This window comes from Segatella baroniae B14, from assembly GCF_022024235.1.
GTDB classification, from domain to species: Bacteria; Bacteroidota; Bacteroidia; order Bacteroidales; family Bacteroidaceae; genus Prevotella; species Prevotella bryantii.
In genome coordinates this window covers 1,685,001-1,742,671 of the sequence record NZ_CP091799.1, presented here as the reverse complement: position 1 = coordinate 1,742,671, position 57,671 = coordinate 1,685,001, and the positions used below count along the sequence as shown (strand labels likewise).

At 37.8% G+C, this 57,671-nt stretch carries 46 protein-coding genes, 3 tRNA genes, 2 rRNA genes, 1 pseudogene and 1 riboswitch (2 of these 53 cut by a window edge); of the genes and pseudogenes, 25 read left to right on the top strand and 27 right to left on the bottom strand.

Going from position 1 to position 57,671, the window contains the following annotated elements; genetic code table 11:
• Positions 1-432, top strand: partial view of an MlaD family protein gene (locus L6469_RS07300; RefSeq protein ID WP_006282078.1) — the 3' portion only. The gene continues 471 nt to the left of window position 1, outside the view; 432 of the gene's 903 nt are visible here — the last part of the coding sequence; its start codon lies off the left edge, out of view; the stop codon is at positions 430-432.
• Between the two features lie 348 nt (positions 433-780).
• Entirely contained in the window at positions 781-2,190 is a 1,410-nt protein-coding gene (gene dnaA, locus L6469_RS07295) for a chromosomal replication initiator protein DnaA (protein ID WP_006282077.1), read from the top strand.
• A gap of 43 nt (positions 2,191-2,233) precedes the next feature.
• On the opposite strand, the gene rhaM is transcribed toward dnaA, so the two are convergent.
• From rhaM to hflX, 7 genes are all read right to left on the bottom strand, one after another.
• Complete coding sequence (gene rhaM / locus L6469_RS07290; RefSeq protein WP_006282076.1) at positions 2,234-2,551, bottom strand: L-rhamnose mutarotase; 318 nt, start codon at positions 2,549-2,551, stop codon at positions 2,234-2,236.
• 197 nt (positions 2,552-2,748) lie between these two features.
• Positions 2,749-3,396 (bottom strand): thiamine diphosphokinase, encoded by a 648-nt coding sequence (locus L6469_RS07285; protein ID WP_006282075.1) that lies wholly within the window; start codon positions 3,394-3,396, stop codon positions 2,749-2,751.
• Positions 3,397-3,407: 11 nt separating this feature from the next.
• A complete protein-coding gene (pnuC, locus tag L6469_RS07280; RefSeq protein ID WP_006282074.1) occupies positions 3,408-3,989 on the bottom strand; it encodes a nicotinamide riboside transporter PnuC in 582 nt (193 codons plus the stop codon).
• The gene (locus L6469_RS07275) at positions 3,990-6,350 is read right to left on the bottom strand and encodes a TonB-dependent receptor (RefSeq protein WP_006282073.1); all 2,361 of its coding nucleotides are present in this window, start codon (positions 6,348-6,350) and stop codon (positions 3,990-3,992) included.
• A 20-nt stretch (positions 6,351-6,370) separates the two neighbouring features.
• Positions 6,371-6,470: riboswitch (TPP riboswitch) on the bottom strand.
• A gap of 122 nt (positions 6,471-6,592) precedes the next feature.
• A complete protein-coding gene (locus L6469_RS07270) occupies positions 6,593-8,251 on the bottom strand; it encodes a fumarate hydratase (protein WP_006282072.1) in 1,659 nt (552 codons plus the stop codon).
• Positions 8,252-8,276: 25 nt separating this feature from the next.
• Positions 8,277-10,112 (bottom strand): DUF4954 family protein, encoded by a 1,836-nt coding sequence (locus tag L6469_RS07265; protein WP_006282071.1) that lies wholly within the window; start codon positions 10,110-10,112, stop codon positions 8,277-8,279.
• A 33-nt stretch (positions 10,113-10,145) separates the two neighbouring features.
• Entirely contained in the window at positions 10,146-11,393 is a 1,248-nt protein-coding gene (hflX, locus tag L6469_RS07260) for a GTPase HflX (protein ID WP_006282070.1), read from the bottom strand.
• Between the two features lie 471 nt (positions 11,394-11,864).
• On the opposite strand from hflX, the gene L6469_RS07255 reads away from it, so the two are divergent.
• Positions 11,865-13,829 carry a glycoside hydrolase family 97 protein gene (locus tag L6469_RS07255; RefSeq protein WP_006282069.1) on the top strand — a complete coding sequence of 655 codons (1,965 nt, stop codon included), beginning with the start codon at positions 11,865-11,867 and terminating at the stop codon, positions 13,827-13,829.
• A gap of 76 nt (positions 13,830-13,905) precedes the next feature.
• On the opposite strand, the gene clpB is transcribed toward L6469_RS07255, so the two are convergent.
• Entirely contained in the window at positions 13,906-16,494 is a 2,589-nt protein-coding gene (gene clpB / locus L6469_RS07250) for an ATP-dependent chaperone ClpB (protein ID WP_006282068.1), read from the bottom strand.
• Positions 16,495-16,637: 143 nt separating this feature from the next.
• Positions 16,638-18,080, bottom strand: a complete 1,443-nt coding sequence (rmuC, locus tag L6469_RS07245; protein WP_143007236.1) for a DNA recombination protein RmuC — start codon at positions 18,078-18,080, stop codon at positions 16,638-16,640.
• Between the two features lie 171 nt (positions 18,081-18,251).
• Here rmuC and L6469_RS07240 point away from each other — a divergent pair, with 171 nt between their 5' ends.
• Together L6469_RS07240 and L6469_RS07235 are read left to right on the top strand one after the other, a co-directional pair.
• Positions 18,252-19,325 (top strand): DUF1573 domain-containing protein, encoded by a 1,074-nt coding sequence (locus tag L6469_RS07240; protein WP_006282066.1) that lies wholly within the window; start codon positions 18,252-18,254, stop codon positions 19,323-19,325.
• 27 nt (positions 19,326-19,352) lie between these two features.
• Positions 19,353-20,213, top strand: a complete 861-nt coding sequence (locus tag L6469_RS07235; RefSeq protein ID WP_006282065.1) for a 4-hydroxy-3-methylbut-2-enyl diphosphate reductase — start codon at positions 19,353-19,355, stop codon at positions 20,211-20,213.
• A gap of 230 nt (positions 20,214-20,443) precedes the next feature.
• On the opposite strand, the gene cmk is transcribed toward L6469_RS07235, so the two are convergent.
• On the bottom strand, positions 20,444-21,136 hold the full coding sequence (gene cmk, locus L6469_RS07230; RefSeq protein WP_006282064.1) for a (d)CMP kinase: 693 nt from the start codon (positions 21,134-21,136) through the stop codon (positions 20,444-20,446).
• Between the two features lie 2 nt (positions 21,137-21,138).
• Positions 21,139-22,083 carry a type IX secretion system protein PorQ gene (gene porQ / locus L6469_RS07225; RefSeq protein ID WP_006282063.1) on the bottom strand — a complete coding sequence of 315 codons (945 nt, stop codon included), beginning with the start codon at positions 22,081-22,083 and terminating at the stop codon, positions 21,139-21,141.
• A 135-nt stretch (positions 22,084-22,218) separates the two neighbouring features.
• Between porQ and L6469_RS07220 the strand changes: the two genes are divergently transcribed.
• The 9 genes from L6469_RS07220 (at position 22,219) to L6469_RS07180 (ending at position 27,972) form a co-directional block, all read left to right on the top strand.
• Positions 22,219-22,959: an energy transducer TonB gene (locus tag L6469_RS07220; RefSeq protein WP_006282062.1), complete on the top strand. Its 741-nt coding sequence runs from the start codon at positions 22,219-22,221 to the stop codon at positions 22,957-22,959.
• A gap of 20 nt (positions 22,960-22,979) precedes the next feature.
• On the top strand, positions 22,980-23,954 hold the full coding sequence (locus L6469_RS07215) for a polyprenyl synthetase family protein (RefSeq protein ID WP_006282061.1): 975 nt from the start codon (positions 22,980-22,982) through the stop codon (positions 23,952-23,954).
• Positions 23,955-23,980: 26 nt separating this feature from the next.
• On the top strand, positions 23,981-24,781 hold the full coding sequence (locus tag L6469_RS07210) for a TatD family hydrolase (protein WP_006282060.1): 801 nt from the start codon (positions 23,981-23,983) through the stop codon (positions 24,779-24,781).
• A 101-nt stretch (positions 24,782-24,882) separates the two neighbouring features.
• Positions 24,883-24,970, top strand: a tRNA-Ser gene (locus L6469_RS07205).
• A 22-nt stretch (positions 24,971-24,992) separates the two neighbouring features.
• Positions 24,993-25,838 carry a MotA/TolQ/ExbB proton channel family protein gene (locus L6469_RS07200; RefSeq protein ID WP_006282059.1) on the top strand — a complete coding sequence of 282 codons (846 nt, stop codon included), beginning with the start codon at positions 24,993-24,995 and terminating at the stop codon, positions 25,836-25,838.
• The gene (locus L6469_RS07195; protein ID WP_006282058.1) at positions 25,835-26,362 is read left to right on the top strand and encodes a hypothetical protein; all 528 of its coding nucleotides are present in this window, start codon (positions 25,835-25,837) and stop codon (positions 26,360-26,362) included. Before L6469_RS07200 ends, L6469_RS07195 begins: the two co-directional genes overlap by 4 nt.
• Positions 26,346-26,876, top strand: a complete 531-nt coding sequence (locus tag L6469_RS07190; protein WP_006282057.1) for an ExbD/TolR family protein — start codon at positions 26,346-26,348, stop codon at positions 26,874-26,876. Before L6469_RS07195 ends, L6469_RS07190 begins: the two co-directional genes overlap by 17 nt.
• Entirely contained in the window at positions 26,873-27,337 is a 465-nt protein-coding gene (locus tag L6469_RS07185) for an ExbD/TolR family protein (RefSeq protein WP_006282056.1), read from the top strand. Before L6469_RS07190 ends, L6469_RS07185 begins: the two co-directional genes overlap by 4 nt.
• 89 nt (positions 27,338-27,426) lie before the next feature.
• Positions 27,427-27,972: an Lrp/AsnC family transcriptional regulator gene (locus L6469_RS07180; RefSeq protein WP_006282055.1), complete on the top strand. Its 546-nt coding sequence runs from the start codon at positions 27,427-27,429 to the stop codon at positions 27,970-27,972.
• On the opposite strand, the gene L6469_RS07175 is transcribed toward L6469_RS07180, so the two are convergent.
• The 12 genes from L6469_RS07175 to L6469_RS07120 all read right to left on the bottom strand — a co-directional run bounded on the left by L6469_RS07175 (position 27,867) and on the right by L6469_RS07120 (position 40,653).
• A complete protein-coding gene (locus tag L6469_RS07175) occupies positions 27,867-28,406 on the bottom strand; it encodes a dihydrofolate reductase (protein WP_074549343.1) in 540 nt (179 codons plus the stop codon). The genes L6469_RS07180 and L6469_RS07175 overlap by 106 nt on opposite strands.
• Positions 28,403-29,803 carry an RsmF rRNA methyltransferase first C-terminal domain-containing protein gene (locus L6469_RS07170; protein ID WP_006282054.1) on the bottom strand — a complete coding sequence of 467 codons (1,401 nt, stop codon included), beginning with the start codon at positions 29,801-29,803 and terminating at the stop codon, positions 28,403-28,405. Before L6469_RS07170 ends, L6469_RS07175 begins: the two co-directional genes overlap by 4 nt.
• The gene (locus L6469_RS07165) at positions 29,800-31,869 is read right to left on the bottom strand and encodes an OmpA family protein (RefSeq protein WP_006282053.1); all 2,070 of its coding nucleotides are present in this window, start codon (positions 31,867-31,869) and stop codon (positions 29,800-29,802) included. The genes L6469_RS07170 and L6469_RS07165 overlap by 4 nt, the downstream gene beginning before the upstream one ends.
• Before the next feature lie 38 nt (positions 31,870-31,907).
• Positions 31,908-33,992 carry a DNA topoisomerase 3 gene (locus L6469_RS07160; RefSeq protein WP_006282052.1) on the bottom strand — a complete coding sequence of 695 codons (2,085 nt, stop codon included), beginning with the start codon at positions 33,990-33,992 and terminating at the stop codon, positions 31,908-31,910.
• A gap of 83 nt (positions 33,993-34,075) precedes the next feature.
• Positions 34,076-35,176 carry a DegT/DnrJ/EryC1/StrS family aminotransferase gene (locus L6469_RS07155; protein ID WP_006282051.1) on the bottom strand — a complete coding sequence of 367 codons (1,101 nt, stop codon included), beginning with the start codon at positions 35,174-35,176 and terminating at the stop codon, positions 34,076-34,078.
• Between the two features lies 1 nt (position 35,177).
• Positions 35,178-36,119 carry a GNAT family N-acetyltransferase gene (locus L6469_RS07150; protein ID WP_006282050.1) on the bottom strand — a complete coding sequence of 314 codons (942 nt, stop codon included), beginning with the start codon at positions 36,117-36,119 and terminating at the stop codon, positions 35,178-35,180.
• Positions 36,107-36,511: a sugar 3,4-ketoisomerase gene (locus tag L6469_RS07145; protein ID WP_027453289.1), complete on the bottom strand. Its 405-nt coding sequence runs from the start codon at positions 36,509-36,511 to the stop codon at positions 36,107-36,109. The genes L6469_RS07150 and L6469_RS07145 overlap by 13 nt, the downstream gene beginning before the upstream one ends.
• 126 nt (positions 36,512-36,637) lie before the next feature.
• Positions 36,638-37,819: a formate-dependent phosphoribosylglycinamide formyltransferase gene (gene purT / locus L6469_RS07140; protein WP_006282049.1), complete on the bottom strand. Its 1,182-nt coding sequence runs from the start codon at positions 37,817-37,819 to the stop codon at positions 36,638-36,640.
• A gap of 5 nt (positions 37,820-37,824) precedes the next feature.
• Positions 37,825-38,130 carry a hypothetical protein gene (locus tag L6469_RS07135; protein WP_006282048.1) on the bottom strand — a complete coding sequence of 102 codons (306 nt, stop codon included), beginning with the start codon at positions 38,128-38,130 and terminating at the stop codon, positions 37,825-37,827.
• On the bottom strand, positions 38,130-38,639 hold the full coding sequence (locus L6469_RS07130; RefSeq protein ID WP_006282047.1) for a metallophosphoesterase family protein: 510 nt from the start codon (positions 38,637-38,639) through the stop codon (positions 38,130-38,132). The genes L6469_RS07135 and L6469_RS07130 overlap by 1 nt, the downstream gene beginning before the upstream one ends.
• Positions 38,636-39,259, bottom strand: coding sequence for an AAA family ATPase (locus L6469_RS07125; protein ID WP_006282046.1), 624 nt, complete (start codon positions 39,257-39,259; stop codon positions 38,636-38,638). Before L6469_RS07125 ends, L6469_RS07130 begins: the two co-directional genes overlap by 4 nt.
• Positions 39,260-39,270: 11 nt before the next feature.
• The gene (locus L6469_RS07120) at positions 39,271-40,653 is read right to left on the bottom strand and encodes an MATE family efflux transporter (protein WP_006282045.1); all 1,383 of its coding nucleotides are present in this window, start codon (positions 40,651-40,653) and stop codon (positions 39,271-39,273) included.
• Positions 40,654-40,804: 151 nt separating this feature from the next.
• On the opposite strand from L6469_RS07120, the gene L6469_RS07115 reads away from it, so the two are divergent.
• The 6 genes from L6469_RS07115 to trmB all read left to right on the top strand — a co-directional run bounded on the left by L6469_RS07115 (position 40,805) and on the right by trmB (position 46,373).
• Entirely contained in the window at positions 40,805-42,211 is a 1,407-nt protein-coding gene (locus L6469_RS07115) for a S8 family serine peptidase (protein ID WP_039870180.1), read from the top strand.
• Between the two features lie 2 nt (positions 42,212-42,213).
• Positions 42,214-43,509 carry an exodeoxyribonuclease VII large subunit gene (gene xseA, locus L6469_RS07110; protein ID WP_006282043.1) on the top strand — a complete coding sequence of 432 codons (1,296 nt, stop codon included), beginning with the start codon at positions 42,214-42,216 and terminating at the stop codon, positions 43,507-43,509.
• An 11-nt stretch (positions 43,510-43,520) separates the two neighbouring features.
• Entirely contained in the window at positions 43,521-43,718 is a 198-nt protein-coding gene (gene xseB / locus L6469_RS07105) for an exodeoxyribonuclease VII small subunit (RefSeq protein ID WP_027453284.1), read from the top strand.
• Between the two features lie 97 nt (positions 43,719-43,815).
• Positions 43,816-44,832 carry a branched-chain amino acid aminotransferase gene (locus L6469_RS07100; RefSeq protein ID WP_006282041.1) on the top strand — a complete coding sequence of 339 codons (1,017 nt, stop codon included), beginning with the start codon at positions 43,816-43,818 and terminating at the stop codon, positions 44,830-44,832.
• Between the two features lie 54 nt (positions 44,833-44,886).
• A complete protein-coding gene (locus L6469_RS07095) occupies positions 44,887-45,501 on the top strand; it encodes a DUF975 family protein (RefSeq protein WP_006282039.1) in 615 nt (204 codons plus the stop codon).
• A gap of 101 nt (positions 45,502-45,602) precedes the next feature.
• Positions 45,603-46,373 (top strand): tRNA (guanosine(46)-N7)-methyltransferase TrmB, encoded by a 771-nt coding sequence (gene trmB, locus L6469_RS07090; protein ID WP_006282038.1) that lies wholly within the window; start codon positions 45,603-45,605, stop codon positions 46,371-46,373.
• Between the two features lie 57 nt (positions 46,374-46,430).
• On the opposite strand, the gene L6469_RS07085 is transcribed toward trmB, so the two are convergent.
• Positions 46,431-48,938, bottom strand: a complete 2,508-nt coding sequence (locus L6469_RS07085; RefSeq protein WP_006282037.1) for a glycosyl hydrolase 115 family protein — start codon at positions 48,936-48,938, stop codon at positions 46,431-46,433.
• 157 nt (positions 48,939-49,095) lie between these two features.
• Between L6469_RS07085 and L6469_RS07080 the strand changes: the two are divergent.
• A pseudogene (locus L6469_RS07080) lies at positions 49,096-50,207 on the top strand (Mrp/NBP35 family ATP-binding protein).
• Between the two features lie 57 nt (positions 50,208-50,264).
• Here the strand turns inward: L6469_RS07080 and L6469_RS07075 are convergent.
• The 3 genes from L6469_RS07075 to L6469_RS07065 form a co-directional block, all read right to left on the bottom strand.
• Positions 50,265-52,364 (bottom strand): glycoside hydrolase family 127 protein, encoded by a 2,100-nt coding sequence (locus L6469_RS07075; RefSeq protein WP_006282035.1) that lies wholly within the window; start codon positions 52,362-52,364, stop codon positions 50,265-50,267.
• Positions 52,365-52,437: 73 nt separating this feature from the next.
• Positions 52,438-53,268: a hypothetical protein gene (locus tag L6469_RS07070; RefSeq protein WP_006282034.1), complete on the bottom strand. Its 831-nt coding sequence runs from the start codon at positions 53,266-53,268 to the stop codon at positions 52,438-52,440.
• A gap of 111 nt (positions 53,269-53,379) precedes the next feature.
• Positions 53,380-54,198 carry an SGNH/GDSL hydrolase family protein gene (locus L6469_RS07065; protein WP_039870177.1) on the bottom strand — a complete coding sequence of 273 codons (819 nt, stop codon included), beginning with the start codon at positions 54,196-54,198 and terminating at the stop codon, positions 53,380-53,382.
• Between the two features lie 1,260 nt (positions 54,199-55,458).
• Here L6469_RS07065 and L6469_RS07060 point away from each other — a divergent pair.
• From L6469_RS07060 to L6469_RS07045, 4 genes are all read left to right on the top strand, one after another.
• Positions 55,459-56,988 (top strand): 16S ribosomal RNA (locus L6469_RS07060).
• Between the two features lie 182 nt (positions 56,989-57,170).
• Positions 57,171-57,244, top strand: a tRNA-Ile gene (locus L6469_RS07055).
• 36 nt (positions 57,245-57,280) lie between these two features.
• Positions 57,281-57,354 (top strand) — tRNA-Ala (locus tag L6469_RS07050).
• 176 nt (positions 57,355-57,530) lie between these two features.
• Positions 57,531-57,671 (top strand): 23S ribosomal RNA (locus tag L6469_RS07045); it runs 2,754 nt beyond the window's last position.
• The 16S and 23S rRNA genes sit together here with 2 tRNA genes alongside, the layout of an rRNA operon.

Here is a 57,671-nt window from a genome sequence, read left to right as displayed (position 1 = left end):
GATCGTCTGAATATGATACTTGCTGACCCTAATATTGGAAAATCACTTGGTAATATTCAGCAGACTACTGCTAATCTTGCAGTTTCTACACAGGAACTTAATACCTTGCTAAGAGGTTTAAATCATAGTGTGCCGGGCATGATTAATAAGGCAAACGGTGTGTTAGATAATACACAGACCTTAACTGGTAAGTTGGCAGATGTTGATGTTGCGGGTACTATGCAACAGATAAATGCAACTCTAGCTAATGCTAAAGAGTTTACTGAAAAGCTTAATAGTAATCAGGGTTCTTTGGGTAAACTTATGAATGATCCTTCGCTCTATAATCATCTCAATGCTACTATTCGAGATGCGGATTCGCTGATGATTGATTTAAAACAGCATCCTAAGCGTTATGTACATTTCTCTGTATTTGGTAGAAAGGATAAGTAATTTGAATTTTGTTTAGATAAGAAACTGATATGTGTTTCACGGAAGTAAATCAGGAACTCCCTATGATATAGGGTGTTCCTGATTTATGTAAATTGTTTCACGATATTGCTTAGCGGTGTTAATATAATCGATAACTGATTGACTTTTAGTTGATTACGTGGATATTGTCTAGTTGAATATTATAAGGAAAATAAATTGACGTATAATGTAATTTTAAAGAGCTAATGTGAGTTCTTTATCAAAATTATAAATGAAGTAATTTGTTTATGTCTAAAAACTTTCGTAATTTTGCAGTCGCAATAGTAAGAAATAATGCCGTTTGGCATGTTTAACACTTAAATTTAATAAATGCAGGTAAGTCCTAAAGCTCTTTGGGACAACAGTCTTACACTCATAGCTGAGAATGTTACCTTAGAGCAATATAATACATGGTTTAAGCCAATAGTCTTTGAATCGTATAATCAAGCAACGAAGACATTATTGCTAAATATTCCAAGTACTTTTTTTTATGAGTATTTGGAAGCTAACTATGTTGATTTATTAACCAAAGTGTTGACGCGTACCTTTGGGCAAGGTGTACGGCTTAATTATCGTGTTGTTGTTGTAAAAAATCCACCGACGACACAAAATATAGAGGCCGATCCTTCAGATCAGGCTCCTAAGCCTCAATCGAGTTTAGAAACTAATCAAGCTCCTTCCGTTTCGGATGCAGCCAAACCTCAGGATATTCCTTCTCATCTGAATAATCGATTAACATTTGATAATTATTTGGAGGGAGAGAGTAATAAACTGACTCGTACTGTTGGTGTCTCTATAGCTGAACATCCATACAATTCACAGTTTAATCCATTCTTTATTTATGGTCCTTCTGGATGTGGAAAGACGCATCTAGTGAATGCTATCGGATTAAAAATTAAGAAACTGTATCCTGATTCTCGTGTGTTGTATATCAGTGCCAAACTGTTTTCTGTGCAATATACACAGGCTGTGCTTGAAAATCATACCAATGATTTTATAGCTTTCTATCAGACTATTGATACCTTGATTATTGATGATGTGCAGGAATGGATGGGGAAAACTAAAACTTTAGAGACGTTCTTCCATATCTTCAATCATCTTTTCAGAAATAATAAGCGTATTATCCTGGCTTGTGATCGACCTCCTGTTTCTTTGACGGGTATGCCTGATCGTATGTTGACTCGTTTCTCTTGCGGTTTGATAGCCGAGATGGAAAAGCCAAATGTACAGTTGTGTATTGATATTATGAAGCACAAAATGCGGCGAGATGGCTTGGATATTCATGATGATGTTCTGACTTATATAGCTCAGAATGCTAACTGTAGTGTTCGTGACTTGCAAGGTACTATCAATCAGCTGTTAGCTTACAGTATTGTATATAATAGTAAAATTGATATCAAGTTGGCAAAACGCTGTATAGAGCGTGCTGTAAAAGTCGATGATCGACCATTAACGGTGGATGATATATTGGAGCAAGTATGTAATCACTATAATGTGACATCCACTAATATTAATAGCCGAAGCCGGAAACGTGAATACGTAATAGCTCGTCAGGTTTCTATGTATCTTTGTCAAAAATATACAAAGATGCCGGCATCACGTATTGGTATGTTGGTAGGAAAGCGAGACCATTCTACGGTGGTGCATAGTTGTAATCAGGTGGAAACTCGTCTTAAAACGGATAAGAAGTTCTTTGATGAAATTCAAAGTATAGAGAATTCTTTTAAACTTAAAAAATAAAATAAAAACTCCAAATCTTACGGTTTTGGAGTTTTTATTTTATTTAGTCCATGTGGAAAACCTCTTCCATTGGTATACTTATAGGACTATTATCAGGATTTGTATCCATAATATCGGCCATCATATCCCACCATTTCTGTGTAATGGGGTCTATATCAGTGGTATCCTGACTATTGGTCTCTTTACTGCATTCTTGATAGGCAAAGAGGAGATTAGTTTCTTTATCCCAGAAAATACTGTAGTTATTTACACCTGCATCTTTAATCATTTGTTTTAACTCAGGCCAGATTGCAGCATGTCTTTTTGCATATTCTTTTTCGCATCCAGGTTTTAAATACATTTTAAAGGCAAATCTTTTCATGTTTTTAATTTTATAGTTATTTAGGTTGACACAAAGGTACAAAAAAAAATAAAGCCACTGCCTTTTGACAATGGCTTTATTTGATTCTGCAAGAAAATATTCAAAGCTTACGAGTTTCAGACAAGGTCTCACTGCGAAAAGTGGACATGATTACGTATGTATTGATTTTCCATGTTCTTGAGCACAAAAAATGTATATTATTTGGAATTGAAAGTACGATATACTAAGTATTTTCCATTTCCTTCAAATGTAATAGTGTCGCCTATAGCTTCATTCAGTGTACCTTGCCATAGTTCATTAAAAGCGTAAGTATTCCATTTGCATCCTTCACTATAAAGTGTGGTACATCCAAAATTGAAAATACTAATCTGTTGTCCACGGAAAGATTCAAACTGATTTTTTCCTTCTGCAGGAGTAAAATATCCATGGTCGGTAACCATGGTAGCCTGAATATGAAAAGCATGCATATAACGAATCAAAAGGCTGATATTGCCTAAAGTATGATCTTCTCGTTTACCTGTGGCTCCTAAATAACAGATAGACGTATATCCTTTAGCCATACAGTATCGTGTGGCTTTGGTAAGGTCATTGTCTTCCTGTTCACTAATATGATGAAATATAGACTGATATTTTGTTTTGAACTCTTCTGTTAGCGAGTCTCCATCCCCAACGATAGCATGGGGGATGTAACCATGTTCGATATAGGTCTGAGCAGTTCCATCGCAACAACATACAAATTTAGCATGTCGTAATAAAGCCAATGGGATGGGGTGAGTAGGATAGTCGCCACCTGCAATGATTACGGCTTCCGGATGATAGCTTTCTGTTATGAGAGGAAAAATCATAGAGCTGATATTTATTGAGTTGCCATTATTTTTTTCCACTTACATATTCCTGCAAATGAAATGATGACGTATAATATATATAAGCCACCTGTAAAGAATAGACCTTTGTACAGATAGAGTAGGGATAATTCTATGTCGGCTACAATCCATATCCACCATTGTTCCAGATATTTTCGAGCTAGTGCCCAGAGTCCGATGATGCTTAATGCATTTCCCAGACTATCGAGTATGGGAACATTACTATTGGTGAAATGAATGAGGATAAGGTAGATTCCTACCCAAAGTGCGCAAAATGCAATGATGGTAGGTAGAATATATCTTTTCGGGATGTGAGTAATAGGTACCTCTTTATGTTCTTTGTTGCTAAATAGTTTCCATGCAACAAATCCATAGATTGCTGCTAAAGTATAGTAAATACTCATACCGAAGTCGGCAAATAATCCCGCTTCGTAATACACAAAAATATAGATCACTGGCATAATAATGCCGGTGATCCATAAGTAAATACTAGCTTTATATTCTTGATAGACATAGATGAGGCCTGTAAGGGTACCTAATATATCCATCCAATGGTCTATTAGAAATTTTTCCATTTAGAAACGTAATGTAATATTACCCATCATATTAAAGCCTGCCATAGGTACATAACCTAGCAGGTAGTAGCGGTTGTCAGCGGGATAGTCTTTGCCTACGATAGCTGAATAAGCCCAGCCGCTTGCTGCATAATGACGATTAAAGATATTATTTAGGTCAATGCCGAAGACAACTTCCTTCATACCCATGATGTGTTTGCTCATATGGTGAGTATATTTCAGGTTGATATTTGTCTGGGAATAGCTTGGAAGCGATCTATCCTTATTCTCGCTATTATCCATATACTGGCGGCTTACAAAATTGGTATGCCAAACTGCACTTATGCCTTGGTAATGGAAATTGAGGAAGCCGTTAAGTATGGTTGATGGTGAGAACGATAAGGTAGAATTGTCATAGTGTATAGTCGTTGAAGGCTGTTCTACCCAGTTTTCATCATATGTTTCAACTACTTCATCAAAATCTTTGATTTTGTTTTGTGACAAAGCTGCATTACCTGCGATTGTAAACCATTTTACCGGACTCCAATCAGCAGAGAGTTCGATACCTATACGGTAACTTTTCTTGATATTGGTTGTTAAATTTTCGCCAATATCACTTTTGGCTCCCGTCTGCACAAACTGGTTATCGTAATTCATATAGTATAAATTAGCACCAGCATTCCAGTTGTTACCAGAGAACTGATAACCTAGTTCAAAATCGAGCATATGCTCTGGCTTTGGTGCTGGATATGAACCATTATCAGTGAAGTTGTTGCGTTCTGGTTCACGACCAGCATAAGCTATAGAGAAATACGCCTTGTGTCCATTCTGATGAAAGCTAATACCAGCTTTTGGATTAAAGAAATCATATTTCTTGTCAATGTTCAGTTCCTGATTTTTATAGGTATTACTATTGATGACTTTATAAAACTTATCATTGAGACCGTTAGTCTTATAATCAATGTGTCTATACTGTAAGTCGGCAAATATATCCCACATCGAGTTGATGTGGTAATTAGCCTTTGCAAATACAGAATAGTCATATTTGTGTGCGTCAGAATTATAGTACTTGTTGTCGCTATAAGGCTTTTGGATATTTAAATTTGATTTATTTTTAATGTAGTCGATATATCCAAAATGGTTGGCGCGGAATTGTTGTAAGTTTACTCCACCTACGATGTCCCAATTTTTATCCTTATAGTTAGCATTGTATACAATACCATAAGTATGTTGAGTCATACCTTTACGGCGGATGAAATCAGATTTCTTAACGAAACTATTGTCATCTTTAGAGGTAGCATACATTCCAAATTTTTCAAACTTATTGTTTGAACGGAATTCCTTATAATAGCCATGTCCGTAGGTATAGTGTAAAGCGGCACTGTGTGACCAGTGGGTAGAGGAATTCCAAGTTACTGATAAAATATTGTGATTCTGATAGAAATTATCAGTTGCTTTATCCCAGAAAGTACCATCCTCTAATTGGTATCTGTTGATGGTATATCCGCCTTCCCAATCAGGAGTGAAACTCTCATAGAGGCTATTGAACTTGCCCAAGCCTAGGTTATACATATCCTCATAGGTCTTTATGCCCATATAGCTATTCATACTGTAATCGTCATTGCCAGCTGTAACACCATTCCAAGCTTGACCTGTCTTTTCGAAGTTTCCGATATTCTTATATTTAATTTGGAAATTATGACCGATATAAGTGAGGCCACCATAGTAAGACCCCGAGCGACCAGATGTGCCATGAAGGTATCCATCAGTTGCTGTCTCATGATAAGCACCATCAAAAATGAGATGATTCCAAAGCAATCCTGTAGAGAAATTAACACCAGCATGGTAGGTGTTGTATGAGCCAAAAGAGCCTGTAACTTCAGCTGATGGCTCAAAGTTAGGTGTTGCTGTTGCCAAAGAAATGGTACCACCAAAAGCGCCATCACCATTCGTAGAGGAACCGATACCACGTAGAATCTGTGCAGAACCTAAGAGAGAACCATAAGAATTCATATTAACCCAAAAAACAGTTTGGTCTTCAGGAGAATTCAGAGAGACGCCATCTAAAGTTACATTAATACGACTACCTGCAGCTCCGCGAATGCGCATATAAGTAGTTCCAATTCCAAGTCCGTTCTCGCTCCAGGCTAAAATACCAGGTGTATTTGCAAACAGGAATGGAAGTTCTTTTCCTGATTTGGAAAAATTTTGTAAATCGCTTTTCTTGAAATCAGCCATCGCAAATGGCGCATTTTCTTGAGCACGGACACCTTTGACCACAACATCTTCTAATTGATGAATCTTAGTTGTGTCTAGGTGAGTCTGTGCATTTGCTCCAGCTACACTAATAAGTGTGGCTGAAAACAATACAATCTTTTTCATCTTGTAGTTTTATAAACATTAAAAAATGAGGGTAGTCCTACCTACGCCGGCATTATCCGGATCAGGTTGTTGGGTATATTCTCAGCAAGGGCAATCGCCCAAGCACCCCCTTATACATCTGTATACGTGTACAAAGGTACTTCAAAAAACGGATATAGCAAAATTATACATAAAAAAAAGTCTCGAATCTGACAATTTGCAGATTCGAGACACTATTATTTTGTTGATAAATGGTCAGTATATTACTTCTTGCATCCTGCACAAGGTGCCCATGGTTTAAGCTCCTTAAAGAAGTCGTGCCCCTTATCATCTACGAGGATAAATGCTGGGAAGTCTTCTACTTTGATTTTCCAAACGGCTTCCATACCCAATTCTGGATACTCTACACATTCGATGCTCTTGATGCTACTCTGAGATAATACAGCAGCTACACCACCAATAGTACCAAGGTAGAAACCACCATGTTTTTTGCAAGCATCTGTAACTACTTGCGTACGGTTACCTTTAGCAATCATAACTAAACTACCGCCATGTTCCTGGAATTCATCAACATAAGGGTCCATACGGTTAGCTGTAGTAGGTCCCATACTTCCACAAGGATATCCTTCAGGAGTTTTAGCAGGTCCTGCATAAAGAATAGGATGATCCTTAAAATATGCTGGTAAGTCTTCACCTGCATCTAATCTTGCTTTCAGTTTAGCGTGTGCAATATCACGAGCTACGATAATAGTACCCTTCAAAACGACGCGAGTTGAAACAGGATATTTAGTTAATTCGGCTCTAACAGCATCGATACCCTTGTCGAGATCGATTTCGATACCTTTGCCACCTTCACCTGGGTTTCTATATTCTTCAGGAATTAGTTCGCCAGGATTAGAATCCATCTTCTCCAGCCAGATACCATCTTTATTGATTTTACCCTTGATATTGCGGTCTGCTGAGCAGCTTACACCCATACCGATAGGACAACTTGCACCATGTCGTGGCAAACGGATAACTCGGATATCGTGTGCTAGGTACTTACCACCAAACTGTGCTCCAAGACCAATCTTATGTGCCTCTTCAAGAAGTTTATTCTCTAGATCAATATCACGGAAAGCACGGCCCGTCTCATCTCCTGTAGTAGGAAGATTATCATAATATTTAATGGACGCAAGTTTAACGGTGAGCAAGTTTTTCTCAGCAGAAGTACCACCGATAACGAAAGCGATATGATATGGAGGACAAGCAGCTGTTCCTAAGTGCTTCATTTCTTCAACGAGGAATGGAAGGAGGGTTCCCTCATTCTGAATGGTAGCTTTAGTCATTGGATAGAAGTAAGTCTTGTTAGCTGAACCGCCACCTTTAGCAACCATAATAAAGCGATATTCTGCACCTTCAGTAGCTTCGATATCAATCTGAGCAGGAAGGTTGCAACGAGTATTTACCTCATCGTACATGTTGAGAGGGGCATTTTGTGAATAGCGAAGGTTTTCCTGTGTATATGTGTTGTAAACACCGCGAGCGAGTGCTTCTTCATCTTCGAAGCCTGTCCAAACCTGCTGTCCCTTTTCAGCATGGATAATGGCTGTACCTGTATCCTGGCAGAAAGGTAAAATACCTTTAGCAGCTGTTTCTGCATTGCGAAGCATAGTCAGAGCTACGTATTTATCATTCTCTGTTGCTTCAGGATCTTTCAAAATTTTTGCAACTTGCAGATTATGCTCACGACGAAGCATAAATTCTGCATCGTGGAATGCCTGCTGTGCCAATAAGGTGAGTGCCTCTTTGCTTACCTTTAAGATTTCTTTACCTTCAAATTCACCAACTGATACACCTTCTTTTGAAATCAGTCGATATTCAGTATCGTCCTTCTGTACTTGAAACATAGGAGCATACTTAAAATCTGGTGCTTTTGCCATAATGTTTTTATTTTTTATATATAAGTTAGTATTTTTGTTTGTTTAAAAAATCGTTGAGTGTTTCGATGGCCACATCGCCCATCTTGAATTCATTCTCAGCGTCGTATTTGATAGCATTATTCCATTCATTCAGAGCTTGCTGGTAATCTTGTTGAATGTGGATAATATCTTCTTGTCCAATAGTGTCTAAGTGATAGAAACTTAGAATGATTCGGAATGCCCATGCCCATTTGTATTCTTCATAATGTGCATGTATGTTTTGCATTTCTTCCTGTAATTCAGAATAGCTAGTGATACAGCCATTCTTGATATTGTCAATAAGCTCCAGTTCTTTCTCTTCTGGTAAAATTAAGCCTGCTAAATCGTTCCATTCGCCAGAGCCTATACTTGTAGAAGGTAAATCGATATCCAAGTGTTTTTGAAGTGTTTCTCCAATAAAAAGCCTAATAGCTAAATCGTAGTATTTTATGCCTTTTTCTAATGACTTATTACGAATGTTACAACCTTTATAGATATAGCTAGCCATGTGCTCGCCTTGTTCTGTGCGTAAATCTTCCAAAACTTTTTTTCCTCGGCAACATTCTTGTATAGTCGTCGGATTGAGCCAGTCGAAATTGATAATGCTGTTTTTTCCACTTCTTACGCGCATATCTCGTTTTGGCCATTTTGAAATGTCACGATATGTTCCTACAGTGGTAATATTTCTTCCTGGTGCCAAGTAAGTGCTATCGTTACTACCAAAGATATAGCTGAAAGGTAAATCTAGGGTGCAAGGATGATTTTGTATTTTCCCCATGCACATAGAGAAACTTCCTATTTGAGCAGGCCATAGAATATGTGTTCCACTGGCAGTTTTGCTTCCACGTTCTATGATTCCCCAATGGATAGGTCCCATTTTGTAGGCATGATTGCTGTAATTTGTGTTACTTCCTGCATTATAGAAGGAATATTGTCCGCTGATAAGTAAAGTGCTCTTATGATGACTAACGGTGAAAGGTCCACAGAATGCAGCACAACTCTCTCCGTTATCAAGATAGCTATTGGCAAAAAAGAGAGAATTATCTGCTGATGCGCCTTTACCAATATGACAGGCTTCTCCAACAAAACAATTATTGATCTTGGCACCATCCATAATGGAAGCATTAGCTACAACTATACAGTTTTCCAAAATGACATCATTCCCAATGAATATTCCTGAATCTGCATCCATCGGATAGGTGAATAAAGTTGTTTCACAAATACGTGAAGCTCCATTAACTTCGCAATGGTCCATGATGATAGAATTGGTAATCTCCAAGGTATTCGTAATCTTCACTCCATAGCCTATTTCTCCGCGTTCGGGTGTGTTGCTTTGAATGACATTTCTGACTAATTTCCACATGGACGATTTAAATTCCTTATCATCTGCATGCTTCACCATTAATGCTGCAATGTTGGATGTAAGTCCTTCGAAAAGAATGGTGTTTCCGTTATCAGACTCGTTGATTACAGATATAATATTTCCTCTACCGAAAGTATATTCTGTGGAAGTGTTAATTTTGCCGATATTGACGAGAATGCTATCTTCACCGATGGTATAATTATAGATATAACCACCAATATTTTCTATCAAGCAATTATCTCCAACTGTTACGTCGCGAAGAATAGCATGACGAATGCCACTGTGTCTTGAAAAGCCATCTTCAAATGTGATATTCTTTTCAAAGACACCCAAGTATATTTCTCCAGAGAATTCTACATTCTTGAGATAGAGAGGACTGAAATCTTCTGCAACATTGATAGCTGTCCAGTCTTCTGCTATACATCCTTGTTTTTCAAGAATTTGTATTTCTTCTTCTGTTAGTGATCTATATTCGTCCATTTTCGTCAATATTATCTTGGGGACTATCCGTTTTTATTCAACTTCTGGATATAGAAAGTCGTTGTAAGGATATTTTTGAACATGGAGCTCGCGTACTTTCTTGTACAGAATATCTCTAAACTCATCGACATTCTCCTTAGTCTTGGCAGAAATGAAAATGCAGTTGTCATGCATACGAGCCATCCAAGTCTTCTTTAATTCGTCTAGACTAATATTTTCCTTGGTTGAAGGTGTTAAATCGTCTTCTTCCTTTTCCACCCATGTATAATTGTCAATCTTGTTGAAAACAATCATACTAGGTTTATCTGTACAACCAATATCCTTTAGTGTCTGTTCTACAACGTTAATCTGTTCCTCAAAGTCAGGGTGAGAAATATCTACCACGTGTACTAACAAGTCTGCCTCTCGGGTCTCGTCAAGTGTACTCTTGAAAGAATCTACAAGATCTGTAGGAAGTTTACGAATAAATCCAACTGTGTCAGCCAATAGAAATGGTAGATTCTTGACAACGACTTTTCGTACGGTAGTATCAAGGGTCGCAAATAATTTGTTTTCGGCAAATACTTCGCTTTTTGACAACAAATTCATGGTAGTTGATTTACCTACATTGGTGTATCCTACCAAGGCTACTCGGATGAGGCGTCCTCGATTTTTACGCTGTGTAGACTGTTGACGATCGATTTCTTCAAGTCGCTTCTTGAGCAAAGTGATACGTTGTAAAATGATACGACGGTCCATCTCTAACTGGGTTTCACCAGGACCACGTAGACCAACAGAACCTTTACCACCACCTGAACCTGATCCACCTCCTTGGCGTTCCAAGTGAGTCCATAAGCGTTGAAGACGTGGCAACATATAGCGATGTTGGGCAAGTTCTACTTGAGTCTTAGCATTTGCTGTCTGAGCACGCATAGCAAAAATATCTAGGATAAGTGAAGTTCTATCCAATATCTTGACGCCAAGCTCCCCTTCGATATTTCTAATTTGTTTGGCTGTAAGTTCGTCGTCAAAGATAACCATACCAATTTCTCGTTCGTTATCCTCTTCGTCTTTGATATATTGTTTGATTTCCTCAAGTTTACCTTTACCTACATAGGTAACTTGACTTGGTCCGTTTACTCTTTGCGTAAATCGCTTTACAGTAACAGCCCCAGCTGTGTCTGCTAAAAATTCGAGTTCGTCAAGGTATTCCTTAGTCTTTTCCTCGTTCTGGTTTGGAGTTATGAGTCCAACTAGAATAGCTGTTTCAGCCTTGGCTTCTGATATTACGAATTCTTTCATGCAATTTTTTTTAAATTATGTATGCAAACTTACAAAAAAAAAGTGAGACGGGTGTGTATTTGTTTTAAAAACTAAAGGATATAGATTAAAAGATCATAGTAAAAAAGGGATTTTTTAGTAAAAATAGTGTCAATTTTCCACTTATTGTCAGTGTAGATGAATTGCAAAATAGTATCTGCTAAACCCTATACAGGTACTTTAACTACCGCAAACGTTTACGTTGAAATTTGCGTAAAAAGTGAATTCCATTTTGATGTAAATCAATTATTATCATTATCTTTGCAGTGGTTTTAATATAACTGATTTTCAAAAAAAGAGATCATAACTACATAAAAACACAAACTGCTGAAACATTCAAAATGAAGAAATTCGTCTCGACGTGATGTCGAGACGATTTTTTTTGTATATTTGTATATGATTTTAATTATAAAAACTTTCTTCTTGTAGAATCAATAACCTAACAATCTAAAAATGCAAAAAGTTATATTTATTTGTCTTTTTTTGCTTTCTTCGTTTTCGATGAAGGCTGAGAATCGAGTTGTTACATCTCCTAATGGTAAAACTATAGTTAAGTTGGTAGATGATGGAGGCCTTTTAAATTATCAAGTAGAGTATGATGGAATGCTTATGCTCGAACCTTCAGGCTTGGGGCTTCGTACTGATATTGATGATTTTACCAAAGATCTCAAATTTGTAAAAGAGGAATCTTCACGTATAGAGGATACTTACACGATGGATAGAACTAAAGCTTCTAAAGTGCATTATACGGCTAATAAACTAGAGGTAACATATTCTACGGTTCAAAATCATCAGATAACAATTGTTTTTCAAGTTTCTGATAATAATGTAGCTTATCGTTATTTAATTCCTCAACAGAATAGTGGTGAGACCAAAATCGTCAAGGTGTTAGAAGAGGCTAGTAGTTTTAAACTTCCACAATCGACAACAACATTTTTAAGTCCTCAGATTACTCCTATGACAGGTTGGAAGCGTAGTAAGCCTTCGTATGAAGAAGAATATGTTGCAGAAGCTAAACTTTCCGAAAAGTCTCAATTTGGTGTAGGTTATACTTTTCCATGTCTTTTTCATGTAGGAAACGAAGGATGGGTTCTGATTAGTGAAACGGGCGTGGATAGTCATTATTGTGCAAGTAGATTGAGTGATTGGAATGCTCAACGAGGCTATACCATTGCTTTTCCACAGGAAGGTGAAAACAATGGTGTGGGAAGTGCCTTTGCTGCATTTGGATTGCCTGGAGTGACTCCTTGGCGAACGATTACTGTGGGGGCATCTTTAAAGCCAATTGTAGAAACAACTATTCCATTTGATGTTGTAAAGCCTTTGTATGATCGTAAATATACTTATAAGCCTGGTCGTTATACATGGAGTTGGTTGGTTTGGCAAGATAATTCTATCAACTATAATGATCAGGTTTCGTTTATAGATTTAGCAAGTAGAATGGGATACGAATATTGTCTTGTAGATGGACTCTGGGATGAGTCTATGGGGCATAGTGGTATCGAAAAGTTGTCTAGTTATGCACAGGATAAAGGGGTAAACTTGATGCTTTGGTATAATAGCAATGGTTATGCAAACGACGCCCCTCAGGGTCCTCGCGATATTATGAATAATAGCATTAATCGAAAGAAAGAAATGGCCTGGATGCAAAAAAATGGTATCAAAGGCATTAAGGTTGATTTCTTTGGAGGGGATAAGCAGGAAACTATAAAATTGTATGAGGATATCCTAAGTGATGCTAATGATTATGGCTTATATGTTATTTTCCATGGTGCAACTATGCCTCGTGGTTGGGAGCGTATGTATCCGAACTATATCGCTAGTGAAGCGGCATTAGCCAGTGAAAATGTTTTCTTCTCTGAACATCATGCTAAAAAAGAAGGATTTGAGCTGACCATGCATCCATTTTGTAGAAATACGTTGGGTGCTTTTGATTGGGGTGGTGTTATAATGAACCGATATATGAGTCGCGATAATAAGTCTCGTCATCCTCGTTATACAAGTGATGTCTTTGAAATGGCTACGGCTATCACGAATCAAGTTGCGTTTAATTGTGTAGAAATAACGCCTGAGTCAGAGAAAACACTATCTGATTGGAAAATCGATTTCTTGAAGAAGATTCCAAGTCAGTGTGATGAAACTCGTTTCTTAGCAGGTTATCCGACTAAATATTTCTGTGTTGCTCGTCGGTATGGTGATACATGGATGGCTGCTGGTATTAATGGAACGGAACAACCTATCAAGGTCCTTTTGGATTTACCTGAGTTTGCTGGCAAGACAGTGAAACTACTTTTGGACAAAAATAAGAAGAAGGGACAGCTTGTTGCTGACTCTGAAATGAAGCAAGTAAAAGTTGGCAAAAATGGTAAAATCGCAGTTGTCTTGCAGCCTATGGGGGGTGTTATCCTATGTGAGTAAGCATTATATGTCTTACAAAAAAAATCCTGGAAAAGCTACAATACTTTTCCAGGATTTTTTGTAAGTGCATTGTATTTTAGTTTCTAAATACTAATCCTTGCATATTTGCATCAATGATAATCGGTTTGTCGCGTAATACAGTTTCGGCAAGAATTTTCTTACTTAAATCATTGAGCACATACTGTTGGATGGCTCGCTTAACAGGTCGTGCTCCAAACTCAGGATCAAAACCGACATCACCAAGATAATCTATAGCTGCATCGGTTATCTGGAGTTGGAAACCTTGTTGGGCAAGCATCTTTGATACACTATTCATTTGCAAGCGTACGACTTCTCTAATCTGTGGCTTGCTTAGTGGCAGGAACATAATCGTATCATCGATACGATTAAGGAACTCCGGACGAATGGTCTTTTTCAACATATCCATAATCTGATGGTTGAGCTCTTCTTGCTCGTTATTACTGAGCACTCCGTGTGCCTCTTCCATTCTTTCTCGGATAAGGTTGCTACCCAGATTGCTTGTCATGATGATAATCGTATTTTTAAAGTTGACAGTTCTACCCTTATTGTCAGTCAATCGTCCATCGTCTAATACTTGTAAAAGTATATTGAATACATCAGGGTGTGCTTTCTCGATTTCATCGAAGAGAATAACACTGTATGGTTTGCGTCTTACTGCTTCAGTGAGTTGGCCACCTTCATCATATCCTACGTATCCTGGAGGCGCTCCTACGAGCCGTGAAACACTGAATTTTTCCTGATACTCACTCATGTCGATTCGCGTCATCATATTTTCATCATTGAATAGGTAGTCAGCTAGTGCCTTCGCCAATTCAGTTTTACCTACACCCGTTGTGCCAATGAAGATAAATGAGGCTATTGGTCGTTTAGGGTCCTGAAGCCCAGCACGACTTCTTCTCACGGCATCGCTCACGGCACGTATGGCTTCTTCCTGACCAATAACCCGCTTATGAAGTTCTTCTTCCATATGCAAGAGCTTTTCCCTTTCACTCTGAAGCATTCTGGTAACAGGAATACCAGTCCATCTACTAACGACTTCAGCGATATCATCAGAAGTAACTTCTTCACGTACCATTGCTTCCCCACCTTGGGTTGCCTTCAATTGAAGTTGGATATTGTCAATATCCTGTTGCAGTTGTTGCAATTTAGAATATCTTATTTCAGCTACACGTTCATAATTACCTTCTCGTTCAGCGCGTTCAGCTTCATATTTCAAATTTTCTATTTCCTGTTTGTCCTGCTGAATCTTGTTTACCAAAGCTCTTTCGCCTTCCCATTTTGCGCGATAGTCTTTTTCTTTGTCTTTTAGTTCAGCGATTTCTTTATCAAGGTGAGCGATTTTGTCGGTATCATTTTCACGCTTAATCGCTTCTCGTTCGATTTCAAGCTGTTTTAGTCTTCTGTTTAATTCGTCTAATTCTTCTGGAACAGAATCGCGCTCCATGCGGAGTTTAGCTGCAGCTTCATCCATTAAGTCTATCGCTTTATCAGGTAGAAATCGGTCGCTGATGTATCGTTCTGATAAATGTACAGCAGCAATACAAGCATCATCCTGGATACGTACCTTGTGATGATTTTCGTATCGTTCCTTGATACCACGAAGGATGCTGATGGCATCTTCTTCTGTAGGTTCATCTACAAGTACAGTTTGGAATCGACGTTCTAATGCTTTATCTTTCTCGAAGTATTTTTGATATTCATTTAAAGTAGTGGCACCGATAGCTCTAAGTTCTCCACGAGCAAGAGCAGGTTTTAGAATGTTTGCAGCATCCATGGCACCTTCACCACCACCTGCTCCAACCAGTGTATGAATTTCATCGATAAAGAGAATAATCTCACCATTTGCATTGGTAACTTCCTTAATTACGCCTTTAAGACGTTCCTCAAATTCTCCCTTATATTTCGCACCGGCAACAAGGGCGCCCATGTCCAACGAGTAGAGTTGCTTATTCTTTAGATTTTCAGGAACATCTCCTCTGACAATACGTTCAGCCAATCCTTCTACAATAGCAGTTTTACCTGTACCAGGTTCGCCAATCAGAATCGGATTATTCTTAGTTCTTCTACTCAGTATCTGGAGCACCCGTCTGATTTCTTCATCACGTCCGATAACGGGGTCGAGTTTTCCTGTACGAGCCTCTTCTATGAGATTCTTAGCATATTTGGATAAAGCCTGATAGTTTTCGTCTCCGCTTTGACTTTGTACTTTCTGACCTTGTCGAAGTTCCTGAATAGCAGCCAGCATCTCTTTTTCGGTGCAACCTGAGTCTTTTAATATTCTACTAGCAGCTGAATTTGCATTTAATAACGCCAGTAAAATAGGTTCTATGCTTATGAATTCATCGCCCAATTTCTTAGATATGTCAAAGGACTTTTGTAATACGTTGTTTGAATCATTACTCAAATAAGGTTGTCCACCTTGTACTTTAGGCAAATGGTTTATTTCCTGTTGTACAGCATATTCAATAGCAGTACCGTTTATACCTAATTTTTGAAAGATATAGTTAGTTATATCTTTCCCTTTGCTCATGATACCAGCAAGAAGGTGAACAGGTTCTATTGTTTGTTCTCCTGCTTTTTGTGCAATATTTGCTGCCTCTTGTATGGCTTCTTGAGCTTTAATTGTAAATTTGTCGAATGTCATATTCGTGCTCCTTTCTTTTTTATTGTTATTTTCTATGGAGGGGTTGGCAACAAATAAGCCATTGTATAAAAGGTGTCAAATTGTCTTATCGGCAAGACAATTTGGCACCTTTTGGTACTCGTGAATAGGTTTTAGAAGATATTTTAAGCCTGGTTGGCATTCATTTCTTCTTCGGTTTCGGAAATATTTTCGAGTTTATTTTGTTTTGATAATTTATATTTTCGTTTAGGATTTTCTTTTGCGCCATATTTGAGTAAATTATTGGCGGCAGTTTCTATGCTCTGACCGTTTGGAGCTGTTATAGTATTGAGTTTATTAAAGGCTTTACGTGTATTGTCGAATTGCTTTTCTACATCCTGAAGTCGCTCATAATATATTTGGATGCGGTCTATAATTAAGTTGGCAGTATCCATAATTCGTTGTTGGTTTTCCACCTGTTTTACTTGTTTCCACGTCATTTCCAAAACCCTTAACATCATGTACAGGTTTTGACTTCCTGAGATGACAACCCCTTGGTCATATGCCCATTTCCATAAGTTTTGATCATTTGTTAGTGCTAGTTGTAGGGCACTTTCGCTAAATACATACATAAACACGAAGTCTAATTTTTGATGACCTTCTTGTATATAATTGTTATATTGCTTGCGTGCCAGTTCGACAACATGGGTTCTTACAGAAGTGAGGTGTCTGTTTAATGCATCTTTCTTGTCGTCTTCAGAGTCTGCATTATAGTAATCTTCAAAAGCTTTGAACGACATTTTGGAATCGATAATGACATCTCTGTCGTACGGAAAATGAAGAATAACATCAGGAATAAGTTTTTTGCCGCTTTCATCGTTTTTAATAAAGTTGCCATGAGAATCTTTCATGGTATATTGTTCTTCAAACTGTACGCCTTCTTCAAGTCCCATATTTTCGAGAATCTGACGTAAACGAAGTTCACCGAAATTACCTTGAGTCTTGTTTTCGCTTGTTAAGGCTTGAGCTAATTTATCAGCTCGTTCTCCTACTTCCTGTGCTTGTTTAAGATTAGCTTTAATAGAAGCATCTAATCTTTCCAGCGATAAAGACTGATCTCGATCGTTTTTCTCTACAGCCTCTTTCATCTGTTTGATGTTTTCATGCAGAGGTGTAAGGATAGCTGATAGTTGTTGCTGGTTGGTTTGGGAAAGTTCTTCTGAGCGTTGTTTTAAGATTTCTTCTGAGGCATGATGAATTTGTTCGTTAATTAGTTTGGACTGTTGTTCGAGCGATTCTTTATGTTGTTGTCTTATTATTTCTAATTGTCTAACATACTCTGTTCGTAATTCATTTTTCTCATACAAGAATAGTTTGCGAGCTTCTTCTTTTTCTTGTGCATTTCGTTCTCTTTCTTCTTGTAGCTGTTTGTTGAGGCTTTCTATAGCATGTTGGTTTTGTTGCGTTATGCTTTCCAGTTTGGTTTGGAAAATGTCGCGTTGTGACATCAACTGTGTTTCTTGTTGATGATGTTTGTTATTGCTAATGATGTAGCCGATGATAATACCGATGATAATTCCTAATATAAAGTATATAATATCCATGTTATAGTTTAATGAAACTTTCAAATTTTTAGTGCATGCAAAGTTAGTTATTTTTTTGCTAATTCAATAGTTTTTACTATCTTTGTCGTGAAGTTATATTTCTTGGCTGTTATGTTTGTCTTTTGTTTCCAAAAGTAATAAAAGTATGAACTATTTATCAAGAGTAGAGTATAGATAGCTTAAAAGACAAAAGTTATGAAAAAGAAGAATATTATCTTAGCCATTTTGTTGGCATTCGCATCCATTCAGCTTCAAGCTCAGCGTATCGTTACAGATGAATCTTCTATTGATTTAGGGCAGATACTTTTCCGTGATCCGATTACGGCCGTTTATAATTTGAAAAATGGTGGAGATAAACCTTTGGTAATACATGACGTGAAAAAAAGTTGTGGATGTACATCTGTTTCTTTCCCTCATAGAGCAATCCTTGCTGGTGAAAAGTTTAAAGTAGAAGTAACCTATGATGCCAAACTGATGGGGCATTTTGATAAATTAATAGGATTGTATAGTAATGCAAGTGAAAATCCAACGATTCTTCGCCTTAAAGGTGTTGTAGTTAGTGATTATGTAGGCTTCTCTGGAGCTTATCCTTTTCAGATAGGAGATTTGAAGTTGGATGTTAATGATATTGAGTTTGATGATGTTAATCGGGGGGATCGTCCAGTAGCACAGATTCATGTTTTTAATGCCGGTCGTTCAGAGATATTACCTCAGGTAATGCATTTGCCTCCATATCTTACAGCAAATGTTTCTCCTTCAAGATTGGCTGCGGGGCAAGCGGGTATTATTTCGCTGACTCTTGATTCAAAGAAGTTGCGTAATTTTGGTCTCTCTCAGACAAGTTTATATTTGGGGATGTATCCTGGCGACAAAGTAGCTCCGGAGAAAGAAATCAGTGTCTCTTCGGTATTACTTCCTGCGTTTGACGAAACTGAAACAAATTCAATTCAAGCGTTAGCTCCAAAGTTAAAAATAACTAGTAATACGCTTGATTTAGGTTCGTTTGGAAAAAAGACCAAGCTGAAGGGTGTGCTTGAATTAGAGAATGTTGGTAAAAGTGATTTGGATATTCGTAGTATGCAAATGTTTACTGAGGGCTTTGAAATGTCTTTAAATAAAACGAAGCTTGCTCCTGGTGAAAAAGCTAAATTGAAAGTTACTGCTTTAAAGCGACAACTTAAAAAAGTTCGTTCTAAACCCCGTGTGTTGATGATTACTAATGATCCTTCATATTCTAAGGTTATCATTCATATAAACGTTAAAGATTAATTGATAGTATAGCATAGTATAGTATCGATGATACAGATAGAAATTGATAATGGAAGTGGTTTTTGTTTTGGTGTAACAACTGCCATCAAAAAAGCAGAAGAAAAACTTGCAGAGGGGGAAACTCTGTATTGTTTAGGTGATATTGTTCATAATGGAATGGAGGTTGAACGGTTGCACGATCGTGGCCTAGTAACAATAGATCATGAACAAATGAAAAATTTGCATCATGTTAAAGTTCTTCTTAGAGCACATGGGGAGCCACCTGAAACATATGAACTGGCTCAAAGAAATCATATAGAAATAATCGATGCTACTTGTCCTGTAGTATTGCAGTTGCAAAAAAGAATCAAAAAGCAATATGATAGTAATCCCTCTGCTCAAATTGTTATTTTTGGTAAAAAAGGTCATGCTGAAGTTTTAGGACTTGTAGGTCAGACACAGAATAAAGCTATCGTAATCGAAAAGTTCGAGGATGTTACAAAATTAGATTTCAATCGAGATATTTATCTGTATTCTCAAACGACTAAGGGGCTGGATGAATTTCATCGTATAATAGATTATATTCAGGATCATATCAGCAAAAAGTCAGTATTCCAAAGTTTTGATACAATATGTAGACAGGTGGCTAATCGTATGCCCAATATAGCTACTTTTGCTTCTAGGCATGATCTTATTCTGTTTGTTGCAGGAAAGAAAAGTAGCAATGGAAAGGTATTATTCAAAGAGTGTCATAGTGTAAATCCTAATAGTTTTCAGATTGAAAGGGCTGAAGAAATTGATATGAATTGGGTAACAAATGTCAATACCATAGGTATCTGTGGTGCAACAAGTACTCCTAAATGGTTGATGGAGGAGTGTAGAGACTACATACTTCGAAATACGAAGTAGAAAAAAATAAGCAGTGTCGCTTTTCTCAAAGAAACACCGCTTAAAAAACAGTAATTAACTCAAAATTTTTAATCTATTATAATCATCTGTTTTTGTAATTAACATAAACAAAAACTTAATCTTTATTCTAAATTATAGTATCACAAATTTACATATTTTGAGCGTGCTCACCAAAAATATTCAATGAAGCATGCTCTTTTCTAGGTAAATAAGGATTTTGTTAAAGCTAATTAGTTGTTGACAATATGGTTAAAATGGCTTATAAGCCATTCTTTTTGTTCGGCTATTGTTAATTTGCTATTGTCAAGTTCGATAGCATCATCAGCTTTCTTAAGCGGTGAAACTTCACGATGGGTATCAATGTAGTCGCGCTCTTCAACATTTTTCTTAATATCATCATAGTCTGCAGGCATACCTTTAGCTTTTAATTCGTCAAAACGGCGCTGTGCTCTTACTTCAGATGAAGCCGTAACAAAGATCTTTAGTTCGGCATCAGGAAAAACGGTTGTACCGATATCTCTTCCATCCATGACGACACCTTTATCTTTTCCTAGATTCTGTTGTTGGGCTACTAGGGCTTCACGTACAAAAGGTACAGCAGCAATCGGACTTACGTGTGATGAAACTTCTAGAGAACGAATTTCTTGTTCTACGCATACCCCATTCAGATAAGTATCAGGACGTCCTGTTTCCTTATTCAGTTGAAAGGAAATTTTAATATTTGGCATTTCTTTCTCTAGTTCAGACGTTTTAACGCTTCCGTCTTCATTGAATAATTGATGGCGAAGAGCATATAGCGTTACAGATCTGTACATAGCGCCAGTATCTACATAAATATAGCCAATTTCGCGAGCTAAATCTTTGGCCATAGTACTTTTTCCGCATGATGAAAATCCATCAATAGCAATCGTTATCTTTCTCATAATTATAGTGTATATGCAGCATTAATTAATAATGAACTGCTGCTTACGTGATATTTACCATAAGCAACATTCAACTTGAATCTGTCTAAATTTAATCCAGCTCCGAATGAAAGTCCAGCACCATGACTACTTTCACCATCAGAACTTTGTAATTTCATTTCTTTGGCACGTCTACAATTATATCCAGCGCCAATCCATATATTTGGTGAAAGTATAATCTCTGCACCAAATACTGCATGATTGATAAAACTGTAATTTAAGTGGTTTAAATCAACCAAGGTCGTAGATATTCTAAAAGGGGTGTTTAGTAAGCGTTTGGTTGCTCCTATTTGAATGTCGATCGGCATAGGTTCGAAGTCTTCATTATACGCTTTTAATTGACCTCCTAGGTTTTTGGCTGCTATAGATACAGACCATTCTTTATTTGGATCATAATAGTTTAATCCCAAGTCAAAGCCAACAGCTAAAGAGTTGTAATCACCAATGTAAGAGGTTATAAATTTAGTTGTGAGACCTCCGACAATGCGTTCGGATAGCATGTATGATAAATAGCCTGCAAGAGCGATATCTTTTGCCGAGAAATTACCTGTCTGGATGTTATTTTCATCCGTTTCCTTCATGGTGCCATAGTTGATATATTGAGCAGAAATCGCCCAAGAAACTTTCTCTTGAACTATACGATTGAAGGATGCACTAAGGATGTTTACTCCGGACATATAGTTCATGTAGTTGAAATTTATAGTTTTGTCACTGACTGATGAGAGAAGGGAAGGATTGTTAAAGATGAATGTCTCATCATCTTCAATTATTGAAATATTATCTCCTCCAAGGGCCGCAGAATGTGCGCTTACAGGCACTCTTAAAAAATTATATTCGGTTTGACTCTCTTGGCTCAAAACGCTCAAAGAGTAACATGCTGAAAGAAGGGTAAAAACAATTTTTCTCATCAGTATTTTTTATTGAAAGGCAAAGATACATCTTTTTGAATAAAAAAGAATGTTTTTCTTTTGTAATTCGTTTTATTTACTGTAATTTTGCCTTTGAATTCGTTTAACACATAACGAAGAAAAATTGTTTTTAGTGTGGAAATAAAAAAATCAAATAAAGCAAATTTAGAGGACGAACGAATAACAGGCTTTTTGTTGGGTCTGATTTTGGTGTTGTCTGTATTGTTTGTTAGTTTTGAATATACCACTAATTCTTCTAACGGTAGCGAACTAAACGAAGATTTACTGGACGATATTTCACAGGATTTGGAGATGATGCCTCAGGATAATCATGATATGGTAAGTTATGAACCGGCAGCAGCTCCTTCTAAAACAATTACGACTAATATTAAAAAGCAAGAGAAGGTTGAAATGACTCCTAAGAAATTGAGCGCTATTAGTGAGGCTATTCTTAATGGAGTCGGTAATTCAGATGCTGCTGGGCATGGAACCGTAGAGGGAGCTGTGAAGGAATCAGATATAACAACAGCTCTTCCCCAAACTCCTGCAAGTCTTGACAATCCATTTAATTTCCAGATTGTAGAACAACTTCCTGAGTTTCCTGGAGGTATGGTAGAGTTTATGAAGTGGATAACCAAAAGTTTGAAGTATCCACCTCAAGCAAAAAATAATAAAATACAAGGAGAAGTAGTTGTTTCCTTTATCGTAGATAAGGAAGGTAACGTTTCTTCGATAAAAATAGCTAAGTCTGTTAATCCTCTTTTGGATAGAGAGGTGCTTCGTGTAATGCATGCTATGCCAAAATGGAAACCGGGACTTATGCATAATAAACCATGTATGACCATGATGGCTATACCTATAGTCTTTAGTTTGTAAACTTTTTAAATACAATACATATGTTAACAGCTAATGAGATATTAGATAAAGTTAATGACTATCTCAATAAACTTCCTTATGATCGTAAACCTGTATCTCTTTATGAACCAATTCGATATGTTTTATCTATTGGGGGAAAACGAATTCGTCCGACTTTAATGTTGTTGGCTTATAATCTTTTTAAAGAAGATCCAGAAAGTATATTGATGAGTGCATGTGCACTTGAAACTTATCATAATTATACATTATTGCATGACGACTTGATGGACCAAGCTGATTTGCGACGTGGAAAAGAAACTGTTCATAAAAAGTGGAATGCCAATACTGCTATTCTGTCAGGTGATTCTATGCTTGTTTTGGCTTATCAGAGAATGCTGAATTGTAAACCTGAGTATCAAGGTAAGGTGCTGAAATTGTTTACAGAAACAGCTTTAGAGATCGGTGAAGGACAGCAGTATGATATGGAGTTTGAAACCCGTATGGATGTTGTGGAGGAAGAATATATAGAGATGATTCGTCTGAAAACAAGTGTCTTGTTAGCTTGTGCTATGAAGATTGGTGCAATCTTAGCAGATGCTTCAGATGAGGATGCTGATAATCTTTATAAGTTCGGAGAACAGATAGGGCTCGCTTTCCAGTTGCAAGATGATTATCTTGATGTCTATGGTGATCCAAAGGTTTTTGGTAAGTCTGTAGGAGGGGATATTGTTTCTAATAAGAAAACATATATGCTTATTAATGCCTTCCATAAAGCTGATAATCGACAGTTGAAAGAGTTAACTCGATGGGTTGAGGCTAAAGAGTTTGTTCGACAAGAAAAGGTTGAAGCTGTAACACAACTCTATAATGAAATGGGCATAGATAAGTTGGCTTTGGAAAAGATATCTTATTATTTTGAGCAAAGTAAGAAATTTCTATCTGCAGTTCATGTTGCAGAAGATCGTAAGATGGAATTGATGAAATTCGCTGAACTTATGATGCATCGTAAGTATTAATTATTCATTTAAAAATAAACATCGTGTTGCAATTTATTGATACACATGCTCATTTAGATGTGGAGGAGTTTGCAGAAGATCTCCCTGAAGTTATTATTAGAGCAAAGGAGGCTGGAGTGGCAAAAATCTTTCTTCCGGCTATCGATTTACCTTCTGTAAGTACAGTTCTTCAGGTTTGTCGAGACTATCCTAATTATACTTTTCCGATGATTGGTCTTCAGCCTGAGGAAGTAAAAGGTGATTATCAAGAAGTGCTCAAGAAGATGAAGAAAATTTTAGATGCATCATTTGCGCAATCTTCTCCTTCTCCTTTTATTGCTATTGGTGAAGTGGGATTAGACTTTTATTGGTCTCGTGAATTTGAGCAGGAACAGTTGATTGTATTCGAAGAAATGGTGAAGTGGGCTGTCGAGTATCAATTGCCGTTGATGATACATTGTCGTAAGGCCCAAAATGAATTATTGCATATTTTAAAAAAATATAAGCATGATCTTGTAGGCGGTGTATTCCATTGTTTTACAGGTAATCAAAATGAAGCTGCGGAATATCTTAAGTTTGATAATTTCGTGTTGGGTATTGGTGGCGTATTGACTTTTAAAAGTAGTCATTTACGAGAAGACCTTCCTGCATGCGTGCCTTTGGAGCGTATAGTGTTAGAAACAGATAGTCCGTATATGGCTCCTACACCTCATCGAGGTAAGAGAAATGAAAGTGCTTTTGTTGCTAACGTACTTCGGCAATTAGCTGCAAGTTATCAGGTATCTGAAGAAATTGTGGCCAGCATAACTAACCAAAATGTAGCACGTATATTTGGCATTTCCGTTTAATCTAAAAAAAGTTTAAAACTCGGTAAAAATGTGGTGTAAATCATCATAAAACTCTTACATTTGCATTACATTGAAAAATATTTTATTTTCGATAATGAATAGGAAAGATGCTCGAGTGGTTGAAGAGGCACGCCTGGAAAGCGTGTAAGCGCCTAAAGCGTTTCACGGGTTCGAATCCCGTTCTTTCCGCAAATTTAATTTAAATCCAAAAATGAAAAGTCTAATTGCAAAACTTGCATTAGTATTCCTTTTATCTTGTTCTTGTCAACTTGGTACTGCACAGAATACCTCTGTAGCTAGTAAAGGGTCTGATTCAGTTTCTCAGGTCGTAGCCAAGGATACAAGTTCTATTGATGAGGTTAGTGCAGAAGATGTCGATACCAGTTCTGTTAATCTGTTGGCTGGTGATGACGAGGATTGTGAAAGTTTCCATAAATCATTGAAAACTAAATTTATTGAAGGTAATGCTGGTTTTATGTCTTTGGTAGCTTTAGCTTTAGTCTTGGGTCTAGCTTTTTGTATAGAGCGCATTATTTATCTTAGTCTTTCAGAAATCGACGCTAAGAAAATGATGAAAGATATTGAAGCTAAGGTAGAAGCTGATGATATTGAGGGTGCCAAAAGTCTTTGTCGTGAAACACGAGGACCTGTCGCTTCCATTTGCTATCAAGGATTGTTAAGAATACATGAATCAATAGATGATATAGAACGATCGATTTCTTCATATGGTACAGTTCAGGCTGCTAATTTGGAGAAAGGTTGCTCATGGATTAAGCTATTTATTGCTGCTGCACCATCTTTGGGATTCTTAGGAACTGTTATTGGTATGGTAATGGCATTTGATCAAATCGAGCAGGCTGGTGATATTAGTCCGACGATTGTTGCTTCTGGTATGAAAGTTGCTTTGATTACTACCATCTTTGGTATCATTGTAGCTCTTATCCTTCAGATGTTTTATAATTATATTCTCTCGAAGATAGAGCATCTGGATAGTCAAATGGAAGAATCAGCAATTACATTAATGGATATTATTGCTAAACGTAAGCAGAATTTATGAAAATAGAAAGTGTTAAACAATGGTCTACAGAAAAGATATCCCAGTATATTCTTTATGTGTTGGTAGGATTAATTGTACTCATTTTTATTTTATTTTATTTGATAGGTTTTGATCTTCCATTTTTAGACAATCCTGCATTTAATGCACCATTGTTTACAGATGGTGTCATAGCACTGATGTGGCTAATGCTTATATTTGCTCTAGGACTTGTTGTATGGTCTTTTGTAAAGTCTTATCGTTCTCAAACCAAAGTAGATCAGATTGTAAATGGAATCCCTGCAACTAAAATTAGTTATGTGGTCTGGGGGGTTACTTTTGTTTTAATGGTACTGACATTCTTATTTACTCCTACATCACCTGTAATTGTGAATGGGAAACTGTTTCAAGAGTGGTTCTCTTTGAAACTGTCAGGAATGTTTGTCTATACATCTATATTATTGTTGGTTATTGCTATTGCTACCGTTGTTTTTGGTTCCACAAGATATATAAGGAGGAATACACATCAAGATGTTCATAAGGCGTAAAAATCATAACGTTCCAGGACTTAATACGACATCGACTGCAGATATTTCTTTTATGCTGTTGATTTTCTTTTTGGTTACAACATCTATGGATGTTGATAAAGGACTGTCTAGACAATTGCCTCCTCCTGAACCACCTAAAAAGGAGCAGATGGAGAGTCAAGTCCAAAAAGATAAGTTAATGGAATTACATATTTCTGCATCAAATCAGTTGTTGGTTAATGGTAACCCTTTTCCTGTTTCAAAATTGAAAAATGAGGTCATATCATTTGTTACCCGTGTAGGAGCTTCACATCTGATCACTATAGAAACAGATCGTCAGGCTAGTTATGATCTTTATTTTCAAGTTCAAAATGAGATTATGGCTGCCTATCATATTCTCCGGGATAAGAAGGCAATAAAAAAATATGGTAAGGCTTATCTGAAATGTACTCCTGACCAAAAGGAATATATAAAGGAAGTATGTCCACAGCGTATATCTGAGTCTTATGAAAATGCGAAAGGAGTTGCGATATGATAAATTTTAACAAGCGATACTCTCATGATGTACCTGAGTTGAATACTGCGTCTTTGCCAGACTTAATATTTACGGTCTTGTTCTTCTTTATGATTGTAACTCACATGAGAAAGGTGCAACTAAAGGTGAAATATGTAGAACCAACTGGAACCGAATTGACTCGTCTAACAAAGAAAACTGCTGTATCATATATTTATATAGGTAAACCCATTTCTGGAACAAATAGGATAAATAACAATGCTACGAGAATTCAGTTAAATGATAAATTTGCCACTGTTGAAGAGGTAATGGATTACATTTCTGCAGAAAAAAATCGGATGCAGCCTGATGATCAGAAACAAATGACAATTTCATTAAAGGCGGATAAAAATACCAATATGGGTGTCATTACAGATGTTAAACAAGCATTACGTCAGGTAAAAGCCTTAAAAATTAACTATTCGTCAAATTCTAAAAAATAGCAAACTCTTTCAGTTTTGAATAAAATCATTTAAAAAGTTGCTAATTTCATAGTTTTATACTAACTTTGCATACAAATTAATATAAAATAATGGCACATCATAGTTTAGATTTATTAGATAAGAAGATTCTGAAGCTTCTTTCTCAAGATGCTCGTATACCATTTTTGGAAGTAGCACGTGCATGTAATGTTAGTGGTGCTGCAATTCACCAGCGTGTAGCAAAATTGACAAGTATGGGTATTCTTAAAGGATCAGAATTTATTATTGACCCAGAAAAAATTGGTTATGAGACCTGTGCGTATATAGGACTTTATTTGAAAAACCCAGAATCGTATGACAGCGTAGTAGACGCATTGAGAAAGATTCCTGAGGTTGTAGAATGTCATACAACAACAGGTGGTATGGACTTATTCATTAAGTTGTATGCATATAATAATCATCATTTGATGAAGATAATTCACGATAAGCTTCAGCCTTTAGGCCTAGATAGAAGTGAAACGATTATTTCTTTTAATGCTTCAATTGATCGTCAACTTCCTATAGTAGAGTTACCTCTTGATGCCCCTGAGATATCAGATGAAGAAGGTGATGATGTTGACGTCATCGATTTAGGTGGAATTAATTCTTCGAAGTAAAAAAAATCATGCTCTTCTTGATGGACAATTTTCCATTGAGAATAGTCTGGAAAATATGTATCGGCTTTATTTGGCGTATCTTTAATGAGCGTCAGATAAAGCCGATTTGCTATAGGTAGAGTTTGTCTATAGATTTCTGCACCACCAATAATAAAAACCTCGTCTTCGTTATTGCACAGTTCTAAAGCTTCTTGTATGGAGTGAGCAATATCACAGTTTGGTATTTGTATTGACTGCCGGGTAACTACGATATTTCTTCTGTTGGGTAATGCTCCGTTGGGGAGTGATTGATAAGTTTTTCTACCCATGATGATGGTATGACCTATGGTTAATGATTTAAATCTTTGTAAATCTTCATGATAGGAATAGAGCAATTGATTGCGGTATCCGATTGCTCTATTCTGTGCCACAGCTACTATAATATTTATGTTCATTCGAAAAGTATGATATTATTATTACCATCAGGTATGTGTGAACTTTTAATTTTCCATTCTTGAGGGTAAAGATTATTGGCCCTATTACCTATATTTTTTTCGAATCCAAGGGGAACATCCTGATAGGTTAGGAGAATGATTCCTGTTGGAGTTCCATCTGGTAGGGGAACTGGTTCTTTTCGTAGATATGAAATAGCCTCGTCGTATGTTAAAGAAGCTGTTGGGTAATAGCTTCTGTTTAGTTCCAACGACAATGCCAGTGATTGGCTAGGTATAATTTTTTTCCCCTTTATAGTTCCAAGGTTAATTCCTGCATGTATTACTTTCAGGTTTGTTGTTGCTTTTTTATAAGTTGAGAGCCATTTTTTACGGATTGCAACAACTTGATCATGGTCGGTACATAGTTCGTAATTTTCAGGTTGTTTAATACAACTTGTATCTATCTTGATTTTATTTTTGGTGTCTTTATTTTTACTTACTTTTTCCTTTTCTTTTCTTTCTTTCCCAGAAGTCTTTCTCAAAACAGCCATAAATATGCCTTCCCCTTTGGTCTTTCCTGGAATAAAACGATATACAGGGTGCTCGTTGATGAGTGACGGAGTTATGGGCCAATTGTTATCGATGTCAACAGATATATATTCTGCTCCCAATTCATTAACTATCCAGTCTACATTTTCTTCGTCTTCTTTTGCATTAAAGGTACAAGTAGAGTAGATGAGTATACCATCTTTTTTGAGATTATTCCAAATATCTTGAATAATTTCTCTTTGTAAGTTTCTACAGTTTTCTACATTTTTCTGACTCCATTCTTCAATGGCTCCTTGGTCTTTTCTGAACATTCCTTCTCCTGAACATGGAACGTCCGCAACAATAATATCAAAGAGAAGATCTGTTTTTTTATAATCCTTGGGGTAGTTATTAGTTACGATAACATCTGGATGCCCGAATTTTTGAATATTCTCCGCTAATATATTAGATCGTGTTCTGATAGGTTCATTAGCAAAGAGTAGGCTGCCTTCTGGTAAGATGGAGCGTGCAACGGTTGTCTTTCCTCCAGGAGCAGCACATAGGTCGAGCATGAGAATAGGTGTTTCATCTAAAATTTGGCGTAATACGTGTTCAAGAAACATAGAAGAGGCTTCTTGTACATAGTATACTCCGGCATGCAATAAAGGATCGAATGTGAAATTCGGTCTACTCTTCAAGTACATACCATGCTTGCACCATGCTACGGATTCATCCAGATTAGCAATCTGAAAGCGGCGTTCTTTTAATTTATATGGGTTGATTCGTATACTGGTAACAGGATCTTGTTTTAACCCTTTTTCTAAGGTTGAAAATAGTTTTTCACCCATTAAATCACGAGTATATGATACAAATTCTTTTGGCAGATTCATTGTTCAAAACTTATGTTGATACCGTTTTTATTATTTTCTTCGAACTTCTTTTGTTTTGCTTTAGGAGGATTTTTTAATTGTCCATTTTTATCAAACAGATTATATGTGGTTCGTAGTACAATAAATTCAGTGCGACGATTTAACTGATTGCATATTTCTTGTTCTTCTTTACTAAGTTTCTTGATATATTCTTCTGTGAGTACATCATTTTCTTTCAACCATTTATATTTTTCGGTAAGTTTCTTTTTTATCGTCTTTGGTTTATCTTTTCCATATCCCACTGGAGTAAGACGATCTTTGGCTATGCCTTTGGCAATGAGATAATTGACTACCGATTCTGCTCTTCGTTGTGAGAGTTGTTTATTATAGTCTTCAGAACCTTTATAATCACAATGTGCACTGAGTTCAATGGTTACATTTGGGTTCTCGTTCAACAAATTCACAAGCTCGTCAAGTGCTTTTGTCGATTCCGATGTCAAGTTGGCTTTGTCAAACTCATAGAAAATATTATCGATCAACACCGGAGCTGTGATAGAGGCCAGTGGGAATTGAAGTACATGTTCTTGAGAGTCTTCTGTAGTACCAATATGAATCTCTTCTTTGTGATTAAGATATCCCTTGCATGTTGCCATAAATAAGTAATCTACATTGGTCTTAGCTACCATTTCAAAAGAACCATCTCCTTTCACGGATACTTTTTTATTTGTGCCATCAGAGCCGATTATATATACCTGTGCTGCAGGCAGTTCATATCCTTCCATTTCATATACCCAACCTTTTATTGTTTGTACAATTTCAGGGTTTTCAAAAGAGTAGATGTGATCATAGCCTCTAGCATCTCCACGGTTTGAGCAGAAAAATCCTCTATTATGTTGGCCTTCAAAAGTCATACCGAAATCGTCTCCTTGTGAATTCAGTGGATATCCAGGATGGAACAGGCGGTAATGAGCCGTTGAATCACCTTGTGCAATATAAATGTCTAACCCTCCTAATCCTGGATGTCCATCAGACGAAAAGTAGAGATCACCATTTGGTCTGAAAGTTGGAAATTCTTCGTTTCCGGCTGTATTAATAGGTTCTCCTAAGTTTTCTACTCCACCTAAACCTGCGGCAGTAATGCGTACTCGCCAAATGTCAAGTCCTCCTTTTCCTCCAGGCATATCAGATGTGAAATATAGCCAATTGCCATCTGGTGAAATTGCAGGGTGAGCATAGCTTGATAGGCTGTCTTTGGATATGTTAAGTTCGTTGGTTTTCCCCCAAGCTGCATCTGAGCGTTCAGAAGTTACAATCTGTGCATATCTTGGATAGTTCGCATCAGTTTGACAGCGTGTAAGGTACATGGTCCTGCTATCAGGAGAAAAACAGCAAGCGCCTTCATCCTCTATGGAATTCAAACCACCTCCCACAGGCTCAGGTTGGCTCCATTTTCCTTTATCGTCTTTTTCAGAAACAAAGATATCTCCAGATTTTGTACCTGTAATGCCATTTAGTTCGTCACCTTGTGTTTCGTTTCTTGTTGATGAGAAATAGAGATATTCATAGTTGTCACCCAGAAGCATCGGTGAATAGTCATCTCTTCTGGAATTGAAGACACTCATTTTTTTTACCGTATATCTTGAACCCGCTTTTTTCCATTCATTTGCTTTTTGTGCAGAAATAAGTCCATTTTTAGCCAATTTGTTGCCCGGAACGGAATCAAGAATGTCTTTAAATATGCCTTCTGCTTTTTTGTATGCTCCTGCTTTTAGTAATTGGCGTGCGTAGCTCAATTCGCTGTCAAGTCCTGGAGAAGTGTACCTGAAAGCTTTTTCGTATGCCGAATTTGCTTTACCCGTAGCATTAATTTTCTCATAGCATTGTGCCATTTTAAGAGAGATGTCACCTCTTTTCTTTTTATCTTTAGTTGGAACTTTACGATATGCTTGTCTATAATGTTCGGCAGCGTTAAAATATTCTCCAAGGGCTAAAGATTTTTCAGCCTTTTTTAGATTATATTCAGCTCCACAAGAGTTGAATATAATTATAAGCAATAAAGTGAGGTATGAGAAAAGGCGTCTTTTCATGAATGTTCTTTTTGTTAGAAACGCTTATTTTCTGATTTTTATTGTTTAAATGGGAGTCTGAATGAGCATCCTCCTTTCCATTCGCTACACCCATAAGAATTTCGCCCTTTAATAATATATCCTTTTCCGCAGACAGGACATGTCTTCCCGACAATACTATCATCTGTTGGTAGTGTTGCTTGATTCGTATTTAGCGGTGTTGCTCTGTCTGATACCTGCTTGTCATTTGCCTTACTTTTGGATGTAGTTTTTCGCTTTTGTGGCGTCTTCTTTTTTAAATCTTCATCCGTTGTAATGGTAACATGCCGATTACTGTTATCAGCAAGGACATCGTTAACGATGTCGTTAATCTGCTCTTTCAGTCCGCTGATAAAGTCTCCAGGTTCATATTTATGCTGCTCTATATCCCTGAGTTTCTTTTCCCATATACCAGTCAATTCGCAGCTTTTAAGCAATTCTTCGTGAATGGTATCAATGAGTTCGATACCGGTAGGTGTGGCAAGAAGGTTTTTACGTTCTCTGCGAATATAGTGCCTTTTGAATAGTGTTTCGATAATACCAGCACGTGATGATGGCCTTCCGATACCATTTTCCTTTAAGGCAGCTCTTAATTCTTCGTCTTCAACGAATTTTCCAGCTGTTTCCATAGCTCTCAGAAGAGTGGCTTCTGTGTAGTATTTAGGAGGTGTTGTCCATTTCTCTGTTAGAGTAGGGGTATGTGGACCACTCTCACCTTTAGTGAAAGATGGTAATGTTCGTTCTTCTTCTTTGCGTTTTTTCTCCTCTTCATCGTCCTGTTGGCTTTTGTCTTTTTGATATACGACACGCCATCCAGGTTCCAAGATTTCTTTTCCGCTAACCTTGAACTCTATATCTTCTACTTTTCCCAAAACAGTAGTTGTCGAAAATTTGCAATCAGGATAAAATACGCTGATGAAGCGAAGGGCAATCAGATCGTATACATTTTGTTCTAAGTCGGTGAGTCCTGTCGGAGGTACACCTGTTGGGATGATGGCATGGTGGTCTGTAACTTTTGATGTATCGAAAACCTTCTTGCTTTTTGGCAACTTTTTGTTTATAGCTGCTAAATCGCGTACTAAAGGCATATATTTCTGTTGACTATTGATTTTAGCTTGACTTATTCCGTTTAGGATCCCAGGACATTTCGGATATATATCGTCAGATAAATATTGGGTATCTACACGTGGATAGGTGGTAAACTTTTTTTCATATAAGCTTTGAATCAGTTTAAGTGTCATGTCAGCAGAATAGCTGAATTTCTTGTTACAATCTACTTGCAATGACGTAAGATCGTACAGATGGGGAGGTGCTTCTGTACCTTTCTTTTTTTGTACAGAGGTTACCTCAAAAGGTTTATCATCTATTGTTGAAAAGGCTTGTTCTCCTTCTTCTTTACTTGTAAATCTACCCTTAGTAGCAGTAAATTGAGTATCACGATATATGGTTGCCAGTACCCAATATGGTTCTGGTTCGAAATTATCGATTTCTTTTTGTCTGTTAACAATGAGTGCCAGCGTAGGGGTTTGTACTCGTCCGATACTTAATACTTGTTGATTTCTACCATACTTTAAGGTATATAGGCGAGTTGCGTTCATCCCTAAAATCCAGTCTCCGATGGCTCGTGATAGCCCTGCCATGTAAAGAGATTGATATTGGTCTTGTTCTTTTAGCTTTTTGAAGCCTTCTTGGATGGCTTCGTCTGTCATGGATGAAATCCAAAGACGCTTAACGGGACACTTTACTTGTGCCTTTTGCATAACCCATCTTTGGATGAGTTCTCCTTCTTGCCCAGCATCACCACAATTGATAATCTCGTCTGCTTGGCTATATAGTTTTTCGATGATACCAAACTGCTTTTTGATACCCTCGTCATTAATAAGTTTGATGCCAAATCGTACTGGGATCATTGGCAATGCAGAAAGGCTCCAATGCTTCCACATAGGGGTATAGTCATCAGGTTCTTTCAATTCGCACAAATGTCCGAATGTCCAGGTTACTTGATAACCGTTTCCTTCCATATAGCCATCATGAGCATTATTAGCTCCTAATATTCTGGCGATGTCTTTGGCTACGCTTGGTTTCTCTGCTACACAAACTATCATTTTCTTTTTCTTTTTTAGAATGCAAAGATACTGCTTTTTAGCCGTTTCGACAACATTATTGATTGAAAGTCTATATCATTTCTTTAATCAAATTGATTGATACTATTAATGATGTAGTTTATTTCTTCAGGTAATAAGGTTTGGTTAAGTGGAATACTCAACTCTTCTTGATGTATTTTCTCGGTAATTGGATACGAGAGCTTGTTCCACATTTTATAGCATTGTTGTTGATGTGGTGGAATCGGATAGTGTATCATTGTACTTATTCCTTTATCTTTCAGAAAAGCTTGTAGTCTATCTCTTTCAGGGCAGAGTATTGGATAGATATGATATACATTATCGCTAATTTGTCCTTGAGGTATGATAATATGCTTATTCTTAATTTGGGCATTATATAGCTGTGCTATTTCTCTTCTTTTCTGATTATCATAATCGATGTATTTCAGTTTTACTCGTAATATAGCAGCTTGTATTTCATCTATTCTACTGTTCTTGCCTTGGTATGAGAATACATATTTTTGTTGTGAGCCATAGTTCCCCAAAGCTTTTACTGTTTCAGCTAGTTTATGGTCATTTGTAGTAACAGCTCCAGCATCACCTAATGCTCCCAAATTTTTTCCTGGATAAAACGAGTGTGCCCCTGCATCTCCAAGACTTCCTGTATGTTTGTTGTTATAAAGGCAACCATGTGCCTGTGCATTATCTTCAATCAGTTTCAGATTATTTTTTTTGCAAAGTTGCTGTATCTTGTTGGTCATGGAACATCGACCATAAAGATGTACAATTAGTATGGCTTTCGTACGTGGTGTAATTGCTTGTTCGATTAAATCATCGTCTATCTGCAGTGTATCTATGCGAGGTTCCACCAATACGGGTTTTAGGCGATTTGCAGTGATGGATAAGATAGAAGCGATATATGTATTTGCAGGAACAATAACTTCATCATTGTCTTTTAATTCCCCCATTTCCTTATAAGCACGAAATATTAGGGATAGTGCATCAAGTCCATTGCCACAGCCTATACAATATTGTGTACCAATATAGTTGGCATATTCGTATTCAAATTGTTGAGTAGAATAGCCTTGTAGATACCAACCACTTTCAACCGTGTGGCTGATGGCATCCTGTATTTCTGCAAGATGCATATTGGTAACCTTTTTCAGTGAAAGATAGTCTATTTTCATATCAGATATTCCATTCATACCAGTCATAACAAACTCCACGGCCTCCAAATCCTTCTTTTTGGTAAATTAAACTTTGATTAATGGTTTTACCATGATCCTCGTTAGAAGTTCCAAAGTCGAAATATGGATAGTTTGTGTATTCTTCAGTTAGAATCTTTCTGAATAGTGCATCGACGGCGTGTAGATGTTTTCCTTCTGCACTGGCAGATATATATTGTGCATGTACAACGCGTGGGGTTATATACAGTAGTGTTCCTCCGATAACTTGTTCGCCTTTTTTGGCTACATATAATTTGATATTATTTGGAAATCTGTTTTGAAGAAGACGTATTTCCTCTAAGGTATGCACAGGTTTAGCATGATAGGTATTATAGAGGTTTTCTTCAAGTATTTTCCAAAAAGTTTTGTATTCATCGTCGTTTGGTTCTACGCTGATGCCGTTTGTTCTTGCTTTGTTTGCTCCGTAGTGTCTGTCGTGCTTCCATTTAATGGGATCTTTTTGATAAACTACAGAAGCTATATTTCTTGTTACAATCTGAGCGTGACATATGTTAATAAGCGCATATAAATCTTCTTCGGAAGGAATAATCTGATAAATCCAAGGTATGGCTTTATAGATTACCTTTTTGAAGTGAGCTTGTTTTAAAAACAAATTTATCTGTTTAAAAATTTCGCATATATCGACAGCTGTAGCCTGATGACTCGTAATGATTCCTCCATAGGTTAGTCCTTGATGAGACCAAAATACATTTCCATCTTGGTTACCTGGAAGAAGGGCGTATATTTTATGGTCTTTAAGGATAATAAGAGAATAATCGGTAAATCTATCGCTGTGATATTCCATGTAGTCACGTTGAAACAGGAATGTACCTTGTTTAGAATGAGTTACAAACTCATCCCATTGTTCTTTGTATTGTGCTTCGTATTTCTTTATTTCAAACATTTTATATATTCTTGAAATTCAGAATATTCTCGGATATAATCTTCTTCTTCGAAAGGATCTTCTGCCAATACTAAACATACGGATCCGGATGAAAAATCTTCTAGGGTTCGCCAAACGTTTGTTTCGACGAGAAGTCCTTGATAAGGGTGGTTGAGTAAAAAGGATTGTTTATTATTTCCATTATCAAGTGTGACCGTAAAAGACCCGCTTACTGCAACGATAAATTCTCGGCAGTGTTTGTGGGCATGTCCTCCACGACTTATACCGCCAGGTACATCATAGGTCCAATATACTCTCCTCACCTGAAAGGGTATATCTTTAAGTTGTTCCGCAACGGTAAGATTGCCTCGTGGATCAACAATTTTTCTTAATGTGATCATTTTTCCAAACATTACTTATTTAACGTAATTCTTTCGTCTTTTTGTATATCATACTGGCATTTATTTTTGATTAGACATAAAAGGGTATGCAGTTTTTTGTCTGCATACCCTTTTTTCTTTTATAAAACGGTTGTTGTTTTATTTCTTCATATATGGATCTGTTCCGAGAACAGTTTTGGCCAAACGCTTTGCTTTATCTCGGAGAGCTTCCATATCGCATCCAACTTCATCATAGCAAGTAACCACACCCATACGTCGACCAATGTGAGCTTCTGGCTTATTGAATATACGAATGCGAGCTTTGTCTTCTTTGCATACTTCTTCTAGGTTATAGTCTAATGGCTCGTTACTTTCTACAGGAGAAAGGATAACGGCACTCGCACCACTGTGTTCTAGATGAATAGCAGGGATAGGAAGGCCCATTACAGCCCGGAAGTGAAGTTCGAACTCACTTAAATTGGTGCAGTGGCTTAGAGTTACCATACCTGTATCGTGTGGTCGAGGACTCAATTCAGAGAAGATAACTTCTCCCTGTTTGGTGAGGAAGAATTCTACACCCCATATGCCATATCCTGTAAGCGCTTTGGTTACCTCGTCAGCCATGTGCTCTGCAGTTTTGAGAGCTTCTTCAGAAATTTGGTAAGGCATCCAACTTTCACGATAGTCGCCACCTTTCTGAATATGACCTATAGGAGGGCAGAATAGTGTTGGGAGGTTCTTTTGGGTTACAGTAAGCAATGTAAACTCTGAATCAAAATCTATAAATTCTTCAATAATGACTTCTTTTACATCACCGCGACCTTCCTCCATCGCATCTTTGAATGCCTCTTTCAGTTCGTCGTCATTATGTACATAGCTCTGACCATGACCAGAAGAGCTCATCAAAGGTTTTACTACACAAGGGAAACCAATTTCATCGGCTGCTTTTTTGAATTCATCAAATGTTTTAGCATAAAAATATTTAGCTGTACGTAGGCCTAGTTCCTGAGAAGCAAGATCGCGAATTGCTCTTCGGTTCATGGTGTAATTTACGGCTCTTGCTGATGGTACTACCTGTACACCTTGTTTCTCAAAATCGAACAGACGTTCTGTTCTGATAGCTTCTATTTCAGGAACTATGATGTCTGGTTGATGTTTGTTGACAACAGCTGTGAGTGCATCTCCATCCAGCATCGAAAATGTTTCACGCTCATCGGCTACCTGCATGGCTGGTGCATTATCATACTTATCGCAAGCGATGACGTATTGGCCAGCTCGCTTAGCAGCAATAGTAAATTCTTTGCCCAGTTCTCCTGAGCCTAAAAGCATAATTTTTTTCATATGGATTATTTATTATGAGGGATTAATTGTTTCATCATCTGCCATTCCGGTGTAACAGAAAGGCGGCGTAGCAGTACCTCTACGACTTGTCTGATAACATCAGGTGTCGTCTTATTGATCTCTGCCAGTTCTTCAGCTGATTTCAACGGATGTCCTGCCAGTCCATAGTAATTGTCAATCAGTAGTTCATCCTTTATGTTGAGTAAGTGAATCAAGTGCTCGGTATAGTGCGCCATGCGTTCACTTACGATAGAAGGATTCTTGCCTAAACTGATAAGATAATTTTCTAGTTCTTGTGATAATGCATCCATTATAGTCGTGAATTATTATTTCCTAATGTTATAACTTCGCAGTCGGTGAATTTATTGCCATCTATTGTCAGTTTTACGATGGTTCTTTCTTTTTGCCAACCCATTTGTCCTGCCGCACCTGGATTGATATGAAGCAGATTTAGCGTTTTATCAGACATCACTTTAAGAATGTGTGAATGACCATCTATAAATAGGTCGGGTGGCGAAGCGTACAATTTATTGCGTATCGAAGGGTCGTATTTGCCAGGATAGCCTCCGATATGTTTCAGTAATACATCCACATCTTCGCATTTAAAGCGAAGTATTTCTGGATATCTTGCTCGGATATCATATCCGTCACAGTTACCGTATACAGCTCTGAAAATAGGTTTCATGGCTTCAAATTTGTCGGCTATTTCTGTTGAGCCGATGTCTCCAGCATGCCAAATTTCATCACACTCGCAGAAATATTTTTCGTATTTTTCATCCCAAAATGCGTGTGTGTCTGAAATGATTCCTATTTTTTTCATAGCTTAAAGTATTTACGAATAAAATCTGCAATATAAGTAGATGTATTGTCGATTCCTAGAAGAGAAGAATTAATACATAAGTCATAGCTCTCTCCATGTCCCCATTTTTTACCCGTGTAGTAATTATAGTATGATGCTCTTTCTTCCTCGTTGCGGAAAATGTACTTTTGAGCATCTTTGGAGCTTATCTTCAGTCTTCGACTTACTCTTTCCACGCGTTCTTCCATATTGGCAGATATAAAAATGTTAACCACATTGTCGAAGTCACGAAGAATATAGTCAGCAGTTCTTCCGACAAACACGCAACTGTTTTCCGTTGCTGCTTTTCTTATCGCGTCACTTTGCATCTTATAGAGACTTTCCTGCGTAAAGTCACTTCGATAAAAGTTGTTGTCTCCAACTAATGGCATATGAAAATGGAAAAGAGATTTGAAAAATCCTTTTTTCTCATCATTTTGTTCAAAGAATTTTGCATCGAATCCACTTTCTTTTGCGGCAAGGTTGAGTATTTCTTTATCGTAAAATTTGCAGTTGAACTCTTCCGATAGTTTATGAGCTATAATCTTTCCTCCACTTCCTATTTGTCTACCTACATTGATGATAATCTTTTTATTTGCCATGATAACCTAGTTTATTTGTTCATATTTGCTAAAGCTTGAGACTCGCGATGCATGCGATTAAATTTACGCATATATACAATCATTGTCCACCCAGCAATGATAGCTGAGAGAAAATCGCTTATTGGCATAGAGTACCAGATACCATCAATTTCCAGAAAAAGAGGAAGAATGGCAAGTAGTGGTATTAATAATAACAGCTGGCGAGACAAACTCAAGAATATACTGATTTTTATCTTTCCTATACTTTGAAAAAAGTTGGTGACAACCATTTGATAGCCTATAACAGGGAAAGCCAATAGGCTAATTCTGATGGCTTTCATACCTAGCTGAATAAGGGTAGCGTCGGTCGTAAATAAGCGTGCGCAGTAATAAGGTAGAAACATTCCTATAAGCCAGCCAGTTGTCATGATGAGTGTGGCAGTTAAAACAGAAAGTTTTACGACATGTATCATTCTATCTAGTTTTTGTGCTCCATAGTTGTATCCGGCTATAGGCTGCATGCCTTGATTAACACCCATAACAAACATGACAAATACAAATGCTACTTTATTTGCAATGCCATAAGCTCCGATATCTAGGTCTCCTCCGTAGTGTGCTAACTGCTTATTGATAAAGATGACCACAACGCAGGCGCATACGTTCATGGCAAAAGGGGATACACCTATCGCTAGTATATTTTTTATAATAGTCTTGTTTAGATTATATATTCCTCTCTTGAAATGCAGTAATTGCTTTTGGTTGCTGAAAAGCCATATTTGCCAACATAAAGCGATAATTTGAGCAAGAATGGTTGCGTAAGCAGCTCCTGCGATACCCCATTTTAATAAAAATATGAAAATATAGTCGAGTATTGAGTTCATAATGACGGTAAAAATAGTTGCAAACATGGCTTGTTTGGGTTTGCTCGCTGCACGTAAGAGTGCATTCATTCCAAAATACATGTGCGAGAAAACATTACCGGCTAGTATGACAACCATATAGTCTGCAGCAAAAGGGAGTGTTGCTTCTGATGCTCCGAAAAATTCCAATATTTGGTCGAGAAATAAAAGACTGAATATCGAAAAGGCGATACCGATGATGATATTAAGTGTAATGGTATTACCAAGAATGTGTTGAGCGGTTTGATAATCTTTTTGGCCTAGCTTTACAGAAATAAATGTTGAGGCTCCTATTCCGACAGCAGCTCCAAAAGCTGCAGCCAAATTCATAAATGGGAATGTAATAGTAAGTCCTGATATCGCTAAAGGGCCACATACTTGGCCGATAAAGATGCTGTCCACAATATTATACAGTGAAGAAGCTGTCATGGCAATAATGGCAGGAAGGGCATATTGCCAAAGTAATTTACCGATGGGTTTTGTACCTAGTTCAAGTGTTGCTTGCTTATTATCCATTAAAATCTTCTTATTTATATATGTGTGCAAAGGTAGTAAAAATATGTGGATAAGTGAGAGAATTGGTAAAATAAATCAATAAATTATATGCTTATATTTTTTCATTCCAATTGAAAACTGTATCTTTGCATAACATTGACATTTAGCCTAGATGAAAAGACCTTTAATGATTATACTGATGATGATAGCATGCTTCGCTATTTTTGCTCGGCATGTAGATGATACAAGCCGAATTTCTTATCCTGGCGGTAAATGTTATCTTTATCGTATTTATTTGTCAGATAAGGCTGGGTCTCAATATTCTTTGCAAAAACCAGAGGAGTTTCTTTCTTTACGTTCTATAAAACGACGGGAAAAGCAGCATCTTTCTTTGGATAGTACTGATTTACCGATTTCAGAACGATACATACGACAGATTTGTGATTGGGGGTTTGAGATTGTTGATAAGAGTAAATGGAATAATACACTTCTTTTGCGTGTTCGTACTCCTAAGGACCTTAAAAAACTAGAGCATATTCCTTTTGTTAAAAGCATAAAAAAAGTTTTTGAATCGCCTGATTCTATAAACAGACGTGATCGAATGAATTACCATAAGACCATTACTTCTTTTATTCAGGATAATGAGTCGTTTTATGGTTCTACCGAGTTTCAGATAAAAAAACTAAATGGGCATAAACTTCACGAAGCAGGATATCATGGTGAGGCTATGATGATAGCGGTCTTGGATGGAGGTTTTATGAATGTTGATCGTATTCCTGCTTTTCATCAGATTCAACTCGCAGGTGTTGCCGATTTTGTAAGCCCTCGGTCGCAAAATGTCTTTAAAGAGATGGAGCATGGAACAATGGTGTTGTCTGTAATGGCGGCTGAAGTTGAGCATTATTATGTTGGTGCTGCTCCTCGTGCTTCTTATGTCTTGGTTCGTTGTGAGGATGAACAGACAGAATCACTGGCAGAAGAAGACTATTGGGCTTCTGCTGTAGAATATGCCGATTCATTAGGTGTAGATGTTATTAATAGTTCGTTGGGATATCATGGTTTTGATGATAAGACGATGGATTATAAATACGAGAACTTAGATGGTAAGACGGCGATGATTTCGTGTACAGCAGCCAAACTTGCTTCAAAAGGTATTATTTTGGTGAATAGTGCTGGCAATGAAGGCATGGGTTCTTGGAAAAAAATAAATGTACCAGCAGATGCAAGTGATATTCTTACAGTTGGTGCAATAACTCGTTCAGGCATTAATGCTCCTTTTAGTTCAATAGGTTTTACTGCCGATGGAAGGGTAAAACCTGATGTTATGGCTATAGGTAGTCCTGCGTCTGTTATTACCGGTCGTGGCACTGTTATAAACGATATGGGGACATCTTTTTCAGCTCCTATTATTGCAGGTATGGTGGCTTGTCTTTGGGAAGCTTTGCCACATTTGAATGCTTATGAGATTATGTCTATAGTGAAACGTTCGTCAGACCGTTATTCACGGCCGAATAATATATTTGGATATGGTGTTCCTGATTTTTGGAAGGCATATCTGATGGGCAAAAAAGATAAGTAATCATGAAACAGGCTCTCTCTTTATATGAATTGAATCATTTGGTCCACGATGTTATCGCGATACAGCTCCCAGATAGTATCTGGGTTCAGGCCGAATTGTCTGAATATAGAGAGAACAATGGACATTGCTTCATGGAACTGATAGAGAAGGATAACCATTTGAATACTCCTATTGCTAAGGCTTCTGCTAAATGTTGGCGTAATCGATGGGTATATATTCGTGCAGGTTTTGAACGAATTACCGGAATGCATCTTCGTGCCGGTATGAAAATCATGTTACAGGTGCATGCTGAATTCCATGAGAATTATGGGTTCTCATGGATGATTGATGATATCGACCCAACTTTTACTTTGGGAGATATGGCTCGAAAGCGTTTGGAGATTATTCAGGTCTTGAAGGATGAAGGGGTTTTTGATTTGCAGAAGCAACTTGTTATTCCGATGTTTTGCCAACGGGTAGCTGTCATTTCCAGTGTTCATGCTGCAGGTTATGGCGACTTCTGCCATCAAATGCAAAATAATGAGTATGGCTTATCCTTTAATATAGAACTGTTTCCTGCGGTTATGCAAGGTGAACAAATCGAAAAAAGTGTGATTAGGGCGCTGAACCTGATTAATGAAAGATATGAGGAGTTTGATGTCGTCGTCATTATTCGTGGTGGAGGTGCTACGAGTGATATGTCGGGCTTTGATACATTAGTATTGGCTGAGAATGTGGCAAATTTTCCTTTGCCGATTATTACAGGTATAGGTCATGAACGCGATGAAAGTGTACTCGACATGATTTCAAATACGAGAGTTAAAACACCTACTGCAGCTGCTACTTTTTTAATAGAGCATTTGGCTCAGGTGTACAATCGGGTACAAAATGCTAGTGATTTTATTTTTAGCTACGTTCGCGAGCGTATGACTAGGGAGAAAATGAGAATCCAGCATTTGGGTGGTAGAATACCATTGATGTTTTCTTTGGTTAAAACCAGCCATTTAAGAAAACTTGATGCTATAGAGAGTAAACTCAATAATCAGGTAGGTCGTCTGATTTTGCAGCAGTTTCAATATTTGGATAGACTACAAATGGCAATGTTACCCGCTATTCAGCGTAAACTGAATAAGGAGCAGTATAGGCTTCAGATGATAGAGCAACAAGTGATGTTGTCAGATCCAACTCTTTTGCTTAAACGCGGATATAGTATCACTCTGTTGAATGGAAAAGTTGTCAAAGATGCTAGTTGTTTACATGTGGGTGACGAAATTATAACGCGAGTGGAAAATGGTGAAATTCGTTCAATTGTCAAATAGAAATGTCTGATATGAAAAAGAATATTCGATACGAAGAGGCTGTTCATCGACTTGAAGAGATAGTAGAGAAGATGGAAAATGATGAGCTGGATGTAGATTCATTGAGTGATAAACTGAAGGAAGCGCAGCAGCTTATCAAATTGTGCAAAGACAAACTAACGAAGACTGATGAAAATATCAAAAAGTTACTTAATATAGAAGAAAAGTGATATTTTTGTTAATTTATAGTGTGAATAATTGTAGAATATAATAAAAATTCGTACTTTTGTGCGAAATTATAAATATAACATATAAAATATTATTGTTATGAAAGATTTAGATTGGGCTAATTTGTCTTTCGGCTATCGGAAGACTGATTACAATGTACGCTGCTACTATCGTGACGGCAAATGGGGCGAAATAGAAGTTTGCTCTGATGAGTATTTGAAGTTGCACATGGCTGCTACCTGTTTGCATTATGGACAGGAGGCATTTGAGGGATTGAAAGCATATCGTTGTCCTGATGGTAAGGTGCGTGTGTTCCGCATGGATGAGAATGCTGCGCGTCTACAGAGTACTTGCCGTGGTATCTTGATGCCAGAACTTCCTACAGAATTGTTTGAAGAAATGGTTAAAAAGGTGGTTAGATTGAATCAGGAATGGATTCCTACATACGAGAGTGGAGCTACTCTTTATATTCGTCCATTGCTTATTGGTACAAGTGCCCAGGTGGGTGTTCATCCTGCTGATGAATATTGTTTCTTGATTTTTGTTACTCCAGTAGGTCCATATTTCAAGGGTGGATTCTCTTCTAATCCTTATGTAATTATTCGTGATTATGATCGTTCTGCTCCTTTGGGTACTGGTATCTACAAGGTTGGTGGTAATTATGCTGCTTCTTTGAAAGCTAATTCTATCGCTCATGAAAAGGGGTATGCTTGTGAATTTTACTTGGATGCTAAGGAGAAAAAATATATCGATGAGTGTGGTGCTGCTAACTTCTTTGGTATAAAGAATAATACGTATATTACACCTAAGAGTACCTCTATTCTGCCTTCTATTACTAATAAGAGTTTGATGCAAGTTGCTGAAGATTTAGGTATGAAGGTTGAGCGTCGTCCAATTCCTGAAGAGGAATTAGAAACGTTTGAGGAAGCTGGTGCATGTGGTACTGCTGCAGTCATTTCTCCTATTTCTTATATTGATGATTTGGATACCAAAAAGCGATATGATTTTGGTGATAAACCGGGTCCTTGGTCTAAGAAGTTGTTTGATACACTTCGTGGTATTCAGTATGGTACTATTGAAGATAAGCACGGTTGGACTACAGTGGTAATCGAATAATTACGTTAGCGGGCTATCTATACAGAAAAAAATAACCTATAATTATGCCAGAATATGGAAACGAATCAAACTTACAAAAACAGAGCTCTAGCCTCACTGGAAGGCAAGTGGACGATTGGTGCTGTCGCAACACTTATTTTTTCACTCATAGTTGACATTTCAAGAGTGAGTATCATATACCCTATGGGTGATACAGCAGGAGTAAGCGTAAATGGTATATGGCTCTTGTTGTGTTTGCCTTTAATGTGGGGATATAGAGTATTCTTCTTGCGTCTTATCCGTCAGGAGGACATTGATTATGGGCATCTTTTCGATGGTTATAAAGATTGTGTACGCATCGGCGTCACCCTACTGTTGGGCGTTTTTTTTGTGGCTATTGGATGCGTCTTTCTCTTGATACCTGGCATTATCATCTCTCTGATGCTCTCACAGGTAGAATTTGTCATGGAAGACGACAAGGAGATAGGCTATCTTGATGCTATGAAACGTAGTGTCGATCTGATGAAAGGGCACAAAGCAAAGCTATTCTGGCTGAATCTGAGCTTCATTGGTTGGATAATTCTGGCTATTCTGACTTTCGGTATAGGATTGCTGCTATTATTACCATACATTAATACAACATTAGCTTACTTCTACGAAGACCTGAAAGCAGAACAGCAAATAGGTTAATCGTAAATTATAAAACAACATAAAAAAGCATCGGTCTGTCTCCAGATCGGTGCTTTTTTATAATTTATTTCGTATATTTGCACCCGTTTATCAAATAAGGCATGGGAAAAGGAAAATTAGCTAAATTTGCGGATATGGAGCACTATGAGAACGTGTTTCAGTATCCATTTTCAGTAGTCAGTGATGTTCCATTCGATATGAAGGGACATTGGTGTGAACAGTATTTTCATAACGATAATCCAATAATCTTGGAATTAGGATGTGGTAGAGGTGAATACACCGTAGAGCTGGCCAAACTCTATCCCGAGATGAACTTTATCGGTGTGGATATCAAGGGTGCCCGTATGTGGACAGGTGCCACCCAAGCTCTGAAAGAAGGACTAAAGAATGTGGCATTTCTGCGCACCAATATCGAGATTATCGACCGTTTTTTTGATCAGAATGAGGTTGCTGAAATTTGGCTTACGTTTAGTGATCCACAGATGAAGAATCCTCGTAAGCGTCTTACGAGTACATTCTTCTTGAATCGTTATCGTAATTTCTTAGTAAATAAGGGTATTATTCATCTGAAAACAGATTCTAATTTTCTATTTACTTATACCTCTTATATGGTTGAGAAAAATAATCTTCCAGTTCTCTTCCGTACAGATGATTTGTATCATACAGAGGGTATTGATGATAGCACGAAACGCATTCTGTCTATTCAGACTTATTATGAGTCAATGTGGATAGAGCGTGGACTCAATATCAAGTATCTCAAGTTCCAGTTACCTACTGAAGGAAATTTGGAAGAACCTGATGTTGAAATAGAATTAGATGACTATAGAAGTTATCATCGTGATAAGAGAAGTAGTTTAGAAACAAGTAAATAAGTTGATATAAAAAGGGGATTCACCAATGATCAGGTGAACCCCCTTTTTATATCTTTGTTAGATAGCAGGTTCTATAGGAAACATATAGAAATTGCGATTCAGATTATAGTCAATCATCCATTGATCCAGGATGATACCTTCATCCAATGCTTTTATTTCTAAAGTATGTGTGCCTTTTTCCAAGAGTAAATGAAAAGACTTTACTGCTTGTCCCCGTAACACGTTTTGTTTCCATTGTTCTGACCGGAATGGTTCTTTAAGTGTAAAAATCTGTTCGTTATTTCCGTCGATGGTCACACTGAAACGAATATCGTTTTGGTTTACGGCATGAGTAGGGATCGTTGCAATTCTGATTATTGCAGAATCTGTTTTTTCACAAAGGAAGTTGTATTTAACCACGCTACCTTTAGGCAAATTCAGTGATTTCATGCTGTGACCGAGCATTTCTGTAGTGTAGACATCTTTGCTGGCTGCTGTGTAATGCACAGCATTTCGTGCGATGACTCTACTCATGTGATTTTCTAAAGGTTCTGCATCAATTTCCTTATCAGCATATTTTTTTATTTGTTCGTCTGTAAGTATACCCGGTAGTGCAGGCTCTTTAAAGACTGGTAAATCTCTTGGAGACATCGACATAATACCATTCCATTTTCCGCCGGCTAATTGTTCATTGTAGTATTTAGTCATTGCTATTATCTCCTGATGAGCAGTCATGCTATTAGCAGCAGCGGTCATTGCTTCTTTATCATTGAAGAATAATCCAGGGCGTGCTATATGGCGTGCTTCTTGAGCTTCTAGCTGTTTGATGGCCATGTCTGCAGCCATAAATATAGGATATTTGATAGCTGCGAAGTAGGCATCACTAAGTGTTGGTCGAATTGTTTTTTCAATTTCTTCAACTTTTTCTTTTATCGCTTGATAGGCTGCTTTGTAGCGTTCTATCTCATTTCCAAATTCACCGGCATTAAATTCAGTGTCTTGGATAGGGGATAGTCCTCTGTTGTATTTCTTTTTATCCAGTTCGGTTTGAGTCCATCCCATAAATTCAGGTTTACGGATAGCAGTAAGGTGATAAAATTCCTTCATAACGGGCAATAATAGTTTGCCTGTATGTGTACCGAATTGCTGGCAAAGCCAGTTTTGCATATGTTGCTGTAAAGAATTTGTCTTGGTGATATTGATGTTCCAGGCCATATCAAGAAAAAGCGATAAGTCATATGCTGCAACTTTCGGATCGTGAACATTAGCTATCCATATCCGTTTATTATTGTTGGTGTAGGCTTTATGCATCTCTTCGTAGATAAGTCCTGGTTGAGTGGTTGTCAGCCATAGATAGTCATGAGGCCTTCCCCAGTAGCTGAGATGGTAATAGACACCACTTCCTCCACTTCTTTTGGCTTCTGAAGGGTTAGATAGATGTGTAAGATAACCATAGTTGTCATCACACCACATCAAAGTTACGTCATCGGGTACTTTTAGTCCATTGTTATAAATATCAAGCACTTCTTTATACGGAACAAAAATTTGTGGTATTTTTTTAATGTCGGTTTTTAGATTCTTATGCAGTAGTTTTCTCTGGTCATTAATTACCTTCTGAAGCCACTTGGTTTTCTCATCTAAAGTTTTTACACCTTCCATGCTGCCATCATGTATGCCACGCATACCTAAGGTATATATGACGTCCATGCCTGCAGTTTCTTTAATACGATATGTCCAGTAGTCTTCTATTTTCTTTTGGTTGGTAAGATAGTTGAAGGCCCCCATATTTTTTACATTCCATTCGCCGACATTATTGCGGAGTAATGGTTCACAATGAGAGGTTCCGATATATATATCGCAACTATCTGCTACTTCTTGGTTTCCTTTTACTTGGAAAAAAGGTTTTGTTCCAGGATGCATGGCTGGCCATATCGTATTAGCTTTGAGTCGAAGTAGAAGTTCAAAGATCTTGCGATAGGTGTTTGGACCTATCGTCCCTTGCTCTTGTTTGCGATCGAGGGTTTTGTGAGCCCAAGTACGTGTACTCCAGTCTTCATCGTTGATGAATATACCGCGATATTCTACGGAAGGAACTTGTAGGGTTTGGTATTTGTCGTTGATGATAAGCTGCGATTTTTTTTCAGGATGAACATCTCCCCACCATATCCATGGAGATACACCGGATATTTTGGAAAGTTCAAGAATGCCGTATGCTGTTCCACGCCCGTTATTACCAATTATATAAAGTTTGTCATTCTTTACGCCCATCCAAAAAGCATCTTTGCTGACTATAATCTTATTTAAAGGGAAGTCTATACGACTGACTTCTTTAAATTCTTTATCAGTGAGGGCATCTAACTGGTAAATAGCGAGAGGTGAGTCACTTTTACTTTTAGCTTTTTTACCTGTAACAGCTTGCATATCGCTACTAAACATATTTAAGGCTATGTTTACTACAGGAGATGGATTATTATTAACAGTATAGCTTACTGGATTTTTTCCGTTGAAAAGAACAATATCTTTGGCTTGAACAGAAAAAGTACCACAAAGCAGTAAAAGAGAGGTTATATGAACCTTAAATTTCATAGATTTGTTCTGGTTTTGATTTATTTGCAAATATAGTTAAAAACGGTGTCATAGAGAAATTAATTAGTTTTTATTTGTAGTTTCTATATTTTATCGGTACTTTTGCATATGCAAACGATGTATATATATATAAGTTCAAAATAAACACAACAACGATATGACATTATATCCCAAATTGATAACAGATGCACTGGCAACGGTCATCTATCCGGGAACCAAAAAAATCTTATTGAAAGTGAGATGTTGGCAGATCAGCCCAAGATTGATGGTATGAAAGTGGAAATAGTTCTTCTTTTTCCTCGTGAAACCGATCCTTTCTTGAAATCTACTGTAAAAGCTGCTGAGGCTGCTATTCATTATCATATCAGTAATGATGTTGAAGTTACCATTCTTACAGAATTTAAGTCTGCTCCTCGTCCAGAGGTGGGCCAGATGCTTCCTGGTGTGAAAAATATTATTGCTGTCAGCTCAGGTAAAGGTGGTGTAGGTAAGAGTACTGTTTCTGCAAACTTGGCTATTGCGTTGGCTAAATTAGGTTATAAGGTAGGTTTACTGGATACAGATATCTTTGGTCCTTCTATGCCTAAGATGTTTGGTGTAGAGAGCGAGCGCCCTTATGCTGTTAAGAAAGATGGGCGAGATCTCATAGCACCGGTTGAAAAATATGGTGTTAAATTGTTGAGTATTGGTTTTTTTGTAAATCCCGATACGGCTACATTATGGCGTGGTGGCATGGCAACATCTGCGTTGAAACAGCTTATTGCTGATGCTGATTGGGGTGATCTTGATTATTTTATTCTTGATACTCCTCCTGGTACCAGCGATATTCATCTTACATTGCTTCAGACGTTATCCATTACGGGTGCAGTTATTGTAAGTACTCCTCAAAAAGTAGCTTTGGCTGATGCTCGTAAGGGTATTGATATGTATCGTAACGATAAGGTGAATGTGCCAATTTTAGGTTTAGTAGAGAATATGGCATATTTTACTCCTGCTGAACTCCCTGAGAATAAATATTATATCTTTGGTAAAGAGGGCTGTAAGGAATTGGCTAAAGAAATGAATGCTCCTTTGTTGGCTCAGATTCCTATAGTTCAGAGTATATGTGAAAATGGTGATGCTGGTACTCCTGCTGCTTGTGATACTTCTTCGTTAACAGGTTTAGCCTTTATAAATTTGGCTCAGGCTGTTGTTACTGTCGTTAATCGTCGCAATAAGGAACAAGCTCCTACAAAAATAGTTTCGGTTACTAACGAAAGTAAGCATTAATCTGAATTTCATTAGATAAAAAAAGGTGGCAATTTGCGAATTGCCACCTTTTATTATTTATTTTCTTACGTTCATCCAAACTGTCATATCCTGATTTCCTCGGTTTCCCCAGGCATAATAAGGAATGAGACGAACGGTAATTTGTTTATTGTTATTTTTCAGTTCACGATAAAGCTGTCGGTTATTCCAAGCCTTGCTCTGAGCTAATTCAACTTTTCCTTCAAGAGCTGTAAAGGTATGACCATCTATGGTTTGTTTTACAGTTTTGAAGTTTACATCTGCAGGAATCTGGATGTCATCGATATCAGCTTTTCCCTCGATGTCATTGCCTTCCAAACAGTATACGATAGGTCCTCGTTTTACCGCTATTTGGTTTTTGTTTTCTTCTACGAGAGGATTGCTTTCGATGAGTTTCACTTGCATAGGCATAGATATCTTGATGATGTCACCAGCTTGGTAGTTGTGTTGGAATGTTAAGTAGCCATTTTCTAACATAACATTAGGCTTAGCTATTGTTTTTCCACGCTTATTGGTAATAGTACTATTGCTGATAATTTCGTTTACTGATTCTTGACACCATTCTGGTATTCTCATCTTTACGGCTTTCAGTCCTTTGGCTTTGTTAATAATTAGTTTAACATCGCCTTCGAAAGGATACTCTGTAAGTTGTTCTATATCCAGATTTTTGGTCTTCAGTTTGTTTTCGCCATACAGGTTGACATAGAGTTCGCTTCCTTCTTTGTTTACGGAATAAGCATATTCCTGAGCTTGTATCAATGTACGGAGTGTATTAGGTGGACAACAGAAACAAGAAATGTATTTCTGACGTTCTTTTGGCCATCGCATAACGTAAGGGAAATCTTTGTTTTTACGAAGTGCCTGAGTATAGAAATACTTAGTTCCGTCTAGTGAAATTCCAGGAAGAATACCATTATACAATTCGTTTTCAACCATTTCTGCATATTTGGCATCACCTGTTGTTTCCAATAGTCGCCAGCTATAAAGTAGTTCACCTATCTGAGCGCAGGTCTCGTTGTGACTGGTCTCATTTGGCAGCTGAAACTGTCTTCCGTATGCTTGGTGTATCTGTTGGATGTAAGGTTGGTTATAAGTGGTACCGTCAGGTGATACACCATCGTACAGTGCGCCGCATCCACCAGTGATGTAGATTTTATGTTCTGCAATGTCATCCCAGATGCTTGACAAGTTTTTGTACAGTTGTTCTTCACCAGTTTCAGCATATAGATCGGCTACACCTGCATAGAGGTAATTTGCTCGTACAGCATGCCCCATTGCTTCATATTGCTGACGGAAAGGAATTCGGTCTTGATTATGATCTTCTCCATTCTTGACGCTGTCACGAATGGCAATCAGTTCTTCGCCTAATTCCATATATTTCTTATTGCCTGTCATGCGATACATTTCGAATGCACCCATGTAATGGCTTGGACAAATGGCATTTCGAGCAAGTTCGTCTCTGTCATTCTTTAAGAAGTTATATAGGAAGTCAGCTGCTTTTACACTACATTTGAAAAGATTATCCTTGCCAGTTGCTCGTTTGTGTATGATACCTGCAGTTATCAAGTGACCTAAGTTATAGGTTTCAAAGTTGAGTCGAGAGGCAAAAGCATTTTTCTGGTCTTTACCAATTTCGATACCAATAACAGTATTATCTTTGCTGTGTGATTCTGCATTCTTTTTACGCTCTTCGATGATAACTGGTGTGTGGATATATCCATCTGCTCGCTGCGAACGGGCTACTGCATCAATAAACTTGTCCATTAACTGGTCAAGTTTCTTATCTTTAGTTATTGCATAAGCAGTAGCGCAGGCTTCAAGCCATTTGTACATATCGCCATCATGAAAAGGTGGACCTTTGTGGGCTCCTTCTACATCTCCAGCTGCGATTTCAAAATTTCGAAATCCGTGTGATACATTGGGATCATTCCATGTATTCCACATGTCCCAAATCGAAGTTTGGTTAAGTACTTGGAAGCGATTGTTCCAAAATCCACCAGTCCAGTGAACTGAGCCAATTGGTGTGTTAACCATTTTGGCCATTTTACTTTTACTCATATCTGTCAGACCATTATACTGGCCGTAACAGAAAGTGTTTGCAAAAAATAAAATACCTAAGGCTGTTGTTATTTTCTTCATCGTCTTTCTTATAATAATATATCAGATAGACGATCAGGCCTTTATTCTGTCATCAATTTATTTCTGTCAGAAATTACTTAATGGTGTAAGATTCCTTGTCAAGTAGTTTTCCATTGGATAGAATAGTAACCTGATATATACCCTTTTCTAATTCTTCGTCCTCATGGAGAGGGATTGAAATGGAAACTGGAGTCCTTTGGCCATTATATCTGATAGTTTTGGATGTATTATAGTCTTTATTTGGGGATTTGACGACTACGGTCATGTTTTTGTTGTCTTTCGGAGCCGTAGGATTTTTTGCGATGTTGAATGTAATTTCTATGGTTTTCGCTTTTTTTGGTTTCTTTGTCGTTTTTCCTCGTTTATTTTTGAAAAGTAAATTTACATCGTCTACATTCAGTTGTGAGGCAATGGCAACCTTATAAGAAAGGTCTCTGTTTTGGGTGTTCAGTCCTGTGATAAGATTGGTTGCTTCATCGAATTGTTCTTTTACTCGAGCGTTTTCTGCAATAAGATTACTGTTGGTCTTTCTCAACGAATCCAATTGGTTCATATAGGCTTTAAGAACGTTTTTAAATGAAGGCAATTGTTTTTTTAATCGGGCTAGTTCCTGTGCATTATGAGGGTCTGTAACCTTTATTTTCTTTAAGATTTGTTGTGCTTTTGTCTGTTGTATACCCAATTGAGAGGATATCTCCTTATCGGTGATCATGTCTTTCATGTCACCGTATTGATTAGCAAATTCTTGATATTGGTCTTCTAGCTCTTTTTTGTCAAGTTCAGCAAGTTCGAGCATATCTTGGTTTTGTTTCTTCTGTGCATTGAGGTTATAGCTTAAAGAAACAATCGTTGTTAGAAGAACAGATCCAATGATGATAAAACAAATAAGAGCCTTTTTATTCATGTATAATATTTAATTTTTAAATAGTGTTTGCAAAAGTACCTTTTTTGAGTTAAATAGGCAAATAAAAGCATGAATAAAAAGACTCTTATTGTTTTTATTTTTGGTTATATCTTACATATCAAAAGTGCAAGGTAATGTACTCAACTGATAGAGTATTGTCTTAGCTATACGGTAATGTCCTGCGTCGTTCGGATGTAAACGGTCGGTGTCAGGTTTGTTGAAAAGTTGGGCTCCTTCATCGGTAAGAGGATACAACCCACTAAGTGCGTTAAGGTCTATTACAGGAACAGACCATACATTACCTGCTTCTTTGATAGCCTGTACATAGTCGTCGATGAAAAATCCACAAGCGTTAGCATAGTCTTCGGCTGGCTGTATGTTGGTATCGCTACTCTTAAAGTCAGCTCTGTGTATTGGGGTCATCAGTACAATTTGCTTCTTGGGATACATTTTCTTTAATTTATCCAGTGCAATATTGATTCGACCTTTCAGCGTGCTGTTATTCATGTTCATGGTACGATGGTATCTTAGATATTTCGCTTTTTCCCATTGACCTTTGTGAGCTGCAACAACTGAATCAGCACTGACGTTATACCATTCTCCGATAGGGACGGCTGCATTGAAGTCATTGGTACCGATAAAGATAAGAATGGCATCGAAATCATCACCGTGCTCAGCTTTTAATTTGTCGGCTTGACGTGGAATATCATTCCATTGTCTTCCACTTACACCATATACATAGGGAGTTATGCCCAACCACTCTTCTAAAAATCCCCAATATTTGGTCTTGGATGCCTTGAGTCTTGGGTCTGTAATGGAATCACCGAAATAGGCAACTCTTTTTTTCTTCCATGGATGTTCATTAAATTTTTGTGAAATCGATGGAAGTGCGATTAATGCGCACATAACTAATGTTAGTATTCGCTTCATGGTTTATATATTTTTTGATTTGTACTGCAAAGATAATATATTTTTTTGACTTGGATTAGCGGTGAAAAATTATATTCTTGTGAAAAATAAGTTCTGAGTCCCCTTTAAAAAGTGACACATTTTGATATTACTAGAAATTTCCGTAAATTATGAGACTCATAAATTGATAATATGATAGGTAAGCCTCTTTCTGAAAAAACATCAAGAATAATTTGAAAATAGTTCCAAATAGTTTTAATGGGCTCTAATCTGCTTTAGTAACTGGTTCTGTCTGTACAGAAGTGATTGAACAAGCCCCAAAGCTCTACAAGTTTATATAGATATGGTGAGTCTGCGTATAAGCAAGAATATCTATGTTCAACGAAGGGTTAACCTTCGTGTTCTTGTATGTGAAAGATGGTCCGTGTGTCAAATAATTTATCAAAAAACAGTGTTTTCAAAAATCGTCATCTAGCTTAAAATATTCAACTTTTGATCAGCCTGTTTGGTCTTTTTTCTTCCCCTCGATTTTTTCTCCCGCCAAAACCACAGGTCCTAGGGGTCGAAAGCTAAGACTTTGTTCGCTAAACTCTATGACCTTATCGCATCAACCCTAAGCTTTCGACCCCTAGGAGCTAGGGTTTTGGCGCCCTTTTTTAAACCGGTGATACGTAAAATCTGTAACGTGTTGATATTCAGATAGATATGAAAATTCTTCAAAATTCACGTATTTGAGGCATTCTTACATCGTAATTTCAAATACGCAAACCTCATGAGGGTTCTTGTCCGTAAAATTCAAAACCCCTCTTTTGTTGTACATGTCGTAGAATGGTAAAAGTAGTGCTGATCTTATTTTTTTTTAATCCTTATATATTATTTTAATCTTTAATCCTTTATCCTAATATATTATAATGTGTACGTCCACGGAATTAAGCTTTCATTGTCAAAGAACGTGCAAAAACTTAGTTTTTTGCAATTTTTTCTTGAAAACATTTGGAGGTTATGGATATTTTGTATACCTTTGCACTCGCTTTCAAACAAACGGAAGCAGCCAAATAACGTTGGTTACGAGGCTTAAGAGAAAGAGTTCTTTGAAAAGATTACATAGACAGAGAAGTAGTACAAGAAGCGTTCACATATTATAAATATGTGTGAATGGGTAACAAAAACGAACCGTCAAGTTTAGTTTTTGTCCAGGCTTTAAACCGACTTCAATAAAAGGATAAGCGTCCTTGAAACAGAGACAAATAATCTATTCAATTAGATATTCAAAGATATTTTACAATGGAGAGTTTGATCCTGGCTCAGGATGAACGCTAGCTACAGGCTTAACACATGCAAGTCGAGGGGTAACATGAAGAAAGCTTGCTTTCTTTGATGACGACCGGCGCACGGGTGAGTATCGCGTATCCAACCTGCCCATAAGTAGGGAATAGCCTTGCGAAAGTAAGATTAATGCCCTATGGTTTCCATTAAAGACATCTGAGATGGAATAAAGATTTATCGCTTATGGATGGGGATGCGTCTGATTAGGTAGTAGGCGGGGTAACGGCCCACCTAGCCGACGATCAGTAGGGGTTCTGAGAGGAAGGTCCCCCACATTGGAACTGAGACACGGTCCAAACTCCTACGGGAGGCAGCAGTGAGGAATATTGGTCAATGGACGGAAGTCTGAACCAGCCAAGTAGCGTGCAGGATGACGGCCCTATGGGTTGTAAACTGCTTTTTTAGGGGAATAAAGTTAGCCACGTGTGGTTATTTGCATGTACCCTACGAATAAGGACCGGCTAATTCCGTGCCAGCAGCCGCGGTAATACGGAAGGTCCGGGCGTTATCCGGATTTATTGGGTTTAAAGGGAGCGCAGGCCGTTTGGTAAGCGTGTTGTGAAATGTCCGGGCTCAACCTGGGCACTGCAGCGCGAACTGCCAGACTTGAGTGCACAGGAAGCGGGCGGAATTCGTGGTGTAGCGGTGAAATGCTTAGATATCACGAAGAACTCCAATTGCGAAGGCAGCTCGCTGTAGTGTTACTGACGCTAAAGCTCGAAAGTGCGGGTATCGAACAGGATTAGATACCCTGGTAGTCCGCACGGTAAACGATGGATGCCCGCTGTTTGCCCTTCGGGGTGAGTGGCTAAGCGAAAGCGTTAAGCATCCCACCTGGGGAGTACGCCGGCAACGGTGAAACTCAAAGGAATTGACGGGGGCCCGCACAAGCGGAGGAACATGTGGTTTAATTCGATGATACGCGAGGAACCTTACCCGGGCTTGAATTGCAGATGACGGATCTAGAGATAGTGACTTCCTTCGGGACATCTGTGAAGGTGCTGCATGGTTGTCGTCAGCTCGTGCCGTGAGGTGTCGGCTTAAGTGCCATAACGAGCGCAACCCTTCTCTTCAGTTGCCATCAGGTAGAGCTGGGCACTCTGGAGACACTGCCACCGTAAGGTGTGAGGAAGGTGGGGATGACGTCAAATCAGCACGGCCCTTACGTCCGGGGCTACACACGTGTTACAATGGCCGGTACAGAAAGTCGGATGCCCGTAAGGTCATTCTAATCAAGAAAGCCGGTCCCAGTTCGGACTGAGGTCTGCAACCCGACCTCACGAAGCTGGATTCGCTAGTAATCGCGCATCAGCCATGGCGCGGTGAATACGTTCCCGGGCCTTGTACACACCGCCCGTCAAGCCATGAAAGCCGGGGGTGCCTGAAGTCCGTGACCGCAAGGGTCGGCCTAGGGCAAAACTGGTAATTGGGGCTAAGTCGTAACAAGGTAGCCGTACCGGAAGGTGCGGCTGGAACACCTCCTTTCTGGAAGAGATGCTTATTTAGAAGTAAGTAAAAGTCAAGAGACATGACAAACGTAAAGGTTGGTTGATGTCATCCAAAGTTTCCTTGTACTACAGAACCTGTTTAATATATAAGAGAAAAAGGAAGCCGGGCTCGAAGATGCAAGCCCAGAAATCTTGGACAGTCAGCCAACCCGGAACTATAGTCCTATAGCTCAGTTGGTTAGAGCGCCACACTGATAATGTGGAGGTCGGCAGTTCAAGTCTGCCTGGGACTACAAAAACTTCCAGTCTTCTCAAACCAAAAAAAGTTTGGGGGATTAGCTCAGCTGGCTAGAGCACCTGCTTTGCAAGCAGGGGGTCAACGGTTCGAATCCGTTATTCTCCACTTCAGGTAATCCACTTTTGATAGAGTGAGATAAGCCAATAAGATCTTTGACATATTGACACAAGCAAAACTGTAGCGAGAACTAGCAATAGTTCAAGAAACAATACAGCTGAAAGTATGAGCTACCGTTCATCTTACTTGAGAAGCAATTCAAAAGCAAGACTGAACCGGTAAAGAAAAAAGTAAGAAAGGGCGTATGGCGGATGCCTAGGCTCACAGAGGCGATGAAGGACGTGATAAGCTGCGATAAGCTTCGGGTAGGTGCAAATAACCTTTGATCCGAGGATTTCCGAATGGGACAACCCATACATTTGAAG

Coding starts and splice junctions, on each gene's coding strand:
- dnaA (WP_006282077.1), top strand. CDS start 781: ATGCAGGTAAGTCCTAAAGCTCTTTGGGACAACAGTCTTACACTCATA.
- rhaM (WP_006282076.1), bottom strand. CDS start 2,551: ATGAAAAGATTTGCCTTTAAAATGTATTTAAAACCTGGATGCGAAAAA.
- L6469_RS07285 (WP_006282075.1), bottom strand. CDS start 3,396: ATGATTTTTCCTCTCATAACAGAAAGCTATCATCCGGAAGCCGTAATC.
- pnuC (WP_006282074.1), bottom strand. CDS start 3,989: ATGGAAAAATTTCTAATAGACCATTGGATGGATATATTAGGTACCCTT.
- L6469_RS07275 (WP_006282073.1), bottom strand. CDS start 6,350: ATGAAAAAGATTGTATTGTTTTCAGCCACACTTATTAGTGTAGCTGGA.
- L6469_RS07270 (WP_006282072.1), bottom strand. CDS start 8,251: ATGGCAAAAGCACCAGATTTTAAGTATGCTCCTATGTTTCAAGTACAG.
- L6469_RS07265 (WP_006282071.1), bottom strand. CDS start 10,112: ATGGACGAATATAGATCACTAACAGAAGAAGAAATACAAATTCTTGAA.
- hflX (WP_006282070.1), bottom strand. CDS start 11,393: ATGAAAGAATTCGTAATATCAGAAGCCAAGGCTGAAACAGCTATTCTA.
- L6469_RS07255 (WP_006282069.1), top strand. CDS start 11,865: ATGCAAAAAGTTATATTTATTTGTCTTTTTTTGCTTTCTTCGTTTTCG.
- clpB (WP_006282068.1), bottom strand. CDS start 16,494: ATGACATTCGACAAATTTACAATTAAAGCTCAAGAAGCCATACAAGAG.
- L6469_RS07240 (WP_006282066.1), top strand. CDS start 18,252: ATGAAAAAGAAGAATATTATCTTAGCCATTTTGTTGGCATTCGCATCC.
- L6469_RS07235 (WP_006282065.1), top strand. CDS start 19,353: ATGATACAGATAGAAATTGATAATGGAAGTGGTTTTTGTTTTGGTGTA.
- cmk (WP_006282064.1), bottom strand. CDS start 21,136: ATGAGAAAGATAACGATTGCTATTGATGGATTTTCATCATGCGGAAAA.
- porQ (WP_006282063.1), bottom strand. CDS start 22,083: ATGAGAAAAATTGTTTTTACCCTTCTTTCAGCATGTTACTCTTTGAGC.
- L6469_RS07215 (WP_006282061.1), top strand. CDS start 22,980: ATGTTAACAGCTAATGAGATATTAGATAAAGTTAATGACTATCTCAAT.
- L6469_RS07200 (WP_006282059.1), top strand. CDS start 24,993: ATGAAAAGTCTAATTGCAAAACTTGCATTAGTATTCCTTTTATCTTGT.
- L6469_RS07195 (WP_006282058.1), top strand. CDS start 25,835: ATGAAAATAGAAAGTGTTAAACAATGGTCTACAGAAAAGATATCCCAG.
- L6469_RS07190 (WP_006282057.1), top strand. CDS start 26,346: ATGTTCATAAGGCGTAAAAATCATAACGTTCCAGGACTTAATACGACA.
- L6469_RS07185 (WP_006282056.1), top strand. CDS start 26,873: ATGATAAATTTTAACAAGCGATACTCTCATGATGTACCTGAGTTGAAT.
- L6469_RS07180 (WP_006282055.1), top strand. CDS start 27,427: ATGGCACATCATAGTTTAGATTTATTAGATAAGAAGATTCTGAAGCTT.
- L6469_RS07175 (WP_074549343.1), bottom strand. CDS start 28,406: ATGAACATAAATATTATAGTAGCTGTGGCACAGAATAGAGCAATCGGA.
- L6469_RS07170 (WP_006282054.1), bottom strand. CDS start 29,803: ATGAATCTGCCAAAAGAATTTGTATCATATACTCGTGATTTAATGGGT.
- L6469_RS07165 (WP_006282053.1), bottom strand. CDS start 31,869: ATGAAAAGACGCCTTTTCTCATACCTCACTTTATTGCTTATAATTATA.
- L6469_RS07160 (WP_006282052.1), bottom strand. CDS start 33,992: ATGATAGTTTGTGTAGCAGAGAAACCAAGCGTAGCCAAAGACATCGCC.
- L6469_RS07155 (WP_006282051.1), bottom strand. CDS start 35,176: ATGAAAATAGACTATCTTTCACTGAAAAAGGTTACCAATATGCATCTT.
- L6469_RS07150 (WP_006282050.1), bottom strand. CDS start 36,119: ATGTTTGAAATAAAGAAATACGAAGCACAATACAAAGAACAATGGGAT.
- L6469_RS07145 (WP_027453289.1), bottom strand. CDS start 36,511: ATGTTTGGAAAAATGATCACATTAAGAAAAATTGTTGATCCACGAGGC.
- purT (WP_006282049.1), bottom strand. CDS start 37,819: ATGAAAAAAATTATGCTTTTAGGCTCAGGAGAACTGGGCAAAGAATTT.
- L6469_RS07135 (WP_006282048.1), bottom strand. CDS start 38,130: ATGGATGCATTATCACAAGAACTAGAAAATTATCTTATCAGTTTAGGC.
- L6469_RS07130 (WP_006282047.1), bottom strand. CDS start 38,639: ATGAAAAAAATAGGAATCATTTCAGACACACACGCATTTTGGGATGAA.
- L6469_RS07125 (WP_006282046.1), bottom strand. CDS start 39,259: ATGGCAAATAAAAAGATTATCATCAATGTAGGTAGACAAATAGGAAGT.
- L6469_RS07120 (WP_006282045.1), bottom strand. CDS start 40,653: ATGGATAATAAGCAAGCAACACTTGAACTAGGTACAAAACCCATCGGT.
- L6469_RS07115 (WP_039870180.1), top strand. CDS start 40,805: ATGAAAAGACCTTTAATGATTATACTGATGATGATAGCATGCTTCGCT.
- xseA (WP_006282043.1), top strand. CDS start 42,214: ATGAAACAGGCTCTCTCTTTATATGAATTGAATCATTTGGTCCACGAT.
- xseB (WP_027453284.1), top strand. CDS start 43,521: ATGAAAAAGAATATTCGATACGAAGAGGCTGTTCATCGACTTGAAGAG.
- L6469_RS07100 (WP_006282041.1), top strand. CDS start 43,816: ATGAAAGATTTAGATTGGGCTAATTTGTCTTTCGGCTATCGGAAGACT.
- L6469_RS07095 (WP_006282039.1), top strand. CDS start 44,887: ATGGAAACGAATCAAACTTACAAAAACAGAGCTCTAGCCTCACTGGAA.
- trmB (WP_006282038.1), top strand. CDS start 45,603: ATGGGAAAAGGAAAATTAGCTAAATTTGCGGATATGGAGCACTATGAG.
- L6469_RS07085 (WP_006282037.1), bottom strand. CDS start 48,938: ATGAAATTTAAGGTTCATATAACCTCTCTTTTACTGCTTTGTGGTACT.
- L6469_RS07075 (WP_006282035.1), bottom strand. CDS start 52,364: ATGAAGAAAATAACAACAGCCTTAGGTATTTTATTTTTTGCAAACACT.
- L6469_RS07070 (WP_006282034.1), bottom strand. CDS start 53,268: ATGAATAAAAAGGCTCTTATTTGTTTTATCATCATTGGATCTGTTCTT.
- L6469_RS07065 (WP_039870177.1), bottom strand. CDS start 54,198: ATGAAGCGAATACTAACATTAGTTATGTGCGCATTAATCGCACTTCCA.